The 57,671-nt window shown below is 37.6% G+C and carries 57 protein-coding genes, 1 pseudogene, 1 riboswitch and 1 other annotated feature (2 of these 60 cut by a window edge); of the genes and pseudogenes, 57 read left to right on the forward strand and 1 reads right to left on the reverse strand.

Translation table 11 applies throughout. The features are described 5' to 3' along the window. The 51 genes and pseudogenes from ACQKM9_RS02245 to ACQKM9_RS02495 all read left to right on the forward strand — a co-directional run. Nucleotides 1-398, forward strand: the 3' portion of a protein-coding gene (locus ACQKM9_RS02245; protein WP_427732273.1) for a YceD family protein. The gene continues 136 nt to the left of window position 1, outside the view; 398 of the gene's 534 nt are visible here — the last part of the coding sequence; its start codon lies beyond the left edge, outside the window; it ends in the stop codon at nt 396-398. A 24-nt stretch (nt 399-422) separates the two neighbouring features. Continuing rightward, the gene (rpmF, locus tag ACQKM9_RS02250; RefSeq protein WP_038183775.1) at nt 423-596 is read left to right on the forward strand and encodes a 50S ribosomal protein L32; all 174 of its coding nucleotides are present in this window, start codon (nt 423-425) and stop codon (nt 594-596) included. 160 nt (nt 597-756) lie between these two features. Beyond that, a pseudogene (locus ACQKM9_RS02255) lies at nt 757-912 on the forward strand (AraC family transcriptional regulator); the annotation flags it as partial. Nucleotides 913-1,179: 267 nt separating this feature from the next. Continuing rightward, on the forward strand, nt 1,180-1,941 hold the full coding sequence (locus ACQKM9_RS02260; RefSeq protein WP_427732275.1) for an enoyl-CoA hydratase/isomerase family protein: 762 nt from the start codon (nt 1,180-1,182) through the stop codon (nt 1,939-1,941). Between the two features lie 43 nt (nt 1,942-1,984). Continuing rightward, on the forward strand, nt 1,985-2,371 hold the full coding sequence (locus tag ACQKM9_RS02265) for a transcriptional regulator (protein WP_427732277.1): 387 nt from the start codon (nt 1,985-1,987) through the stop codon (nt 2,369-2,371). A gap of 197 nt (nt 2,372-2,568) precedes the next feature. Beyond that, nucleotides 2,569-3,939, forward strand: a complete 1,371-nt coding sequence (locus tag ACQKM9_RS02270; protein ID WP_427732278.1) for an acetyl-CoA carboxylase biotin carboxylase subunit — start codon at nt 2,569-2,571, stop codon at nt 3,937-3,939. Further along, nucleotides 3,926-4,138 carry an acetyl-CoA carboxylase biotin carboxyl carrier protein subunit gene (locus ACQKM9_RS02275; RefSeq protein ID WP_427732280.1) on the forward strand — a complete coding sequence of 71 codons (213 nt, stop codon included), beginning with the start codon at nt 3,926-3,928 and terminating at the stop codon, nt 4,136-4,138. Before ACQKM9_RS02270 ends, ACQKM9_RS02275 begins: the two co-directional genes overlap by 14 nt. A gap of 39 nt (nt 4,139-4,177) precedes the next feature. Continuing rightward, nucleotides 4,178-5,719, forward strand: coding sequence for an acyl-CoA carboxylase subunit beta (locus ACQKM9_RS02280; RefSeq protein WP_427732282.1), 1,542 nt, complete (start codon nt 4,178-4,180; stop codon nt 5,717-5,719). 71 nt (nt 5,720-5,790) lie between these two features. Next, nucleotides 5,791-6,693 (forward strand): ketopantoate reductase family protein, encoded by a 903-nt coding sequence (locus ACQKM9_RS02285; RefSeq protein WP_427732284.1) that lies wholly within the window; start codon nt 5,791-5,793, stop codon nt 6,691-6,693. Next, nucleotides 6,690-7,085: a DUF3397 family protein gene (locus ACQKM9_RS02290; protein WP_427732286.1), complete on the forward strand. Its 396-nt coding sequence runs from the start codon at nt 6,690-6,692 to the stop codon at nt 7,083-7,085. Before ACQKM9_RS02285 ends, ACQKM9_RS02290 begins: the two co-directional genes overlap by 4 nt. A 75-nt stretch (nt 7,086-7,160) precedes the next feature. Beyond that, a complete protein-coding gene (gene bshC, locus ACQKM9_RS02295) occupies nt 7,161-8,777 on the forward strand; it encodes a bacillithiol biosynthesis cysteine-adding enzyme BshC (protein ID WP_427732288.1) in 1,617 nt (538 codons plus the stop codon). Nucleotides 8,778-9,106: 329 nt separating this feature from the next. Beyond that, nucleotides 9,107-9,538, forward strand: a complete 432-nt coding sequence (gene mraZ, locus ACQKM9_RS02300) for a division/cell wall cluster transcriptional repressor MraZ (RefSeq protein ID WP_038183816.1) — start codon at nt 9,107-9,109, stop codon at nt 9,536-9,538. Nucleotides 9,539-9,561: 23 nt separating this feature from the next. Continuing rightward, entirely contained in the window at nt 9,562-10,509 is a 948-nt protein-coding gene (gene rsmH / locus ACQKM9_RS02305) for a 16S rRNA (cytosine(1402)-N(4))-methyltransferase RsmH (RefSeq protein ID WP_427732290.1), read from the forward strand. Between the two features lie 4 nt (nt 10,510-10,513). Next, a complete protein-coding gene (ftsL, locus tag ACQKM9_RS02310; RefSeq protein ID WP_038183833.1) occupies nt 10,514-10,891 on the forward strand; it encodes a cell division protein FtsL in 378 nt (125 codons plus the stop codon). Between the two features lie 35 nt (nt 10,892-10,926). Further along, nucleotides 10,927-13,059, forward strand: coding sequence for a penicillin-binding transpeptidase domain-containing protein (locus ACQKM9_RS02315; protein ID WP_427732291.1), 2,133 nt, complete (start codon nt 10,927-10,929; stop codon nt 13,057-13,059). Between the two features lie 113 nt (nt 13,060-13,172). Further along, complete coding sequence (locus ACQKM9_RS02320; protein ID WP_427732292.1) at nt 13,173-15,056, forward strand: stage V sporulation protein D; 1,884 nt, start codon at nt 13,173-13,175, stop codon at nt 15,054-15,056. A gap of 78 nt (nt 15,057-15,134) precedes the next feature. Then, the gene (gene mraY, locus ACQKM9_RS02325; RefSeq protein WP_427732294.1) at nt 15,135-16,109 is read left to right on the forward strand and encodes a phospho-N-acetylmuramoyl-pentapeptide-transferase; all 975 of its coding nucleotides are present in this window, start codon (nt 15,135-15,137) and stop codon (nt 16,107-16,109) included. Beyond that, nucleotides 16,106-17,455, forward strand: a complete 1,350-nt coding sequence (gene murD / locus ACQKM9_RS02330; protein ID WP_427732296.1) for a UDP-N-acetylmuramoyl-L-alanine--D-glutamate ligase — start codon at nt 16,106-16,108, stop codon at nt 17,453-17,455. The genes mraY and murD overlap by 4 nt, the downstream gene beginning before the upstream one ends. A gap of 58 nt (nt 17,456-17,513) precedes the next feature. Continuing rightward, on the forward strand, nt 17,514-18,563 hold the full coding sequence (gene ftsW, locus ACQKM9_RS02335) for a putative lipid II flippase FtsW (protein WP_427732298.1): 1,050 nt from the start codon (nt 17,514-17,516) through the stop codon (nt 18,561-18,563). Between the two features lie 24 nt (nt 18,564-18,587). Continuing rightward, a complete protein-coding gene (locus ACQKM9_RS02340; protein ID WP_427732300.1) occupies nt 18,588-19,382 on the forward strand; it encodes a cell division protein FtsQ/DivIB in 795 nt (264 codons plus the stop codon). Further along, nucleotides 19,360-20,088, forward strand: coding sequence for a DUF881 domain-containing protein (locus ACQKM9_RS02345; RefSeq protein WP_427732302.1), 729 nt, complete (start codon nt 19,360-19,362; stop codon nt 20,086-20,088). The genes ACQKM9_RS02340 and ACQKM9_RS02345 overlap by 23 nt, the downstream gene beginning before the upstream one ends. Nucleotides 20,089-20,113: 25 nt before the next feature. Next, complete coding sequence (locus tag ACQKM9_RS02350; RefSeq protein WP_427732304.1) at nt 20,114-20,833, forward strand: DUF881 domain-containing protein; 720 nt, start codon at nt 20,114-20,116, stop codon at nt 20,831-20,833. Nucleotides 20,834-20,836: 3 nt separating this feature from the next. Next, nucleotides 20,837-21,205, forward strand: a complete 369-nt coding sequence (locus tag ACQKM9_RS02355; protein ID WP_427732306.1) for a small basic family protein — start codon at nt 20,837-20,839, stop codon at nt 21,203-21,205. A 97-nt stretch (nt 21,206-21,302) separates the two neighbouring features. Then, nucleotides 21,303-22,580: a cell division protein FtsA gene (gene ftsA, locus ACQKM9_RS02360; protein ID WP_427732308.1), complete on the forward strand. Its 1,278-nt coding sequence runs from the start codon at nt 21,303-21,305 to the stop codon at nt 22,578-22,580. A gap of 49 nt (nt 22,581-22,629) precedes the next feature. Beyond that, nucleotides 22,630-23,796: a cell division protein FtsZ gene (ftsZ, locus tag ACQKM9_RS02365; protein ID WP_427732310.1), complete on the forward strand. Its 1,167-nt coding sequence runs from the start codon at nt 22,630-22,632 to the stop codon at nt 23,794-23,796. 177 nt (nt 23,797-23,973) lie between these two features. Then, nucleotides 23,974-24,804 carry a sigma-E processing peptidase SpoIIGA gene (locus ACQKM9_RS02370; RefSeq protein ID WP_427732311.1) on the forward strand — a complete coding sequence of 277 codons (831 nt, stop codon included), beginning with the start codon at nt 23,974-23,976 and terminating at the stop codon, nt 24,802-24,804. Nucleotides 24,805-24,823: 19 nt separating this feature from the next. Next, nucleotides 24,824-25,531 carry an RNA polymerase sporulation sigma factor SigE gene (sigE, locus tag ACQKM9_RS02375; protein ID WP_038183874.1) on the forward strand — a complete coding sequence of 236 codons (708 nt, stop codon included), beginning with the start codon at nt 24,824-24,826 and terminating at the stop codon, nt 25,529-25,531. A 94-nt stretch (nt 25,532-25,625) separates the two neighbouring features. Continuing rightward, nucleotides 25,626-26,411, forward strand: coding sequence for an RNA polymerase sporulation sigma factor SigG (gene sigG, locus ACQKM9_RS02380; protein WP_038183877.1), 786 nt, complete (start codon nt 25,626-25,628; stop codon nt 26,409-26,411). A gap of 85 nt (nt 26,412-26,496) precedes the next feature. Then, nucleotides 26,497-26,730 carry a PRC-barrel domain-containing protein gene (locus tag ACQKM9_RS02385; protein WP_053417530.1) on the forward strand — a complete coding sequence of 78 codons (234 nt, stop codon included), beginning with the start codon at nt 26,497-26,499 and terminating at the stop codon, nt 26,728-26,730. Nucleotides 26,731-26,813: 83 nt separating this feature from the next. Next, nucleotides 26,814-27,503, forward strand: coding sequence for a YggS family pyridoxal phosphate-dependent enzyme (locus ACQKM9_RS02390; RefSeq protein ID WP_427732313.1), 690 nt, complete (start codon nt 26,814-26,816; stop codon nt 27,501-27,503). Further along, nucleotides 27,503-28,018, forward strand: a complete 516-nt coding sequence (locus ACQKM9_RS02395) for a cell division protein SepF (RefSeq protein ID WP_427732315.1) — start codon at nt 27,503-27,505, stop codon at nt 28,016-28,018. Before ACQKM9_RS02390 ends, ACQKM9_RS02395 begins: the two co-directional genes overlap by 1 nt. A gap of 24 nt (nt 28,019-28,042) precedes the next feature. Next, complete coding sequence (locus ACQKM9_RS02400) at nt 28,043-28,309, forward strand: YggT family protein (RefSeq protein ID WP_427732317.1); 267 nt, start codon at nt 28,043-28,045, stop codon at nt 28,307-28,309. Between the two features lie 69 nt (nt 28,310-28,378). Next, the gene (locus ACQKM9_RS02405; protein WP_427732319.1) at nt 28,379-29,167 is read left to right on the forward strand and encodes an RNA-binding protein; all 789 of its coding nucleotides are present in this window, start codon (nt 28,379-28,381) and stop codon (nt 29,165-29,167) included. A 98-nt stretch (nt 29,168-29,265) separates the two neighbouring features. Then, a complete protein-coding gene (locus ACQKM9_RS02410) occupies nt 29,266-29,775 on the forward strand; it encodes a DivIVA domain-containing protein (protein ID WP_427732321.1) in 510 nt (169 codons plus the stop codon). 50 nt (nt 29,776-29,825) lie between these two features. Further along, nucleotides 29,826-30,051, forward strand: a binding site (T-box leader). A gap of 46 nt (nt 30,052-30,097) precedes the next feature. After that, nucleotides 30,098-32,866: an isoleucine--tRNA ligase gene (gene ileS / locus ACQKM9_RS02415; protein ID WP_427732323.1), complete on the forward strand. Its 2,769-nt coding sequence runs from the start codon at nt 30,098-30,100 to the stop codon at nt 32,864-32,866. A 244-nt stretch (nt 32,867-33,110) separates the two neighbouring features. Next, nucleotides 33,111-33,590 (forward strand): signal peptidase II, encoded by a 480-nt coding sequence (lspA, locus tag ACQKM9_RS02420; protein ID WP_038183904.1) that lies wholly within the window; start codon nt 33,111-33,113, stop codon nt 33,588-33,590. Continuing rightward, the gene (locus tag ACQKM9_RS02425) at nt 33,587-34,501 is read left to right on the forward strand and encodes an RluA family pseudouridine synthase (protein WP_427732325.1); all 915 of its coding nucleotides are present in this window, start codon (nt 33,587-33,589) and stop codon (nt 34,499-34,501) included. The genes lspA and ACQKM9_RS02425 overlap by 4 nt, the downstream gene beginning before the upstream one ends. Before the next feature lie 209 nt (nt 34,502-34,710). Continuing rightward, on the forward strand, nt 34,711-35,250 hold the full coding sequence (gene pyrR, locus ACQKM9_RS02430; RefSeq protein WP_053417522.1) for a bifunctional pyr operon transcriptional regulator/uracil phosphoribosyltransferase PyrR: 540 nt from the start codon (nt 34,711-34,713) through the stop codon (nt 35,248-35,250). Between the two features lie 30 nt (nt 35,251-35,280). Then, complete coding sequence (locus tag ACQKM9_RS02435; protein ID WP_427732327.1) at nt 35,281-36,576, forward strand: uracil-xanthine permease family protein; 1,296 nt, start codon at nt 35,281-35,283, stop codon at nt 36,574-36,576. Nucleotides 36,577-36,736: 160 nt separating this feature from the next. Then, nucleotides 36,737-37,615 carry an aspartate carbamoyltransferase catalytic subunit gene (locus ACQKM9_RS02440; RefSeq protein WP_427732329.1) on the forward strand — a complete coding sequence of 293 codons (879 nt, stop codon included), beginning with the start codon at nt 36,737-36,739 and terminating at the stop codon, nt 37,613-37,615. Nucleotide 37,616: 1 nt separating this feature from the next. Beyond that, nucleotides 37,617-38,894 (forward strand): dihydroorotase, encoded by a 1,278-nt coding sequence (locus tag ACQKM9_RS02445; RefSeq protein ID WP_427732331.1) that lies wholly within the window; start codon nt 37,617-37,619, stop codon nt 38,892-38,894. After that, nucleotides 38,891-39,991: a carbamoyl phosphate synthase small subunit gene (locus ACQKM9_RS02450; protein WP_427732333.1), complete on the forward strand. Its 1,101-nt coding sequence runs from the start codon at nt 38,891-38,893 to the stop codon at nt 39,989-39,991. The genes ACQKM9_RS02445 and ACQKM9_RS02450 overlap by 4 nt, the downstream gene beginning before the upstream one ends. Continuing rightward, entirely contained in the window at nt 39,984-43,181 is a 3,198-nt protein-coding gene (carB, locus tag ACQKM9_RS02455; RefSeq protein WP_427732335.1) for a carbamoyl-phosphate synthase large subunit, read from the forward strand. The genes ACQKM9_RS02450 and carB overlap by 8 nt, the downstream gene beginning before the upstream one ends. Beyond that, nucleotides 43,178-43,954 carry a dihydroorotate dehydrogenase electron transfer subunit gene (locus tag ACQKM9_RS02460; RefSeq protein ID WP_427732337.1) on the forward strand — a complete coding sequence of 259 codons (777 nt, stop codon included), beginning with the start codon at nt 43,178-43,180 and terminating at the stop codon, nt 43,952-43,954. The genes carB and ACQKM9_RS02460 overlap by 4 nt, the downstream gene beginning before the upstream one ends. After that, on the forward strand, nt 43,951-44,862 hold the full coding sequence (locus ACQKM9_RS02465) for a dihydroorotate dehydrogenase (RefSeq protein WP_427732339.1): 912 nt from the start codon (nt 43,951-43,953) through the stop codon (nt 44,860-44,862). The genes ACQKM9_RS02460 and ACQKM9_RS02465 overlap by 4 nt, the downstream gene beginning before the upstream one ends. Further along, entirely contained in the window at nt 44,863-45,573 is a 711-nt protein-coding gene (pyrF, locus tag ACQKM9_RS02470) for an orotidine-5'-phosphate decarboxylase (RefSeq protein ID WP_427732340.1), read from the forward strand. It abuts the gene before it with no gap. Then, complete coding sequence (pyrE, locus tag ACQKM9_RS02475) at nt 45,573-46,205, forward strand: orotate phosphoribosyltransferase (RefSeq protein ID WP_427732342.1); 633 nt, start codon at nt 45,573-45,575, stop codon at nt 46,203-46,205. Before pyrF ends, pyrE begins: the two co-directional genes overlap by 1 nt. 202 nt (nt 46,206-46,407) lie before the next feature. Then, nucleotides 46,408-46,517: riboswitch (SAM riboswitch) on the forward strand. 107 nt (nt 46,518-46,624) lie between these two features. Continuing rightward, a complete protein-coding gene (locus ACQKM9_RS02480; protein WP_427732344.1) occupies nt 46,625-47,554 on the forward strand; it encodes a VOC family protein in 930 nt (309 codons plus the stop codon). A 36-nt stretch (nt 47,555-47,590) separates the two neighbouring features. Further along, complete coding sequence (locus tag ACQKM9_RS02485; protein ID WP_427732346.1) at nt 47,591-48,259, forward strand: amino acid ABC transporter permease; 669 nt, start codon at nt 47,591-47,593, stop codon at nt 48,257-48,259. 17 nt (nt 48,260-48,276) lie between these two features. Beyond that, on the forward strand, nt 48,277-49,044 hold the full coding sequence (locus ACQKM9_RS02490) for an amino acid ABC transporter ATP-binding protein (RefSeq protein ID WP_427732348.1): 768 nt from the start codon (nt 48,277-48,279) through the stop codon (nt 49,042-49,044). Further along, nucleotides 49,041-49,844, forward strand: coding sequence for a transporter substrate-binding domain-containing protein (locus tag ACQKM9_RS02495; protein WP_427732350.1), 804 nt, complete (start codon nt 49,041-49,043; stop codon nt 49,842-49,844). Before ACQKM9_RS02490 ends, ACQKM9_RS02495 begins: the two co-directional genes overlap by 4 nt. 56 nt (nt 49,845-49,900) lie before the next feature. Here ACQKM9_RS02495 and ACQKM9_RS02500 read toward each other — a convergent pair whose 3' ends face one another. Then, nucleotides 49,901-51,589, reverse strand: coding sequence for an Rqc2 family fibronectin-binding protein (locus ACQKM9_RS02500; RefSeq protein WP_427732352.1), 1,689 nt, complete (start codon nt 51,587-51,589; stop codon nt 49,901-49,903). Nucleotides 51,590-51,820: 231 nt separating this feature from the next. Between ACQKM9_RS02500 and ACQKM9_RS02505 the strand changes: the two genes are divergently transcribed. The 6 genes from ACQKM9_RS02505 to def form a co-directional block, all read left to right on the forward strand. Continuing rightward, nucleotides 51,821-52,684 (forward strand): YicC/YloC family endoribonuclease, encoded by an 864-nt coding sequence (locus ACQKM9_RS02505; RefSeq protein ID WP_427732354.1) that lies wholly within the window; start codon nt 51,821-51,823, stop codon nt 52,682-52,684. A gap of 51 nt (nt 52,685-52,735) precedes the next feature. Continuing rightward, complete coding sequence (gene gmk / locus ACQKM9_RS02510; RefSeq protein WP_427732356.1) at nt 52,736-53,353, forward strand: guanylate kinase; 618 nt, start codon at nt 52,736-52,738, stop codon at nt 53,351-53,353. A gap of 4 nt (nt 53,354-53,357) precedes the next feature. Beyond that, on the forward strand, nt 53,358-53,582 hold the full coding sequence (rpoZ, locus tag ACQKM9_RS02515; protein ID WP_038183947.1) for a DNA-directed RNA polymerase subunit omega: 225 nt from the start codon (nt 53,358-53,360) through the stop codon (nt 53,580-53,582). 75 nt (nt 53,583-53,657) lie between these two features. Continuing rightward, nucleotides 53,658-54,863, forward strand: coding sequence for a bifunctional phosphopantothenoylcysteine decarboxylase/phosphopantothenate--cysteine ligase CoaBC (gene coaBC / locus ACQKM9_RS02520; protein ID WP_427732358.1), 1,206 nt, complete (start codon nt 53,658-53,660; stop codon nt 54,861-54,863). Next, a complete protein-coding gene (gene priA, locus ACQKM9_RS02525) occupies nt 54,860-57,268 on the forward strand; it encodes a primosomal protein N' (RefSeq protein WP_427732360.1) in 2,409 nt (802 codons plus the stop codon). Before coaBC ends, priA begins: the two co-directional genes overlap by 4 nt. A 26-nt stretch (nt 57,269-57,294) precedes the next feature. Then, nucleotides 57,295-57,671: the 5' portion of a peptide deformylase gene (gene def, locus ACQKM9_RS02530; protein WP_427732362.1), read on the forward strand. It continues 124 nt past the right edge of the window; the window shows 377 of its 501 coding nt (coding positions 1-377); its start codon is at nt 57,295-57,297; its stop codon lies off the right edge, out of view.

The raw sequence follows: 57,671 nt of genomic DNA on the forward strand, positions 1-57,671 counted from the left end.
GCACATTTGGTGCATCCCAAATCACTTGTCATTTTCAATTGACAGGCACGCTAACACTTCCTTGTGCACGAACATGGGAAGACGTTGAGTTTTCATTTGACATTGAGTCCGACGAAATATTCAGTTGGTCAGAAACTGCTAATGAAACAGACTATGATAACCTTCACATTGTTGAAGGTGAAGTAGTAAATGTTGACCCTGTGTTAGAAGAACTAATTTTATTAGAAATTCCGATGCAAGTGTATAAAGAAGATGCGACAATTCCGACACCTAAGAATAACTCTGATTGGAGTTTTTCAACGGAGGACGAGTTAGCCTATCGAAAACAGAATGACACAAAAAAAATAGATCCAAGACTTGCTGATTTAGCAAAGTATTTTGATCAAACAGACGAATAACCGATCTGTAAGGAGGTGCCATCGATGGCTGTACCATTTAGAAGAACTTCTAAAACTGCGAAACGTAAACGTCGCACACATTTCAAACTAGCTCTACCAGGTATGGTTGCTTGCCCAAACTGTGGTGAAAGTAAATTGGCTCACCACGTATGTAAAGCATGCGGTCAATACAAAGGTAAAGAAGTTGTGAGCAAATAATTCAGTATTTGTTCTGGAAAAGACTACTAGAGAGACCATGGCTCTCTAGTGGTCTTTTTTTATTTGTTTTTTATGCTGAAGGTTCTCTTTGAACCGCGACAAGCACCGATTTTAAATAATATTAAATATTACATATATAATTGTTTAATCTTATCTTTCTTATTCAGACCTGGCATTCCTTCCGCAAGCTTCTGAAACCTCTGATGAAATTAAAAAAGTGTGTAAATTTTTGGAGGGAAATTACACTAAAACGATTACGCTAAATGATTTAAGTGAACTGACAGGATGGAGCAAATATCACTTGTTAAGATCTTTCAAAAATCTACTGGTGTAATGTTGACAGGGTTTGGAGTAAAAACGGTTATTTAAAATTCTTTTATGTTAGTCAGGTGGAATTAGCATCTCTTTTATGCACTGATAAAGAAATGTCATAGAAATACAAACGCTTAAAAGATTCAAACTCAATCTTTAAATGTTATGGAATTATTGACCTGGACTTGTGGGTCACATTGCATCAACCAATTAAAACAGGTATGATGATATTATTTCTATTTTCTAATTATTCTAAAAGGAGTAGAGTTAAATGGCGTATCATTTTCAAGAACAAGATGGAGTATTAACATTTACTATTGATCGTCCAGAACGACGTAATGCCATAAATGATGAAGTGATGGAAGGTTTTAAAGAAGTAATTACATATGTACATGATCATGATACCGTACGTTTTTTAGTCATCACTGGAGCAGGGGGTCGCGCATTTTGCTCCGGAGGGGATTTAGCAGAGTTTCATTCATTAACAACAGAAAAGCAAGCTTTTGGAATGCTAAGTAAAATGGCCAAAATTCTTTATGATCTGGCAACATTACCAGTCCCGACTATTGCCCTAGTTAATGGTGCTGCTGTTGGTGGAGGTTGTGAAATTGCGACAGCTTGTGATTTTCGTTTAGTAGCTTCTGAAGCAAAATGTGGTTTCATTCAAGGGACTTTAGCGATTACTTCTGGCTGGGGTGGAGGAACATATTTATTTGAACGTGGATTACGCCATGATCGTGCCTTGAAAATGTTAGTGGATGCTAAAGTATATCCAGCTGAACTTTTACATGAAATCGGTTGGGCTATGCGTGTATTTGAAGGTGGTAAAGAAGAAGCTCTTGAGAAGTTTATAGAGGACATGCGTAAAGTCCATCCTTCAGTTCATAAAGCTTATAAAGAAATGGAGCTGCGCAAATGGCGAGAAATGGGGCTATTTGATCGTGTTATGGAGGAAGTTCAAACTTGCTCAAAATTGTGGGAAAGTGATGCACATCACGAAGCTGTAAATCGTTTTCTATCAAAATCAAAATAACTTCTAAAATTGAAAAACTCGCATATAGTAATAAAAATGCGAGGTGATTGAGATAGAAGTTAAAAAAAGAAAAGATCAATGGTTAGCTGTAGATGATACACGTTTGGTGGAAATTATATTAATGGCAGTTCGTGAAGGGCGATCACAGCTTGCGGGTTTTGAAGAAGCAGCTGAAGAGTTAGGCCGTACAAAGCAAGCTTGTGGCTTTCGATGGAATAAAACATTAAGAGCACAATATGAAGCGGAATTGGAAGATGCTAAAACAAGGCCAAAGCAAATGATGCGTTCACATCTAAAACAAGCGCTTATGAGCTTTGATCAACTATCTGAAGCTTATCAAACATTGAAAAAATCTCATGAAACATTAAAGCATGAGCATGATGAGTTAGTAAAGTGGCTCGAACATGGTTTAGAGAAGGTTAGACAATAAAAATGCAGTTAAATATTTCGTATGGAAGATCATTCTAAATCTATTTTGGAATGATCTTTTTATTGTGAATAAAATAACAAAGAAGAAAAAATACTCAATAATAAGTAAAATTTGCTAGTTAATAGTTGAAATCGCTTTCTTATTTCGTTTAGACTAATAAAGAAAGGGAGAAACGGTTCAAGCAAAGGGGGATGAATATGCGCAAAGTTCTAATTGCCAATCGTGGGGAGATTGCGAGAAGAATTATCTCTACATGCCACAAGCTAGGTATTGAAACAGTTGCTATCTATTCAGATGCAGATCAAGATTTACCTTTCGTAAAAGAAGCGACAAATGCTGTTCGTATAGGTGGAAATCAGGTTGTACAGTCTTATTTGAAGGCTGATGATATTATTCAACTTGCCATTGAGCATCAGGTAAGTGATATTCATCCAGGTTACGGGTTGCTATCAGAAAACGCGGATTTTGCTAGAAAAGTAGAGGCTGCTGGTATTCGCTGGATTGGTCCAAATGCAGATGTAATCGAGCAAATGGGGGATAAAATTCAAGCGCGCCAAACAATGAAAAGTGCCGGTGTTCCAGTTGTACCAGGTTCAGAAGAAGGTCTAACTTCATTAGAAGAGGCATTGCAGTTCGCTAGTCTAATTGGATACCCTGTAATGCTGAAGGCATCAGCTGGCGGAGGTGGTATTGGTATGGTGTGCTGTGAAGATGAGCAAGCGCTCAGTCAAAGCTTTGAAAATGTAAAAAAACGTGCACAATTGTATTTTAATAATGACCTCGTTTTTATCGAGAAGTATATTCCTAATGCGCGTCATATCGAAGTGCAAATTTTCGGCGATGATGCTGGGAATATCGTTCATTTATTTGAAAGAAACTGCTCGATTCAACGACGTCACCAAAAAATTATTGAAGAATCACCATCACCTCATTTTCCACAAGTGGAGCGTGCGAAATTATTGCAAGCCGCTGTAGATGCTGCAAAAGCTGTTCGTTATACCAATGCTGGAACAGTAGAATTTATAGTGGATGCTGAAAATCACTTTTATTTTCTAGAGATGAACACACGCTTACAGGTCGAGCATCCAGTCACGGAGGCTATTACGGGAATTGATCTTGTTGAGTGGCAATTGCAAGTAGCAGAAGGCAAGACATTACCTGTAAAAGACCAAACAGCTATAAAGTGTACTGGTCATGCAATTGAATATCGTATTTACGCAGAGGATCCAGAGAGGTTTTTGCCATCACCGGGTAAGTTGCAAGTATTGATGTTCCCACAAAAAGATAATTGTCGTATTGATAGTGGTTACGTTGAAGGGAATAGTGTATCACCGTTTTATGATCCGCTTATTGCGAAACTTATCGTGTTTGGGGAAACAAGAGAGCGAGCATTAGCCAATTCTGAAGCGGTTATAGGGGACATAGATATACAAGGGGTAAAATCAAATCTATTATTATTTGATCGATTATTGCAAGAAGAAATGTTCCAATTAGGGGTTTATCATACAAGTTCGTTAACAGAATGGTTAACCAATCACAAGGGGGATAAGATTTATGAGAGAAATTAAAGCATCGATGGCAGGTACGGTATTTCGTGTAGAGGTAAAAGAAGGAGACGCAGTAACTGCTGGACAAACTGTCATCGTATTAGAGTCAATGAAAATGGAAATTCCAGTAGATGCTGAATTGTCAGGCTCAGTTGCTGAAGTGAAGGTACACGAAGGGGACTTCGTTAACGAGGATGATGTACTAGTCGTCTTAGGTTAATGTAGATGTAAGTGTCGAACACAAAGGGGAGGCCATAAAATGACTGAACAAACAGTATATAACGAACGTCTTGCTGATAAACTTGAAGGGATTTTTGCGGGTGGACATCCGAAATATCATGAAAAACTAAAAGAAACAAATAAATTGTTCGTACGAGATCGTTTAACGCTTCTTTTTGACGATGGAGAATATGAAGAGGATGGACGTTTTGCAAATTGTGAAGCAGGTGATTTACCTGCAGATGGCGTGGTCACTGCTATGGGGAAAGTGAATGGCCAAACAGTTTGTGTCATGGCGAATGATTCAACTATTAAAGCGGGTTCATGGGGTTCTCGTACTGTAGAGAAAATTATCCGTATCCAAGAAATAGCTGAAAAAAATCAAGTACCTATGATTTATTTAGTAGATTCAGCAGGAGCACGTATTACAGATCAATTGGAAATGTTTCCTGGGCGTCGCGGTGCAGGACGTATTTTCCATAATCAAGTGAGAATGTCAGGGATGATTCCACAAATTTGTTTATTATTTGGTCCTTCTGCTGCGGGTGGAGCATACATACCGGCGTTTTGTGATATCGTTGTTATGGTAGAAGGTAATGCTTCCATGTACTTAGGTTCACCACGTATGGCTGAGAAGGTTATTGGTGAAAAGGTGTCGCTTGAGGAGATGGGTGGAGCACGTATGCATTGTACTGTTAGTGGGTGCGGAGATCTACTTGTTTCAACTGAGGAGGAAGCTATTTCCGAAGCACGTCGATATTTAACTTATTTTCCAGCAAATTTCGCTGATAAGCCAGCAGTTGTTGATGGAAAACAACCAAAACAAGGTCGCAAATTAGAAGAAATAATCCCTGAAAATCAAAATGCACCTTTTAATATGTATGAAGCGATTGATCAGTTAATAGATGAGGGAAGTTTTTTTGAAATAAAAAAACTTTTTGCACAGGAATTGATTACGGGTTTAGCGCGAATGGATGGTCAAGCGGTGGGAATTATTGCAAACCAACCGAAGGCAAAGGGCGGAGTATTATTTGTTGACTCAGCAGATAAGGCGGCTAAATTCATTAATTTATGTGATGCATTTTCAATTCCATTATTGTTCTTAGCTGATGTGCCAGGCTTCATGATTGGTACAAAAGTAGAGCGTGCTGGTATTATTCGCCACGGTGCGAAGTTAATTTCAGCAATGAGTTCGGCAACAGTACCTAAAATTTCAGTAGTGGTGCGTAAAGCTTACGGAGCAGGACTATATGCAATGTGCGGTCCTGCATTTGAACCTGATGTCTGTATTGCTCTTCCAACTGCGCAAATTGCCGTAATGGGTCCAGAGGCGGCAGTTAATGCTGTTTATTCAAATAAAATTGAAGCTATTAAAGATCCGAAAGAACGAATGCAGTTTGTTAAAGAAAAACATGATGAATATAAAAAGGAAATCGATATATATAAAATGGCATCCGAAATGATTGTCGATGAAATCGTTGCGCCAAGTGATTTAAGATCGGTCATTACGAAACGTTTGGCTTATTATGATTCAAAACAAATCTTACTGCCATATCGAAAACATCCGGTTTATCCTGTATAATAAGTGTTGCTATTGAGGTCTGCCTGTCTAAGGTGGACCTCAGTCTATTTTTATTTAAAGGAGATATCGATATGCAAATTGTTGTTGTAGGTGGAGGAGCGGTTGGATTGCTGCTAGCATCCTTGCTACAAAAAGATCACACCCAGATGAATATTCTTGTTCACCGAGAAACTCAAGCAAGTGAACTTAATGACAAAGGTCTACAGCAAATCGATGTCTTGCAACAGTCGCACCATACATATATTAAAGCTTCACATGACTTTAAAGTATTTCCGACAGATGCAATATGGATAATTGCCGTAAAATATCATCATCTATCAAGTTTACAATCTCTATTTAATTCGTTACCAGAAAGCACGCCTTTACTTTTTATTCAAAATGGTTTGAAGCATATTCAATTTGCACAGAACTTGCAACAGAAGCAAATTGCTTTTGGATCAGTAGAGTTTGGAGCTGAGAAGCTATCGAATTCATGCGTTGCACACAGAGGGATTGGCGAGATGAAAATAGCCGTAGAAAGAGGAAATGGACAACCGTTCAAAAAGGTTTTTCAACTCTTAGATTCTAAACTACCGATTGAATGGAGAGAAAATGCAGAACAAATGTTAATCCGAAAATCTCTATTAAATTGTCTTATTAATTCTTTAACGACTATACTAAATGTTAAAAACGGTTCTCTTATTACGAATGAGCATAGTTTAATATTATTAGAGCAATTATATAAAGAACTCATGGAAGCCTTCCCGGAACTACAGGATCAACTTCTATTTGAGGATGTACTTGCTGTATGTACAAATACAGCAACGAATACATCTTCTATGCTTACAGATCGATTAAATGGAAGGTTAATGGAAGTAGATACGATTGTTGGTGGAATATTAGAGATAGCGCAAAATCGTGGTCACGAAATGCCTACATTAAAGACTCTTTATATGATATTAATGGCAGCGCAACAAGGCGGTGTAAAGAGATGATATATATATTGTCGGTTTTTTTGCATTTCGTTATACTTTGCCCAGTCATCTTATTTCTCGTTATTTATTCACTATTTAGAAAATTATCTAAGAAGCGAGTAAAAGTATTTGGTAGGGCAGCAGATTTGACGACTTTTATACTGTTTTTTTCTGTTCCAGAATCTGTGGATTTTTTATGGGGATATGATATCGGGTTTATAACTTTTATCGTTGCAATAATAATTGCGATTGTTTTTACGATAATTGAATGGCGCTCGACAAAAGAAATTGAAATACTACCGTTATTCAGGAAAATTTGGCGCTTTTTATTTTTAGCATTAACCATTACTTATGTGGTTATTTGGATTATTATAATAGTTCAAAGAATCATTTTATATGTGACGATTACGTGAGCGTATTTTTTCAATCCAACCGATTTAAATGCTATACTCGAATGTAGTTAACAATATAGAGGAGTTTATACTAATATGAAACTGGAACAAATAGATGTACCGGTAACGAATCAATTATTGGAAGATTATCGTAATCAAAAATCAACAATCTCGTCGTTTTTTCATTATACAAATGAAGATGTATCTTTCGAAAAACGTTTAGAAGAACTAAAAAATCATCCAATTCGTCGAGCTGAACTCGTAAAAGTTATCCGTGAATTTATGGAACCGCTAGAGAAATCGGTAAAAGTGGAACAACATTTACAAGAATTAGAAAACAATGCAGTAGTTGTAGTTGGTGGACAACAAGCGGGCTTATTAACAGGGCCGTTATATTCCATTCATAAAGCAATTTCTGTTTTACTATTAGCTAAAGAACAGCGTGCAAAATTAGATATTCCAGTCGTTCCTGTGTTTTGGATTGCTGGCGAAGACCATGATATTGATGAAATTAATCATACATTTACATTATTAAATGGTCGTTTGCAAAAACATATTCATCCTGACCGTTCAAAGAAGAAGACGATGGCTTCAACAACAACATTAGATATTGGAGATACACGTAAATTTATAAAAAACGTCTTCCAACAATACGGCGAAACTGCATATACAGAAGATTTGTTGGCGAAAATCGATACATTTTTAGTAAAGAGTCATACATATACTGACTTTTTCGCTCAATTAATGCACTGGTTCTTTAAAGAAGAAGGATTACTTCTATTAGATGCAGCCGATCCGAAACTTCGTACTTATGAAGCACCGTATTTCGAGAGATTAGTGAATCACTCTGAAGAGATTGCAGCTGTTGTTTCATACCGAGAGGCGCTTTTGGCCGACAATGGTTATGGTACCCCGATTGGTGCAACAAAAGAAAATGCCAATCTTTTTTACGTCAAGGAAGGCGAGCGCTTCTTATTAGAGCGTAAAGATGGCAAGTTTATCAATAACGTAGCAAATGTCCAATTTACGAAAGAAGAACTGTTGCAACTCGCAACAGAACAACCTGCTTGTTTAAGCAACAATGTTGTAACAAGACCGCTTATGCAGGATATGGTCTTGCCTGTACTTGCATTTGTTGGTGGACCGGGAGAGCTTGCATATTGGTCTACATTAAAAGACGCTTTCGAGTTGCTTGATATGAAGGTGCCGGTTTTTGTTCCGCGTATGAATATGACACTTGTTAATCGCCAAGTGGGACACTTAATAGAAGCTCATGATTTAACTATTACTGAAGTATTAAGTGGTAAAGTGGCCCAAATGCATCAGACATTTGTAAATGAAGTATATGATGACGCTGCAAAAGAGACTATTGAAAAAACAAAAGCGTTGTTACAGCAGCAATATGTGGAATTGCAAAAGCATTTGCATAACAATAACGTACACCTAGATAAACTAGTCATAAAAAATCTAGATATTCATGAAAATCAATTAGACTTCTTATTGAAGAAAATAGAATCAGAAGTATTGCTTCAGCATGATGTTACTATTCGTAAATTTACCGAGATGGAAGGCCACCTGATTCCGGAAGGTAATTTGATGGAACGTATATTTAATCCATTCCAATATATGAATGAGTATGGTATGACTTTAATTGATGATATTGTACATTTGCCACTAGAAGTTAGTGAATTGCATCAAGTAATATATATATAATTTGGAATAATGCGGATTAAAAAGTGACTATTTTATAAAATATTATATATTTAATATCACCCTAATTTCAGGGTGAAAAAAGCTATCTCAATTGAGATAGCTTTTTTTTATTAAAAATATCATATAAACACTACTTTATGGCATTAAATTAATAAAATAATAATAAGAAGTATGAAGTTTTTTAAACAAAAAGGGAAAAATTAGTAGAAATACTGTTGTTGATAAGGACGATTTACGCATTTTAATGTAAATGCCCTTATTTTTCAATGAATTAGTGGTGGAATGTGGGGCGATGTGGTACATTAATTTCATATAGTGGGGTGAGTAATATGTTCATGGGAGAGTATCAACATAGTATTGATGCAAAGGGCCGATTGATTATACCTGCTAAGTTCCGTGAACACCTTACGGAAGGCTTTGTCATCACTCGAGGATTGGATAATTGTTTATTCGGGTATCCTATTTTGGAGTGGCGTAAGCTGGAAGAAAAACTGAAGCAATTACCTGTTACTAAGAAAGATGCCCGAGCTTTTACGCGTTTCTTCTTTTCAGGTGCTACAGAGGTGGAAGTGGACAAGCAAGGCCGTATTAATATCCCAAGTAACTTATTAACACACGCTAATGTTCAAAAGGATTGTGTAGTACTCGGCGTTTCTAATCGTATTGAAATTTGGTCCAAAGAGTCTTGGCAAAATTATTTTGCTGAATCTGAGGAATCCTTCAATGACATTGCTGAGAATATGATTGATTTTGATATATAACCAATTTAGAGGAGGGACAAACCTTGTTTAATCATACGACTGTATTATTAAAGGAAACCGTTGATGGATTGAACGTTCGTCCTGACGGCATTTATGTAGATTGTACTTTAGGTGGGGCTGGACACAGTGAATATTTAGTTAGCCAATTATCATCAGAAGGTAGACTTATTTGCTTTGATCAAGATACTTCAGCCATTGAAAATGCTAAAGAACGTTTAGCACCATATTTAGATAAAATAACTTTCGTACATTCAAACTTCCGTTATTTAAACGAAGAATTAGAAGCATTAGGCATAGATAAAGTTGACGGGATATTATACGACTTAGGCGTATCATCTCCTCAATTAGATAACGCAGAACGAGGATTTAGTTACCATCAAGATGCACCACTTGATATGAGAATGGATACAACAGCTGAACTTTCCGCATTTCATGTTGTGAATGAATGGTCATTCGAAGACCTTGTACGTATTTTTTATCGATACGGTGAAGAAAAGTTCTCGAAACAAATTGCCAGAAAAATTGAAGAAGCTAGAAAGACCAGCCCAATTGAAACCACGGGTGAACTAGTAGATTTAATTAAAGAGGGTATCCCAGCTGCAGCAAGACGTAAAGGCGGACACCCAGCGAAACGTGTATTCCAAGCCATTCGAATTGCTGTAAATGATGAACTTGGTGCAGCGGAAGATTCGTTAATACAAGCACTTGAAGTCATTAATGTAGGTGGACGAGTTAGCGTCATTACTTTCCACTCGTTAGAAGACCGATTATGTAAAACTATCTTCAAAGAAGCATCCTCTTTACCTGAATTACCACCAGGTTTACCTGTTATTCCCGAAGAATTAGCTCCAGGTATAAAACTTGTTACTCGTAAACCGATATTACCTTCAGAGCAAGAACTAGAAGAAAATAATCGAGCTCGCTCAGCGAAACTAAGAATAGCTGAAAAAATTAAAGAAAAAGGGAAGTGATTAAATGGCATTGCTTAATCGGCAACAACAACAAACGTACATCCAGCAGCCACAGCCAACAGTACCGGAGAGAACCGTCCAGCAGCCAACACCCAGACCTTCCAAAAGAATATTGTCTAAAGGGGAAAGAGTTCTCCTTGTGGCCATGGTGACAATCATAGCGTTATTGTCAGTTATGAATTTAAATACGCAATCTGCAATTAATACAACATCTGTTGAAATTCAAAATATCGAAAATAAAATTGATGAAACGAAGAAACAAAATGCGGAATTGTCCATCGAGGTAAGCGAACTTTCTACATATGAGCGTATTTGGAATAAAGCGAAAGAATTAGGCTTGAAGCTAAACGAAAAAAACGTGAAAGTAGTGTCTGGACAATGAAGAGAAAGTTTCGATTTCAATGGGGAGCCTTTCTAATGTTAATCGTTTATGGAGGGCTCTTTTTTGCTATGTTTTTCCGTATATTTATAATCCAAGCTTCTGGCCAAGTAGAGGGGCAAGCTTTGGAGGCAAAAGCGGCAGCAAAATATGAAAAATCAAAAGTAATTACAGCCAATAGAGGGAACATTCTCGATAGGCAAGGACAAGTTATTGCAGAAGATACTATTAATTATCGCTTAGTAGCTGTAATTAGTCCTAAAGTATCTGAAGGGACTAAAACCCCTATGCACGTAAAAGATAAAGAAAAAACTGCCAAAATATTAGCGAAATATATTCCTATGAGTGAAAAAGATATATTTGATAAATTAAATACAAAAGCGAAGAATGCGCAAGGTAATGAAATTCGTCAAGTAGAATTTGGTGCTGCAGGACGTAATATTAGCCATGACGTAATGGAAAAAATTAGTAGTGAAAAGCTACCAGGCATCATTTTCATGGAAGAAACAAAGAGATTTTATCCAAATGGAATCTTTGCATCAAACTTAGTCGGCTTAGCACAAAGTGAAACTCAGCAAGATGGACAAACTAAAAATGTTGGTAAAATGGGCTTAGAATCCATCTATGACAAAGAATTATCCGGTACTGATGGAAAGGTTCAATATAAGAGTGATGTTTGGGGGTATTTGCTACCTAATAGCGATAAGATGGTAGAACCTGCAAAAGATGGTGCAGATGTATATCTAACGATTGATAAAACCATTCAAAACTTTTTAGAAGATTCGATGTCTAAAGTTTATAAGAAATATAATCCTGATTCGATGGTAGCAGTCGTTGCCGATCCGAAGACGGGAGAAATACTTGCTGTTTCACAAAGACCTACATATAACCCACAAGATGGTACTGGACTTGAAAATAGCTGGTTAAACCAGTTGACAGAATTGACGATTGAACCGGGTTCAACAATGAAAACATTTACATTAGCAGCTGCAGTCGAAGAAGGGAAATGGTTCCCAAATGCTACATATCAGTCTGGGCAGTATACTGTGCTCGATAGTACCATTCGAGATAGTAATCAAGTTGGATGGGGAAATATTTCGTATTTAGAAGGAATCCAACGTTCTTCAAATGTAGCTATGGCTCACTTATTAAAGTTAATGGGCGATGATACCTTTATTTCTTATATGAAAAAGTTTGGTTTCGGAGAAAAGACGGGAATTGATTTACCAAATGAAGCAACGGGGCAAATTTTAGATAAATATCCAATTAATCGTGTAACAACAACTTATGGACAAGGATCTACTGTTACCCCTATTCAATTAATTCAAGCTGTTACTGCCATCGCAAACGATGGTAAAATGATGCAACCGTATGTAATTGAGAAAATCGTGAATCCAAATACGAAAAAAATCGTCAAAGAGAACACCCCAACAATTAAAGGTCAGCCTATTTCTGAGAAAACGGCTAAGGAAGTTAGAGAGATTTTAGCTTCTACCATTTATTCCGAAAAAGGAACTGGTCAAAACTTTGCAAGTAAAGAATATGAAGTAGCCGGTAAAACAGGTACAGCTCAAATTCCGAAAGCATCTGGAGGATACTATTGGGGGAAAAATGAATTCTTGTATTCATTTTTAGGTATGGCCCCTGCAGATGACCCTCAGTTAGTTATGTACATTGCTGTGGAAAAACCTAAGCTTGGACCAACAGATGTTGGCTCAGAACCAACATCAACCGTATTTAATACAGTTATGGAAAGTAGTTTAAAATACTTGAATATTAAGCCTCAACAAATTAAGAAAACAAATTCTCAAACTATGGAGAACTTAAAAGGTCAACCAGTTGAAGAAGTTGAAAAAGAATTTGAAGAAAATGGCATAGAAACGGTTATCATAGGTAATGGCGATAAGATTATAGATCAATATCCTGCAGAAAAATCAGAAGTCTTATCTGGTGGTTTTGTATTCTTGAAGACAGAGGGGGATTCAATAGTACCTGATTTTACAGATTGGTCACTCCGTAACGTTCTTACGTATCAAACAATGTCAGGTGCCGATATAGAAATTGATGGTGAAGGCTATGTACAGAAACAAAGTATTAAAGCTGGTACTGTACTAAATACAAACAAGAAAATTAATCTGAAAATGAAAAAACCAGAGGAACGTTACAAATAGTTCATATGATTTCGCAAAGAATTTGAATAGTACGGGGAGTCATATCATACTTTGTAAGAAAAAAAGGTGTGATATGTCGAACAATGTGGGCCACTAAAAGTACAAAAAAAAGAATGCAGTGGATGTGGATTGTCTTTGTTGTTTTATTCCTTATGCTTATTGGGAAATTAGTACATGTACAGTTTATACAACATGATTTGTTAACAAAAAGGGCAGAAGAAAGTTGGGATCGTGAAATACCAGTTTCAAGTTTAAGAGGGAACATAGTAGATCGTAATGGTAAGCTAATCGTTGGTAACAAACTAGCCCCAACATTGTATTTTATGCCAGCTCAAAATGATAAACCTTTAGAGGCTGCAAAAGAGTTGGCATCGATATTAGGAGTAGATGAGCAAGCATTAGCAAAAAAAATGCAACAAAAAACGTCTATAGTAAAGCTTGCTCCTGAAGCTAAAAACATATCTAAAGAACTTGCCGAAAAAATACAACAAAAAAATATACCAGGAATTTACGCAGGGCTTGATTACATACGTTATTATCCGTATGATCAATTACTCTCTAGGCTAATTGGTTTCACAGGTTATGATCAGCAAGGATTAGCCGGCTTAGAGTATCAGTATAATGATTTATTGATGGGAAAAGCTTCCGCAATCCGCTTATTTACTGATGCGAAAGGTGCAGCATTGCCTCATGTCCAAGATAGTTGGAAAAAAGGTACAGACGGTGCAACAATGGAACTGACCATTGATGTTGATGTTCAAAAGGTCGTAGAACGTGAGCTTTCTCAAGCTATGAAGAAATACGAGGCAGACCAGGCAATGGGTATTGCTATGAATCCTAAAACTGGTGAAATATTAGCGTTAGCATCTTATCCAACATTCTCTCCTCCTTCATTTTCCAAAGTCGATTCCAAAATTTATAATAGAAACCTACCAGTGTGGATGACCTTTGAGCCAGGTTCTACATTTAAAATCATTACATTAAGTGCTGCGTTAGAAGAACAGGTTGTTGATTTAGATAAAGATCATTTTTTTGATCCAGGCTACTCAATGGTAGAAGGTGCTCGTTTACGTTGTTGGAAGCGTTCAGGCCACGGAAGCGAAACCTTTTTAGAAGTCGTACAAAATTCTTGTAACCCAGGATTTATAGAGCTCGGAAGAAGAGTTGGGCCAACGAAACTTCAAAAATATATACGTGATTTTGGATTTGGGCAAACAACGGGATCGAATATGGCAGGCGAATCAAGTGGAATATTGTTCTCTGAAAAAGCATATGGTCCAGTTGAACATGCTACAACTTCTTTTGGGCAAGGGATCTCTGTCACACCAATTCAACAAGTCCAGGCAGTATCAGCAGCGATTAATGGGGGTACACTTTATCAACCCTATATAGTTAAAAATCTAATCGATTCTAATACAGGTAAGGTATTGAAAAGCTACAAGCCAGTAAAAAAACGTCAAGTGATTAAGCCTGAGACTTCTAAAAAAGTTCGTGAAGCTTTAGAATCTGTTGTTGCTTTAGGTTCTGGTAGAAATGCGTTCAGAGATCACCTACGTATAGGTGGTAAGACTGGAACGGCTCAAAAAGTTGAAGATGGACGGTATAAGGATGGCGAGTATATTGTATCCTTTATCGGCTTCGCACCAGCGGATGATCCAGAAATCGTTGTTTATGTTGCAATAGATAATCCTAAGAACGTTACGCAATTTGGTGGTGTTATTGTGGCACCAATTGTGGGGCAGATCATTGAGGATGTTCATGATAAAGTTGGTATTACAGAACGTAAGGGACAATTAGAAAAGTTATATAAATGGGGGGATGTCGAGAAAGTGCGCGTACCTAATTTGGTCGGTCAGACAAAAGAAGATATAGCAAAATTACAATATCCGTTTCGTTTAGAATGGCATGGAAATGGCTCCAAAATTGCCTCTCAACTGCCAAAAGCAGATGCACAAATCGGACTAGATGGCATAATTCACGTTTATTTAGAAAAATAGCGTGTATTAGTCTTTAAAAATAGAATTGAAACTACTATGATAGTACATGTACTAAAGAAGGTTAGAAGGAGAATTTTCATGACAATTGCAACAACTTTAATTGTTTTGGCCACTTCATTCGTCTTAACGGCAATTACAGCACCAGCTGTTATTCCGTTATTACGCCGAATGAAATTTGGTCAAAGTATTCGAGAAGAAGGACCAAAATCACATCAGAAAAAAGCGGGAACTCCAACTATGGGTGGCGTAATATTTTTATTCTCTATTATCGCTACTACAATTGTATTAGGTTATCTAAATGATGCCTTTACTTCACAATCCGTTGTATTAATTCTCGTCTTATTCGGCTTTGGTTTAATCGGCTTTTTAGACGATGGTCTTAAAATTATTTTCAAGCGTAATTTGGGATTAACATCCCTCCAAAAGTTAATCGGACAAATTATTATTTCGATTGCTGCCTATTTCTTATTAGGTCTAGGCGTTTTCCATAATACAATTCAGATACCACTTACTGATTTCGCATTTAACCTAGGTGGATTTTATGTTTTATTCTTAATCTTTTGGTTAGTAGGTTTCTCTAATGCTGTCAACTTAACAGATGGGTTAGATGGGCTTGTATCGGGTACAGCTTCCATTGCTTTTACTGCATTTGGTGTGCTAGCGCTTGTAAACGATCAAGTTGATATCGCGATATTTGCATTTGCTGTAACAGGTGCTTTACTTGGTTTCTTAATATTCAATGCCAATCCAGCAAAAGTATTTATGGGAGATACGGGTTCACTTGCTTTAGGTGGAGCACTTGCGATGCTTTCAGTATTAGTTGGGCATGAAGTGTTATTATTATTGATTGGTATTATCTTTGTCGCTGAAACACTATCTGTTATTTTACAAGTAGCAAGCTTCAAATTAACAGGTAAACGAATTTTTAAAATGAGTCCACTACATCACCATTTTGAGTTATCAGGCTGGTCTGAATGGCGTATTGTTCTAACATTCTGGTTGACAGCAGTAGTTGCAGCGTTGATCGCAGTGGTTCCGGAGGTCTTGAAATGAAAAGCGTAAATGGGATGGAACATAAAAAAGTACTTGTACTAGGATTAGCGAAAAGTGGTGTCGCAGCTGCGGAATTACTGCATAAAATGGGCGCTTTCGTTACTGTAAATGATGCTAAACCTTTTGAAGAGAACATTGATGCACAACGTCTGTTACAACAAGGAATTACAGTGATTTGTGGCCGTCATCCAGAAGATTTACTAGATGAAGGTTTCGAATTAGTTGTGAAAAACCCTGGGATTCCTTATACAAACATTCTAGTAGCAGATGCTGTAAAACGAGGTATTCCAATTTGGACTGAGATAGAGCTCGCTTACTTAATTAGCGAGGCTCCTATGATTGGTATTACGGGTTCAAATGGTAAAACAACAACGACCACCTTGCTTTACCATATTTTAAATCAAGGTGGTTTAAATCCTCTCATTGCTGGAAATATAGGTACAGTAGCATGTTCAGTCACTGAACATGCTACAACAGATAATGTAGTCGTTACAGAATTATCTTCATTCCAATTAATGGGTACTGAACAATTTAAGCCGAAAATTGCGATTTGGACGAATTTATACGAAGCGCATATTGACTATCACGGTTCAATGGAAGAATACAGTAATGCTAAATTTGCTGTCACACGCAACCAGGATGCATTAGATTATTTAATCTATAACGCAGATCAAGAAGTAGTTGTAAGTTATGCAAATAAATCACATGCACATAAAGTTCCATTCACAACAAAAGGTATTAATTATCTAGGAATAAGTGCAGATGATGACATGATTTATTGGTTAGGTAAACCATTTATCAAACGAAGCATTATAGCTCTTCCTGGACAACATAATTTAGAGAATGTTTTAGTAGCAGTTGCTGCAGCGATAATTATGGATTGTCCAAAAGATAAGATTGAGCATGTCTTATCATCATTTACGGGTGTTAAGCATCGTACACAATTTGTTCGAGAATGGCAAAGTCGTAAAATCTTCAATGATTCTAAAGCAACTAATACATTAGCTACTCGCAGTGCGCTAGCAGCCTTTAAACAGCCGATTGTTTTACTTGCAGGTGGCTTAGATCGAGGGCACTCATTCGAAGAACTACGTCCACATATGGGGAATGTTCACGCGGTTGTCGTATCTGGGGAAACAGCTAAGCGATTTGCTGAATTCGCAGAATCATGTGGTGTTGAAAAAATAGCATATGCTGATGATATGGAATCAGGTGTTAAACAAGCAGCAGATTTATCAAATGAAGGAGATGTCATCTTATTATCTCCTGCATGCGCAAGCTGGGATCAATACCCAACTTTCGAGGTGCGTGGTGATAAGTTCATCGAAGCTGCAATGAAGTTGTAAGGAAATTCGAACAACAGGAAGGATGCCATAGCTGAATCAACGTGAACGCACACTTTTTATGGGTGCAATCATTTTCTTGACATTGATAGGCATTGTTTTCGTCTATTCTGCAGGGACGTATTGGGGCAAGGTACACTATGGTAATACTGCCCCTTTTCTTTTTAAGCAACTAATTTATTTAGGTGTGGCAGTCGCAGCATTTTATGTTGTTTCCAATAGTTCCCTTCTAAGAATGGAAAAAAGTTGGACAATACTGTACATATTTTCACTCTTACTTTTAATAGCGGTATTAATTCCTGGAATAGGCGCCGTGCGAAATGGCTCTCAAAGCTGGATTGCTTTCGGGCCCCTTAGTATTCAGCCCGCTGAATTTGCTAAGATTGCATTGCTTGTAAAATTAAGCTTTGTATTAGCACGTAAGAAAAGTACGGAAAGAACCATTCAATTAAGTCACTTTGTTTTGATTTTATTGCCAGCAGCTCTTATAATGCTACAACCTGATTTTGGTTCTGCGTTTATTTTACTCGTATCATCTTTTGCATTACTTTTTATAGCTGGTTATCCAATTCGTTTTTACGTTTTTCTAATGATGATTGGTATAAGTGGTTTAGTGGGTTTGATAATGGCGGCTCCGTATCGATTAAAGCGTATAGAGGCGTTTTTGGATCCTTGGTCTGACCCTTTAGGTAGTGGCTTCCAAGCAATCCAATCCTTACTTGCAATTGGGCCAGCTGGTTTGTTTGGACATGGTTTTGGTAACAGTCGGCAAAAGTATCTTTACTTACCCGAACCACAAAATGATTTTATCTTTTCCATCATTGCTGAGGAAACAGGCTTTATAGGCGCAGCATTGATCGTGATAACCTTTGCGGTGGCTTTATACTCCGGTTATGCTTTGGCAGTCAGAACGCAGCAATTAAGCTATTATTACAGTGTTGCAGCATTGATTAGTATGCTAGGTTTTCAAGCGTTTTTGAATATTGGAGTTGTTACAGGCTTACTACCTGTCACAGGAGTTACTTTGCCTTTTATAAGTTATGGTGGTTCATCCCTAATGTCCGCTTGGCTTATAGTCGGTGTAATTTGGAATTTTACAAAAAGAGTTTAAATAAAAGAGGAAGGAGTGCACAGTATGGAGAAAATTATAGATATAGAAGAACGTATTCCGACGCTTCGTGAACGTCGTAAAAAACGGACGAATCAGCGGTTTACAATATTGCTAGCCATTTTCGGCATTATCTTACTGGCACTTCTTTATTTTCAATCATCATTAAGTCATATAGGGGAAATTAAAGTAATTGGTGGTCAATTAAAAAAGGCAGAATACTACACAAAACATAGCAATATCCGTGTAGGAGATTCTTTGTGGGGGTTTAAGCCAAAAAAAATTGAAGAGACCCTTCAAAAAAAAGATTGGGTCGAGAGTGTATCAGTTGAACGTAATTGGTTAAACACTGTGACTATAAAAGTAAAAGAGTACGATAAAAAAGCTTTTATTAAGAATGGTGGTCAATATAATCTAGTGTTGCAAAATGGTGTAATTTACAGCTTAGATGAAATACCACGTGATTTGAATTTGCCCATCTTGGTTGGTTTTAAAGAAGATGCCTTATTACTTAAGATGATTAAACAGTTGGACAAGGTCGATCCAGAACTAATGACTTTAATTTCTCAAGTAAATGCTGTTCCAACAAAATCCAATCCTTATGCGGTACGTTTATTTATGAATGATGGTTTTGAAGTTCGTGCAACTATTCCGACATTGGCTGAAAAATTGAAGTATTATCCATCTATCATTTCGCAAGTCAAAAAAGGTGAAAAAGGGGTTATTGACTTAGAAGTAGGTTCATTCTATCGCTCGTATTCGAGTGAATATGGTAAACCAACTTCAAAGGAGGAAGTAAATGACCAAACAACCGGCCAATAAAAAACGTCATTCATTTAAACATCAATTTGCCTTTTTAGTAGTTTCGATTGCACTGGGCTTTCTTTTCGCGTATGCCTATAATATGGCAAAGTCAAAAGGTACCACGATGACTGAAACAAACTCTTCTGATTTTGAAAAAAAAGAACAATTACGTGAAGGTTTAATTGCTCAACAAGAACGTAATAAAGAACTTGAAGAAGAAAAATTAATTTTACAACAAAAAATAAAGGATTATGAACAAGACTTTTCGGGTAGTAAAGAGGGATATAAAGATTTAGTGAAGCAGGCTGATGATCTTCGCCTTTTACTTGGTAAAATACCTGGACGAGGATCAGGTGTTACAGTGACGCTACAAGATGCTGAATATGATCCAAAATCGGTTAACCCGAATGACTATATAGTTCATGAAAGTCACGTATTCAAAGTATTAAATGAATTAAAGATTTCTGGAGCTCAAGCGATAGCCATTAATGGTCATCGATTAAAAGCTAATTCTTATATTAAATGTAATGGTCCAGTAATCACGATTGATGATGACCAATTCCCAGCGCCATTTGTCATTGAAGCAGTAGGTGACCCAAATGTATTGTCTGCAGGTTTAACACTAGCTGGTGGCGTTTTTGACCAACTCATTGATGATAATATTATTGTGACGATAGATGGTAGTAAGCAGCTCGTCATGCCTGCTGTCCAAGGAAATTCTTAATGTCCTAAGGTAAGGAGGCGATAGATTGAAGCGTAAAATGCATACACCGTTCATCATCGTATTATTCATCATTGGATTTATGTTAGCGATGCAGTATAACACAGTGAAAAATCCACAACAACGTGATACACGTGATTTATGGGATATTCGTCGGGAACTATCACTAGAAAAGCAGCGTCATTCAGAACTGTTAGCTAACATTCAGCTATTAAATTCCACGATTAGTAAATATGAGAATATGGATAAAGATAGTCCAGATCGCATATTGAGGGAAACAGTTCAAGGGTTGAAACAAGAAGCGGGATTAACAGAAATAAAATCTCCGGGTTTAGTACTTAGAGTTGATGTTTCGCCTGAGGCAAAGGTATTAGGACAAGCAGTACCTAATATCTCGCCAGATTTATTAGTAAAGCTTGTCAATGATATTAATCGTTTTAAGGGCAATGCAGTTGTGATTGATGGTAAGAGAATCGTTCAAACGACAGCTATTCGTGATATTAATGGACAAACAACAGTTAATAGTTTGGCTGTTCGAACACCACCATTTATGATAACTATTGGTACAAGTACATTAGCGGATGCTAATAAGCTAGCAAGTTATTTGGAATCTTCATCCATTGCAGATGATTTTTATCTTGATAATTTAACTTTATCAATTGGACAACCACAAAAAGAGGTAACTTTAAATGGATTTGATCGATCTTTTCATAATAAATTTTTATCAGAAACGACAAAGGGGGAATAGAATTTGTGGTTACCGTTACTAGGTTTACTATTAGGTATTTCCCTTGGTCTGTTAACTGACGTTCAAATACCTACAATTTATGAAAGTTACTTATCAATTGCAGTACTTGCTGCTTTAGATACTCTCTTTGGTGGGATAAGAGCACAATTACAACAAGTATATGATGATTATGTATTCGTGACAGGTTTTTTCTTTAATATTGCTATAGCAGCAGGATTAGCTTTTTTAGGAGTTCACTTAGGTGTTGATCTTTATTTGGCAGCCGTTTTCGCTTTTGGAGTGCGACTTTTCCAAAATATTGCTATCATTAGAAGGATATTATTATCAAAATGGAATGATAAAAAAGCAAAACAATCTGAAAAAGCAGTCTAATAGAAGGAATTTTTTCGAAAAAACAGGAATTTATTTAGACAAGTTACTCAATTTACAATAGAATATTGATAAGAGTTGTTGAAGGAGGTGCCACAGATTGAGTCACTCAGAATTATATGTATCACTAGATATAGGATCATCATCCATTAAAGTCGTTATTGGAGAAGTAAATAATGAGACTTTACATGTAATAGGAGTAGGTAATGTAAAATCTACTGGCATTCGTAAAGGAAGTATTGTAGATATAGATGCTACAGTACAATCTATTAAAAAAGCGGTCGAACAAGCCGAAAGAATGATAGGGATGACTATTAATAAAGTTATTCTAGGAATTCCTGCCAATCAGGCTATGCTTCAACCTGTTAAAGGGGTAGTTGCTGTTAATAGTGACAACCGTGAAATAGGCGATGAGGATTTAGATCGCGTAATGGAATCGGCACAAGTGATGTCTATTCCGCCAGAGAGAGAGCTAGTCAATTTAGTTCCTAGACAATTTATAGTAGATAATTTAGATGAAATCAAAGACCCTCGAGGTATGATTGGTATCCGATTAGAAATGGATGGTACATTAATTACTACTTCTAAAACAATCCTGCATAATGTACTCCGTTGCGTTGAAAAAGCGGGATTGGATATACAAGAAATTTACTTACAGTCACTTGCTGCAGGTGAATTTGCATTAACTGAAGATGAAAAGAACCGAGGCACTGCATTTATTGATATTGGCGGTGGTTCAACAACAATTGCTGTTTTCAAAGATGAGCATTTCACACACACAGCTGTTATTCCAGTAGGTGGAGAACATATTACGAAAGATTTATCGATTGTCTTAAAAACACCTACAGAACAAGCTGAGAAGATTAAAATTGACTATGGACATGCATTTTACGACGATGCTTCAGAAGATGAACTATTTGAAGTGCCAGTTATTGATGGAGATACAAAGGAACAATTTAGTCAAAGGTACATATCCGAAATAATCGGTGTTCGATTGGAAGAATTATTCGAATTGATAATCGATGAGTTGTATCGGATGGGTATTCAAGATTTACCAGGTGGCGTCGTATTAACTGGAGGCGTTGCCAAATTAGAAGGTATTTCTCAACTAGCTCGCCATGTGTTACAAACGAGAGTAAGAGTTTATACGCCTGAATATATCGGTGTAAGAGAACCTGAATATACATCAGCAGTAAACTTAATTCGTTATGCATATATGGAATCCGAGTTTCTCGGAGATTATAGCGATGACAAACCGCTAGGACCAATTCAAAATACAGAGTCAAATACAAAAGTGCCAACCACTTATGATACACAAGAGCAAAAAGAGGGCGTAGTTGGTAAGGTTCGGAATTTCTTAACCAAATTTTTAGAATAATATAGGCGGCTTTCTCTACACACAATGAGCTAAAATAGGAGGAATAGAGATGTTAGAATTTGATACAGATGTCGAACAACTAGCAGTGATTAAAGTAATCGGCGTTGGCGGCGGCGGTAATAATGCAGTCAATCGTATGATTGAACATGGTGTACAAGGTGTAGAATTCATTGCCGTGAATACAGACTCACAAGCATTAAAACTATCGAAAGCCGATGTGAAATTACAGATTGGTGGAAAATTAACACGTGGTTTAGGTGCAGGAGCAAACCCTGAAGTTGGGAAAAAGGCTGCTGAAGAAAGTAAAGAACAGTTAGAAGAAGCGTTAAGTGGAGCAGATATGGTATTCGTTACTGCTGGTATGGGTGGCGGTACAGGTACAGGTGCTGCACCTGTTATTGCTCAAATTGCTCACGATTTAGGTGCACTAACAGTAGGTGTTGTAACACGTCCATTCACTTTTGAAGGACGAAAACGTCAATCACAAGGATATGGCGGTACTACTGCAATGAAAGAAGCAGTTGATACATTAATTGTTATTCCAAATGATCGTCTGCTTGAAATAGTAGATAAAAATACGCCAATGTTAGAAGCATTCCGTGAAGCAGATAATGTTCTTCGTCAAGGTGTACAAGGTATCTCAGATTTAATTGCAACACCGGGTCTTATTAACTTAGACTTTGCAGACGTAAAATCTATTATGTCTGATAAAGGTTCTGCATTAATGGGTATTGGTATTGCATCTGGAGAAAATCGTGCAATAGAAGCTGCTAAAAAAGCGATTTCAAGTCCATTACTTGAAACATCAATTCATGGTGCGAAAGGTGTCCTAATGAATATGACTGGTGGTTCAAACCTAGGTCTTTATGAAGTTGGGGATGCAGCTGATATTGTATCTGCAGCATCTGATGAAGATGTGAATATTATCTTCGGTGCGGTAATTAATGATAACTTGAAAGATGAAATCATCGTTACAGTTATTGCAACTGGATTCTCAGATGATGAAATGCCTGTTGACCCGCGTTCAGCTGGTCGCGGCGGAATCGGCGCTGGTCGTCCAGCTGTTACTGCAGCTTCTCAACAAGCTGGTCGTGAAGTAAGACAAGAAGAAGTAAAAGTACATCAAGAGCCTGTGCGCCAAACACAAACGTCACAATCTCAAGATGATGCTTTAGATATTCCGACATTCTTACGTAATCGCCAAAAAAGACGTTAATTTATTAATCCAACTAGCCCACACAATTTATTGTGTGGGCTTTTTATTTTGCGCAAAATATCTGAAAAAAAATGTCAGTATACACTTTTTTCTGTCGCAATTTTTTGCGAAATCACTTCACGGTTTGACATTTTTTGGAGTTGGAGAATGATAACCTTTCAGTAGGGAGGCGGTGTCATGTACGGAGAAGTTATTTTAGCGCTCAATACAATTTTCAATTACATTGTCTTGTCCTTTACAAGTAAGATTGGTGCATTGCAAGTGTCGAGAAAAAGATTGTTGTTAAGCGCGCTAATGGGTGCATGCGTCGTTGTCTTTATTGGTCAATCTGTTTTACCAATGATTTTTGCTTTTGTCGTGATGACAATTAGTGCTTTTGGTTTTCATTTTATGAAATGGCTCAAAAGTGCTGTTATCTGTATTGTGGCCGCATTATTTGCAGGTGGTCTATTAACGGCTCTTGAGCCACTATTTTTTAAAATGCCTACTGTCTATTTTGCGTCAACTAGCAGTATCATAGCTGTTGCTGGGCTTGTTCTATTGCAAAATAGATGGACCGTTAGTAAGCAGCAATCGCTTGAGCGTGGGCTTGTATTTGATACAACAATGACGTTCCAAGGGCAGAGTTGGCTGTTAAGAGGCTTTATCGATACAGGAAATAGTTGCATCGAACCATTAACTGGTAGGGCTGTTCATTTTATTGCTTGGAGCGCGTTAGAAGATCGTATGGATGATGTGCTAAAAGCTGCACTACAGAGCTGGCAAGCATCTAATCCTTACAAATTATCGATGTTCCCGAAAGAATTACAAAGTAAGTTAACGGTTATTCGATTCTCAACGGTACAAGAAAAAGCGGTTTATGGAATCGCTTTCCGCTTTGATCAGTGGGAGGTACACGGGGAAGATGGTTTCTTTATCGCACCGGGTTTTTTCGTACTTACAAGGGAATCAGATCATTTCCCACAGCAGGTAGATGTCATTCTAAATGTCTCAACGCTTTGTCAATAATGATGGAAGGGGTTTTTACATGATTCGAAAATTTTGGCACTGGCTACAGCAAAAGTTCATTACTTGGAGAACGAAGGGTACATTTTATATAGGAAGTCATGAATCGCTGCCTGTACCATTGAAAAAAGAGGAGGAGAAGGAAGTTATTGCGGCGTTTATGAGAGGAGATATGAGTGCTAGAGATACGTTAATCGAACGTAATTTGCGTTTAGTAGTTTATATTGCTAGACGTTTTGATAATTCAAATACACCAATTGAAGATTTGATTAGTATTGGATCGATTGGATTAATAAAAGCAATTGAAACTTTTAATACTGAAAAAAATATCAAACTCGCTACATATGCTTCTAGATGTATCGAAAATGAAATTTTAATGCACTTACGCAAAACAAGTCGAACTAAAGGTGAAGTGTCTCTAGATGAACCGCTCAATTCAGATGCTGATGGTAATGAATTATTATTATCGGATATTTTAGGGACGGACGAGCATATTATTACGGATAATGTTGAAAAGAAAATTGAGCGCCAACATATGTTTCAAGCGATTCATATTTTGGAAGAGCGCGAACGCTATATTATGGAATGTCGTTTCGGACTAAATGGTAGAGAAGAGATGACGCAAAAGGAAGTTGCAGATCATCTCGGTATTTCTCAATCTTATATTTCTCGTTTAGAGAAGAAAATTATTCATGAATTACGTGAAAATTTAAATCAACCAACTATGTAATGGTTGAAATTGGTCATTTTTCCACCGCATATTCTGACGCTTAACGGACAAACTGAACTTACAACAAAGAAAGAAGCGTCCGGAGGAAATGACTATGCGAACAAAAGTGGATTTATGCGGTGTAGATACTGCAAAGTTACCAGTATTAAAGCATGAGGAAATGCGTCAGTTATTTATCCAATTGCAAAGTGGTCAAGAGGAAGTAAGAGATCAGCTCGTTATGGGCAATCTACGTTTAGTACTCAGTATTGTGGGGCGTTTTGCATACCGTGGTGAACAGGCTGATGACCTGTTTCAAGTCGGCTGTATTGGTTTATTGAAATCAATTGATCATTTTGATTTGTCTCATAATGTGAGATTTTCGACCTATGCAGTGCCGATGATTATTGGGGAGATTCGCAGGCATCTGCGGGACCATCACCCACTGCGCGTTGCTCGCTCATTGCGTGATATTGCCTATAAGGCAATGCAGGCTAAAGAGCAGTTTATCAATGAGCAACTACGTGAACCAACGCTATCAGATTTAGCGCGTATGACAGGCTTGCCACAAGAGGATATATTATTTGCTTTAGATGCAATTCAAGAACCAATGTCACTGCATGAGCCGATTTATTCGGATGGTGGTGATCCAGTTTATATGATGGATCAACTAAAAGATAATGCAGTTTCTGAAGAACGATGGTTGACTTATGTAACCATGAAAGAAAATGTTATGAAGCTAGATGAACGGCAACAAAAAATCTTAGCAAAACGTTTTTACTATGGTGAAACCCAGACTGAAATAGCAAACGAATTAGGAATTTCGCAAGCTCAAATTTCTAGGCTGGAAAAAAGTGCAATTAAAACAATTCAAAAGCAAATATCACAATACGATAATTAATAACTAGGGCAAAGACGTATCAAACTATAAAAGTTGATGCGTTTTTTGCTTTTTCTCTTCATAGACTAAGTTAGGAGGGATGTAGATGAGATTTTCTGATATCCAAAGAAAAGAAATTATTGAAGCAGGCAATGGACGTTTCTTAGGGTTTGTCCTAGACGCAGTATTGTCGGAAGAAACGGGCTTGATTGAGGCATTCGTCGTATCCGAACCGAAGAGATTCTTTCAATTTTCGCAAAGTGATAAGGATGCAATGAAAATTCGTATAGAAGATATTCTTGTAGTTGGGAAGGATGTCATATTAGTGAAAGCGCGATAGTGAAATGTATGACTATTCATTGATAATTCATGCGTAGCTTGGTACAATAAGTAAACAAGTATCTTTGAAAAGATGGGAATAAAATGACTTTAATTATAAATAACTTAAAAGAAATTCAGCTAAAGATTGAAAAAGTAGCAAACAGGGTAGGTAGACAAGTAGCGGATGTTTCAATTATCGCAGTTACAAAGCAAGTGTCTACTGAACGGGCTATTGAAGCGCTTGATGCAGGATTAAATCAATTAGGCGAAAATCGCCCAGAAGGCTTGTTAGAAAAAAGAGAAACAATTACAGAACGTGCTGTATGGCATTATATCGGCTCGATGCAAACACGTAAAGTAAAACAAGTCATCGATAAAATTGATTATCTACACTCTCTAGATCGTATTAGTTTAGCAGAAGAAATTGAAAAACGAGCAACATATATTGTGAATTGTTTTGTACAAGTAAATGTCTCAGGTGAAGAATCAAAGCATGGTCTGCAACCAGAAGAAGTCATACCGTTTATAGAGCAACTATCGCAATATTCTCGTATTCGAGTAGTGGGTTTAATGACAATGGCCCCAAATACAGAAGATTTAGAAGTAGTTCGCAACGTTTTTAAAAAACTTAAAAAGCTACAATTGGAAGTCGAAAATAACGGATATGCTCATGCACCATGTCACGATTTATCGATGGGAATGTCAAATGACTATGAAATCGCTGTCGAAGAGGGTGCAACGTATGTTCGAATTGGTACGGCTCTAGTTGGCAACGAAAGAAGGGATTCTTAATGAACATGAAGGATAAAATTAAGAACTTTTTTTTACTAGAAGAAGATGATGAAGAGTACTATGAGCAACCACAACAACCACAACAGCAACCACAACAGCAACAGCAAGAGCAACGCCAACAAAGAGTCATGTCACAACCTGTTCATCAAGCTGCAGTAAGTCAACCTGCAGTTAAAAAAGTAAGCAACAAGGAGCGACGGAATGTGACAACTGAACATACAAATACGCCTAATTTGGTAAGTATTACACAAAAATCTTCTAAGGTTGTCTTAGCTGAACCTCGTGTCTATGCGGAAGCTCAAGATATTGCTGAACATTTAAAAAGCAAGCGTGCGGTCGTTGTAAATCTACAGCGTATTGATAAAGAGCAAGGTATTCGTATTATTGACTTCTTGAGTGGTACAATATGTGCACTGGGTGGAGATATAAAACGTATTGGCACGGATATATTCTTATGCACACCAGATAATGTAGAAGTTGACGGTAATATTTCTGAATATTATTATGAAGACTGATTAAACTGAGGAGTTTATTAATTTATGTATATAGTAGGTACTATCATTTCAAAATTGTTTTTCTATTATTCAATTGCGCTAATCATTTATATTTTGATGTCGTGGGTTCCAGCAGCATATGAGTCTAAATTCGGACAAATTTTAGGCAAAATTTGTGATCCGTATTTAGAGTTATTTAGACGTTTTATTCCACCATTAGGTATGATTGATATTTCACCAATCGTAGCATTATTTGTATTGAATTTGGCAAATCAAGGAGTAGTAAGTTTATTTAATGGATTTTTACTTTAGTTTTTAGACAATGTCACTCTTCCCCACAATATGAATGTGGGGTTTTTTTATTAAGAAAGGAGGGGGATTATGGAAGAGATATTCCAGCATTTCCGACCAGAAGAGCGTGAATTTATTGCTCAAGTTAGTGGCTGGCGTATGGAAGTAGAAGATCGCTATGCGCCAAAGTTAACGGACTTTCTAGATCCGCGTCAACGATTTATAGTACAGTCAATTATTGGGGATCAAGGCGATATTGAAGTGGCGTATTTTGGTGCATTTGATGAAGCTGAACGCAGAAGGATTCTTATATACCCGTCCTATTTTGAACCAGTTGAAGAGGATTATCAAATCACAGTATTTCATTTGCGCTATCCTACTAAGTTTGTTCAGCTTGAGCATCCAGATGTTTTAGGGGCGTTACTATCACTTGGTTTAGGAAGAGAGAAGTTTGGGGATATAAGATTAACCAACTCTACAGCCCAATTCGCTATTGCTTCAGAAATAGATGATTATGTAAGAGTTAATCTCACTTCAGTTGGTAAGGTGAAAGTATATGTAGAAGAGTTAAATTCAACTGAAATGATACTACCGAACGAAGAAGTTTGGACGGATGAAATGATGACAGTAAGTTCGATGCGTTTAGATACGGTTATCGCTTCTGTATTTAATATATCTCGTCAGAAATCAGTAGCTCTTATTAATAGTGGAAAAGTGAAGGTTAACTTTACTATCCGAGAAAATATATCTTTTGAATTACATGAACTCGATTTACTATCGATTCGAGGTTTCGGGAGATTTATGATAAGAGCTATTGAAGGAAGAACAAAAAAAGATAAAATTCGCATTAATATAGGTCGTATGGAAAGAAAATCATAACAATTTCATTAAATTTGTTATTTTTTCGATGTACTTACCATTAATGACCTGTATAATAGTTTACAATATATATAATGCTATAAGGGAGAGTGTAGAAAATGCCGTTATCGCCTGTTGATATACATAATAAAGAGTTTACCCGTGGTTTCAGAGGTTACAATGAAGATGAAGTCAATGAGTTTTTAATGCAAATCATAAAAGACTATGAAGTTGCTTTAAAAGAGAAAAAAGAGCTAGAAAGCAAATTGCTAACTTCGAATGAGCAAATTGGTCACTATAATTCAATTGAATCAACTCTTCAAAAATCAATTGTCATTGCACAAGAAGCTGCTGAAGAAGTGCGACGTAATTCTACTAAAGAAGCAAAATTGATCGTTAAAGAAGCTGAGAAAAATGCTGATCGTATTGTTAACGAAGCTCTATCAAAAGCACGTCGTATTGCACTAGAAATTGAAGAGTTGAAAAAACAATCTAAAGTATTCCGTAATCGCTTCAAAATGATTGTTGAAGCCCAATTAGATTTGATTGAATCCGATGATTGGGATCATTTATTGGAGTATGAAATTGATTCAACAGAATTAGAGCGCTTGGATACACCAGTAGAGTAATCGATACTTGACTGAATGCTTTCTGTTTTCTATAATGTCAACATATCAAAGAAAAAGTTATGATGGAGACAGTATTTTTTGAGTGATGTAAAAGCGATCTGAGGACGGTGTAAGCTCAGACTAAACACTCAAGGAAGAAAATCACTCTGGAACTAGATTACTGAACAAAAACAGTAAGTAGTCTCGGCTCACACTACGTTAAGGTGTCTAAGAGGCGTATTATTAATTATACGCAATTAGGGTGGTACCGCGAGATAATTCCTCCTCGTCCCTTTTTTGGGATGGGGAGTTTTTTATTTGCTAAAAAAAGAGGAGGATTTATATGGAATATAAAGATACGTTATTAATGCCGAAAACGGATTTCCCGATGCGTGGAAATTTGCCGGCAAATGAACCTAAAATTCAAGAAAAATGGGAGGAAATGGACATCAATGCGTTGGTGTTGGAGCGTACAAAAGATCGCCCAGCATTCATCTTACATGATGGCCCTCCGTACGCAAATGGTGATCTTCATATGGGTCATGCATTAAACAAAGTATTAAAAGATATGGTTAATCGTCACCGTTCAATGACTGGTTACTTCGTTCCTTATGTACCAGGTTGGGATACTCATGGTCTACCAATCGAGCAAGCATTAGCTAACAAAGGCGTAAAACGCAAAGAAATGACTACAGCGGAATTCCGTAAACTTTGTGAAGAGTATGCTTACGAACAAGTTGATCGTCAAAGAACTCAATTCAAACGTATCGGAGTACGTGGTGACTGGGATAATCCATATATCACATTACAACCAAAATTCGAAGCGCGTCAAATTAAAGTATTTGGTGATATGGCGAAAAAAGGTTATATCTATAAAGGTTTAAAACCAGTTTATTGGTCTCCATCAAGTGAATCAGCATTAGCTGAAGCAGAAATCGAATACCAAGATATCAAATCGCCATCTATCTATGTTGCATTTGATGTAAAAGACGGTAAAGGTGTAGTGAATACTGACGAAAGCTTTATCATCTGGACAACAACGCCATGGACAATTCCTGCTAACTTAGGTATTTCTGTGAATCCAGAATTCACATATACTGTAGTAAAAGTAGCTGATAAGAAATTTATCATCGCTAAAGGTTTACTTGAAAAAGTAGCAGAAACGTTAGAATGGGAAAACTACGAAATTGATCGTGAAATCTCTGGACAAGATTTAGAATACGTTGTAGCAGCTCACCCTATATACGGCCGTGATTCATTGATTATGTGCGGTGATCACGTAACACTTGACGCTGGTACTGGTTGTGTTCATACAGCTCCTGGACATGGTGAAGACGACTTTAACATAGGTAAAAAATACGATATCGGTATTTTAAGCCCAGTTAATAACCGTGGTGTATTAACTGAAGAAGCTCCTGGCTTCGAAGGATTGTTCTATAATGATGCCAATAAAGAAATTACAAAAGCATTAGAAGAAAAAGGAGCATTACTAAAACTTTCATTCTTCTCGCACTCATATCCACATGACTGGCGTACAAAAAAACCAGTTATTTATCGTGCAACTGCACAGTGGTTTGCATCAATTGAAGCATTCCGTCCCGAATTGTTACAAGCAATACGTGATACAAACTTTACACCTTCATGGGGTGAAACACGTCTATTCAATATGATTCGCGACCGTGGGGATTGGTGTATTTCTCGTCAACGTGCTTGGGGTGTTCCAATTCCAGTGTTTTATGCTGAGAATGATGAACCAATCATCACTGAAGAGACAATTGAGCATGTTGCAAATCTATTCAAAGAATACGGTTCAAATATTTGGTTCGAACGTGAAACAAAAGATTTATTACCAGCAGGCTTCACTCATCCAGGTAGCCCAAATGGCGAATTCACTAAAGAAACCGACATTATGGACGTTTGGTTTGACTCAGGTTCAACACACCAAGGTGTATTAGATGAACGCCCGGAATTACGCTACCCTGCAGACCTTTATTTAGAAGGCTCTGACCAATACCGTGGATGGTTTAACTCTTCACTTATTACAAGTGTTGCTATACACGGGCATGCGCCGTATAAAGGTTTACTTTCTCACGGGTTCGTATTAGATGGAGAAGGTCGCAAAATGAGTAAATCTATCGGGAATATTATCGCTCCTATCAAAGTAATGAACCAATACGGTGGCGATATTCTACGTTTATGGGTAGCATCAGTAGACTACACAGCTGACGTTCGTATTTCTATGGACATCATGAAGCAAGTTTCTGAAGTATACCGTAAAATTCGTAATACGCTTCGATTCCTACATGGTAATGTGAGTGACTTCAATCCTGAAACAGATCGCGTAGCATATGCAGATCTTCGTGAAGTAGATCGCTATATGTACATGAAATTACAAGATGTGATTAAAGGGGTACGCACGCATTATGATAACTATGAATTTGCAAGCGTATATCACACAATCAACAACTTCGTAGCAACTGAGTTAAGCTCATTCTACTTAGATATTGCAAAAGACGTTGTGTATATTGAAGGTCAAGATAATGCAGACCGTCGTGCAATGCAATCGGTTATGTATGATACATTACAAGCATTATTAAAATTATTAACTCCAATCATTCCACATACAACAGATGAAATGTGGTCATATTTAGGTAATACAGAGGTAGTGAGCGTTCAATTAACTGATATGCCAGAAGCTGTTGAACAAGAAGATTTTGAGATGCTACGCACGAAGTGGGCTCAAATCATCACTGTACGTAATGCAATTTTAAAAGCACTAGAAGAAGCACGTAATGCGAAAGTAATCGGTAAATCATTAGAAGCAAAAGTAACTGTCTTTGCAGATGAAGCAACTACGACTTTACTATCAGACCAAGATATTAATTTTGCTCAATTGAATATCGTTTCAGAATTCGTGGTAGGCGGTGAAACTACACAAGCTCCGGCAGAAGCAGTAGTAGTTGATAACATAGCTGTTCTTGTCGAAAAAGCTACAGGTGAAAAATGTGAACGTTGTTGGTCAATTTCTGAAACAGTTGGTCAAAGTGAATCACACCCAACATTATGTGCAAACTGTGCTGATGTTGTAGAAAAATACTATACTGAAGCATAATAAAAAAATGAGCATCCGATAATTTTATCGGACTGCTCATTTTTATTTTGAAAAAAGTACATTCAATGAAATCTGAAACAACATAATAATATATTTATCTGTTTAAGTGACGGTCTTTTTCAACGATTATTCATTGAAAAGGGCTTTTTTGTTGCAAAAAGAAGTATATTATAAGTAGTTTTTTTCATTCATAGCTCTATTATGTTAAAATGGTTAAGATATAGAGTAAACGGAGGATATTGCGGTGTATAAATATTATGGGCTAGCAGCTTTTGTAGTAATTATTGATCAACTAACAAAATGGAGTATCGTTAAAAACATGCAACTTGGTGAAAGTATTATGCTATGGGATCCTTATTTTGGACTTCTTTCGCATCGTAATCGCGGAGCAGCATGGGGAATGTTACAGGGACAATTTTGGTTATTTGCAATTGTTACGGTAGCTGTAATAATCGGTATTCTTTATTATTTTCATAAAGAAGCAAAAGGAAAGCCATTATTTCAAGTGAGCTTAATGTTCTTATTAGGTGGAGCGATTGGTAATTTTATTGATCGTGTATTTCGCGGTGAAGTAGTGGATTTTGTAAATGTACTAATCCCAGTTATTAATTATGATTTCCCGATTTTTAATATTGCAGATGCAGCGCTAACAATTGGCGTTGTGATGTTGATTATTTATATGCTCTTTGAAGAGAAACTCAATCAGAAAAAGGTGAAACAATGACAGCAGTAAGTTATACAGTAATGCAAGAATTGAATGGTGAGCGTATTGATAAAGCATTTGCAGCAATGCAACAAGACTGGTCACGTTCTCAAATTCAAGCTTGGTTAAAAGATGGAATCGTTATGGTAAATGATGAGCCTGTTAAAACAAAATATAAAGTAAAAGAAGGGGACGTTATTTCAGTAACTCCTCCAGAAACAGAACCACTTGAAATAGTGGCAGAAGATTTAAATTTAGAAATCGTCTATGAAGATAGCGATGTAATTGTAGTTAACAAGCCAAAAGGCATGGTCGTACATCCAGCGCCAGGTCATGCAACTGGTACTCTTGTAAATGGTCTAATGTATCATTGCCAAGATTTATCAGGTATTAATGGTGTAGCGCGTCCAGGAATCGTGCATCGTATTGATAAAGATACTTCAGGTTTATTAATGGTTGCCAAAAACGATAAAGCACATGAATCATTAGTACAGCAACTTGTAGATAAGACAGTAACTCGTCGTTATACGGCGCTTGTTCATGGTCATATCCCGCACGATAAAGGAACGATTGATGCGCCGATAGGTCGTGATTCACGCGATCGTCAAAAAATGGGCGTAGTTGATAATGGAAAGCATGCGATTACGCATTTTACTGTTATCGACCGTTTAGGAGTGGATTACACTCTTGTCCAATGTAGACTAGAAACAGGACGTACACATCAAATCCGTGTCCATATGAACTATATTGGTTATCCATTAGCAGGCGATCCAAAATACGGGCCGAGAAAAACACTCGACTTTGGTGGACAAGTTCTACACGCTGGTGTATTAGGCTTTATTCATCCTTCAACTGGTGAATATTTAGAATTTGAGGCGCCATTACCAGCCGATTATAAAGAGTTATTAAAAGAATTGAAAAGTAACTATTGACATTTTAAGTCCTAGAGTAATATACTTGTCGTAGTGAAAAACTAAATATTCACCTTTAAAGACAGTCCAGAGAGGCTGAGAAGGTATGCGTGAAATGTGGAAAATCCTTGTGATGCAAGTATTTTCGACATATCTTAAGTACACCTATATCCTCTTGGGCTCATTGCTCAAGAGGTTTTTTTATGCTCATAACGAGAGGAGGAAAAATAATGACACAGAAGGCAGTATTACTTGATGAACCAGCTATGAATCGTGCGTTAACTCGAATCGCTCATGAAATCATTGAACGCAATGAAGGAATTGATGAGTGTATTTTAGTAGGTATTAAAACGAGAGGCGCTTATTTAGCAAGAAGGCTAGCGCAAAAAATCAATAGAATTGAAGGTAAGGAAATACGTACCGGAGAACTTGATATCACACTATATCGTGATGATTTGTCAACAAAAACAGACAACGAAGAGCCACTAGTACAGCAAGTTGATATTACGGACAACGTATCAGAGCAAAAAATCATTCTTGTAGATGATGTGCTTTACACAGGTCGAACGGTAAGATCAGCGATGGATGCGGTCATGGACCTAGGAAGACCATCACAAATCCAACTAGCCGTATTAGTCGATCGTGGTCATAGAGAACTACCTATTCGTGCTGATTATGTAGGGAAGAATATTCCGACATCAGGAAATGAAAGAATCGTAGTTAACATGGTAGAAGTTGATGCTACGGATTGCGTCACAATTCACGAATAAGCAAGGTAAAGAATGTGAGGATGACATGATATGGCAAACGCAGTTTTAGATATAGATGAAAAACCAAAAGCACTCCAACTTGTTACACTAAGTGCTCAACATATGTTTGCGATGTTCGGCTCAACAATATTAGTACCAAAACTTACTGGTTTGAGCCCAGCGATGGCCCTTTTAACAAGCGGTATCGCAACGCTGATATTCTTATTAGTAACGAGATTTCAAGTCCCAGCTTACTTAGGATCTTCATTCGCTTTTATCACACCAATTATTTTTGTATCAAACACTGGTGGTGTTGGAAGTGCGATGATTGGATCGATGTTCGTCGGTTTAACTTACGGCATAGTCTCACTACTCATATGGAAAACGGGTTATAAATGGATTATGAAGTTATTGCCGCCAATCGTTGTAGCTCCGGTTATTATGGTTATCGGTCTTGGTCTTGCAACAGTTGCAGTTGATATGGCGATGAATATTCCAGATAGTGATGGTGGGAAGATATATAGTTTCCCAGACTTCTCTGCAGCTCTAGTTACGTTAGCAGCCGCCATTATTTGTACAATCTTCTTCAAAAATATCATTAGCACAATGCCAATTCTAATCGGTTTAGTTGTAGGTTATATATACTCAGCAGCAATAGGTATTGTCGATTATACTGCAATTGGACAAGCAAAATGGTTTGCACTTCCTGATTTCTTAATCCCAGGAATAGATTATGAATTCAAAGTAACAAGCACATTGCTTCTAGCGATGGTACCAATCGTGATTGTCACGATATCAGAACATATTGGTCACCAATTAGTATTAGGCAAAGTTGTAAATCGCAACTATATTAAAGAACCAGGTTTACATCGTTCACTATTAGGTGATGGTTTAGGAACGCTAATGAGTGCCTTCATCGGTGGACCACCGAAAACAACTTATGGTGAAAACATCGGTGTCTTAGTATTAACAAGAGTTTATAGTGTGTACGTCATCGGTGGCGCAGCAATATTAGCGATAGTGATGGCTTTCTTTTCAAAAGCGATGGCAGTTATCGAAACAATTCCAACTTCAGTGTTGGGTGGTGTATCAATTCTATTATTCGGAATCATCGCATCTAGTGGTCTACGTATGCTAGTAGAAAATAAAGTAGACTTCGATGATAAACGCAACTTAGTCATTGCATCAGTTATCCTGATCTTTGGAATCGGTGGCGCAACATTGAAAATACCGCAAGTTTCTGACACATTTGCAATTGAAGGCATGGCCTTAGCAGCCATCGTCGGTGTCATTTTAAACTTAGTACTACCAGGTCGCGATAAAGACGTCGCTGATTTGGATGAATAACATTTAAATACTGTACCTTTTAACAGATTGCCCAGAGAGGCAAAGAAGGGTTATATAGATTCGAAAGCATGTGCGAAAGCGCTATGCTTATCCTGTCATATCCTTCCTCAGCCTCCCTACTAATCTAGGGAGGCTTTATTTATAAACTAGGAGGCTCATGATGAAAAACTTACTGTCAATGGATGAAGTATCAAAAGAAGAAATTATGCTGATATTAAAACGCGCTGCGGAATTTGAAGCAGGTGCGAAACCACAACTAGAGAAAGAGTACTTTATCGCAAACCTATTTTTTGAGCCAAGCACAAGAACAAAAACATCATTTGAATCAGCAGAAAGAAAAATAGGTGCTACAGTAATTCCGTTCGAAGCAGGATTCTCAAGCGTGATAAAGGGTGAAACATTGTACGACACAGTAAAAACGATTCAACAAAGTGGTATCGATGCAGTCGTTATTCGTCATAAACAAGATGCATACTACGAAGAGCTTTTAGAAGGTTTGGATGTATCAATTATCAATGCAGGTGATGGTGCCGGTCAGCATCCTTCTCAATCTTTACTTGATTTATACACAATATTCAAAGAGTTCGGGGAATTTGAAGGGGTCAATGTTACAATTGCAGGTGATGTTTCTCATAGTCGTGTTGCAAAATCAGATGCAACAGCACTTACTACTTTAGGAGCAAACGTCAACTTTGTTTGTCCACCAGAGTGGCAAGGTGAGTATGATGCGCATCAAGATTGGGATCAACTAATCGAAGAGAGTGATGTCATTATGCTACTTCGTGTACAACATGAACGTGAAGCAGCATATGATGGATTCACAGTTGAATCATACAGAGAAAGATATGGCTTAACTGAGGAACGTGAAAAAATGATGAAAGATAAAGCAATTATCATGCATCCGGCACCGATTAACCGTGGTGTAGAAATTGATTCATCATTAGTAGAATGTGAGCGTTCAAGAATCTTCTCTCAAATGCGAAACGGACTATTCATCCGTATGGCAATATTAGAACATATTTTAAAGGGGCGAGGCTAATATGACAAAATTACTGAAAAATGTTCAAATGTTAAATGAACAAGGCGAGTTTCAATCAACAGACATCCTGATAGATGGTGGTAACATTAAAGAAATCGGTGCTTCAATCTCGGCTGAGGCTTCTGAAGTAATCGACGGTAAAGGTCTTGTAGTAGCCCCAGGTTTTGTAGATGTACATACTCATCTTCGTGAGCCAGGTTTCGAACATAAAGAAACGATTGCAACTGGTACAGCTTCTGCAGCAAAAGGTGGCTTCACAACAATTTGTGCAATGCCTAACACTAAGCCAGTACCAGATTCAATTGAAAATCTCGACTACATAAATAGTTTGATTGAAGATAGTGCAGTTATTCGCGTTTTACCTTATGGGTCTTTAACAGTCGCACAATCTGGGGACAAACGCACAAACTTAACAGATTTAAAAGCACATGGTGCAGTTGCATTCTCTGATGATGGTGTTGGTGTACAAGAAGCAGCAACGATGTTTGAGCAAATGAAAGATGCAGCGAAAATTGGCATGGCGGTCGTTGCGCACTGCGAAGATAATTCGTTGATCTACGATGGCGTGATGCACGAAGGCACTCGCAATCATGAGCTAGGTTTGCCGGGGATACCATCTGTTTGTGAATCAGTGCAAATCGCCCGAGACGTTCTTTTAGCTGAAGCAGCAGGTGCACATTACCATGTATGTCACGTATCAACAAAAGAATCGGTACGCGTAGTACGTGATGCAAAAGCAGCAGGCATTAAAGTTACTGCAGAGGTTTGTCCGCACCACCTTCTATTAGAAGAAATGGACATTCCATCAGATGATGCAAACTGGAAAATGAATCCACCATTACGTGCGAATGATGACTTACAAGCATTACATGAAGCATTACTTGATGGCACCATTGACTGTATCGCAACAGACCACGCACCACACACAGTTGAAGAAAAATGCTGTGGCATGGTAGGTGCACCATTCGGCATTGTCGGTTTTGAAACAGCGTTCCCACTACTTTATACAAAATTTGTTGAAACAGGTAAATGGACATTAAAACAATTAATCGATTGGATGGCTGCAAAACCAGCTGAGTTATTCAACTTACCGTATGGCAAGATAGAAGTTGGGGCATCGGCAGATTTAATCTTACTTGATCTAAATAAAGAACAAACAATTGATGCTGAAGGTTTCGTATCAAAAGGTAGAAACACACCATTCAATGGATGGACAGCAAAAGGCTGGCCAGTTATGACAATCTTTGAAGGTAACATCGTATGGGAGGAAGCACAATGACAATCAGAAAGTTAATTTTAGAAAACGGTATCGTATTTGAAGGGCAAGCCTTTGGTAGTGACTTAGCATCAGACGGAGAAGTTGTATTTACAACAGGAATGACAGGCTATCAAGAAACATTGTCTGACCCATCATTTGCAGGACAAATTGTGACAATGACATATCCATTAATCGGTAACTACGGTATTAATCGTGACGATTTCGAAACAATTGACCCTGCAATAAAAGGATTCGTTGTACGCGAATTAGCACAAACACCATCAAATTTCCGTTGTGACACAACATTAGATGAATTCTTCAAAATGAAAAAAATCCCTGGTATTGAAGGGATTGATACAAGAAAGTTAACTCGTTTGATTCGCGAAATGGGTTCGATTAAAGCTACTTTAACAGCAGCAGGAGAAGAAGTAGTTGTTGAAGAGGTAGTAGCAAAATTAAAATCAACTACATTCCCAACAAACCAAGTAGAGCAAGTTTCTACCAAAACACCATATCCAAGCCCAGGTCGAGGTAAAAAAGTTGTATTAATGGACTTCGGTATGAAGCATGGTATTTTGCGCGAGTTAAACAAACGTGACTGTGACGTCGTTGTAGTGCCTTACAATATGCCAGCAGAAGAAATTTTAGCTTTATATCCAGACGGTATAATGTTATCAAATGGACCTGGAGATCCAAAAGATGTGCCAGTAGCAATTGAAACAATTAAAAATCTAATCGGAAAAGTGCCAATGTTCGGTATTTGCTTAGGACATCAACTTTTCGCACTAGCTTGTGGCGCAGATTCGTTCAAACTTAAATTTGGACACCGTGGTGCTAATCATCCAGTAAAAGAACTAAAAACTGGACTTACTGAACTAACTTCTCAAAATCATGGCTATGCAATCGATCCAGCTTCACTAGAAGGAACTAGTTTAGAAGTTACTCATCTTGCATTAAATGACGGAACAATCGAAGGTTTAAAACATAAAGAATATCCAGTATTCACCGTACAATATCACCCAGAAGCATCACCAGGACCAGAAGATTCAAACCACTTATTTGATGAATTTATCGAGTTAATGAATGTAGATACTAGAAAGGAGCAACACCATGCCTAAACGTCAAGATATCAAAACCATTTTAGTAATCGGCTCAGGCCCAATCGTAATCGGACAAGCTGCAGAATTCGACTATGCAGGAACACAAGCATGTCTATCATTAAAAGAAGAGGGCTACCGCGTCATTTTAATTAACTCAAACCCAGCAACAATTATGACGGATACGCAAATCGCAGATAAAGTGTACATCGAACCAATTACATTGGAGTTTGTTTCACGTATTATCCGTAAAGAACGCCCAGATGCAGTACTACCAACTTTAGGTGGTCAAACGGGTTTAAACATGGCTATTGAATTACATGAATCAGGAATTTTAGATGAACTAAACATTGAAATCCTTGGTACAAAACTTGATGCCATCAATAAAGCTGAAGACCGAGATTTGTTCCGTAACTTAATGTACGAATTAGGGGTTCCTGTACCAGAATCAGACATTATTCACAACTTAGAAGAAGCAAATGCTTTTGTTGAAAAAATTGGTTATCCAGTAATCGTTCGTCCTGCTTTCACGCTTGGCGGAACTGGCGGTGGTATTTGTTATAACGATCAAGATTTAAACGAAATCGTGACATCTGGTCTAAAATATAGCCCGGTAACACAATGTTTACTAGAAAAATCAATCGCAGGTTTCAAAGAAATAGAATATGAAGTAATGCGTGACTCTAAAGACAATGCAATCGTAGTTTGTAACATGGAAAATGTGGATCCAGTTGGGATTCATACAGGAGATTCAATTGTAGTTGCACCATCTCAAACTTTATCAGACCGTGAGTATCACATGCTACGAAATGTATCGCTTAAAATCATTCGTGCACTTAAAATCGAAGGTGGTTGTAACGTTCAACTTGCCCTTGATCCACACAGCTTCAACTACTATATTATTGAAGTGAATCCACGTGTATCACGTTCATCAGCACTTGCTTCAAAAGCAACTGGTTACCCAATTGCGAAGCTTGCAGCGAAAATCGCAGTCGGTTTAACACTAGATGAAATGATGAACCCTGTTACGGGCAAAACTTACGCTTGCTTCGAACCAGCACTAGATTATGTTGTGGCGAAAATTCCACGCTGGCCTTTCGATAAATTCGAAAATGCAAAACGTAACTTAGGCACTCAAATGAAAGCAACTGGTGAAGTAATGGCAATCGGCCGTAATTTCGAGGAAGCTATGCTAAAAGCAGTTCGTTCACTTGAAACTGGGCATAAACATATTGAAATGAAAAATCCTGACGAGCTGTCAGATCAATGGATTGAAAAACGTATCCGTAAAGCAGGAGATGAGCGTCTATTCTTCCTGGGAGAAGCATTGCGTCGAGGCGTGACAATCGAAACAATCCATGACTGGAGTCAAATCGATATATTCTTCTTAAATAAATTTAAAAACATTGTTGATTATGAAACTGTATTAAAAGATAATCCGCATGACAAAGTCGTATTGCGCCAAGCAAAACGTATAGGTTTTGCAGATGAAACAGTTGCGAAACTTTGGAATACAACAGAGTCTGCTATCTACGATTTTCGTAAAGAAAATGGCATCATACCAGTTTACAAAATGGTAGATACATGTGCTGCTGAATTTGAATCAGAAACACCATACTTCTACGGTACATACGAAGATGAAAATGAATCAATCCAATCAGAACGTGAATCGGTAATCGTGCTTGGATCAGGTCCAATTCGTATCGGACAAGGGGTAGAATTTGACTACGCAACAGTACACTCTGTTTGGGCGATTAAAGAAGCAGGGTACGAGGCAATCATTATTAACTCAAACCCAGAAACAGTTTCAACTGACTTCTCAATCTCTGATAAGCTTTACTTCGAGCCATTAACAATTGAAGATGTTATGCACATCATTGATCTTGAACAACCAAAAGGTGTTGTCGTCCAATTTGGTGGCCAAACAGCTATTAACCTAGCAGATAAATTGGAAGCAAGAGGCGTGAAAATTTTAGGAACATCACTAGATGCAATTGACCGTGCTGAATCACGCGACCGTTTCGAGGAAGCACTGCATGAAATAGGTATCCCACAACCAATGGGTAAAACGGCTACTTCTGCAGAAGAAGCGATTGTTATTGCTAAGAGAATCGGATTCCCAGTTTTAGTGAGACCATCATATGTACTAGGTGGACGCGCAATGGAAATCGTTTATAACGAAGAAGAACTACAATATTACATGGAGCATGCGGTTGAAGCTAGCCCAGAGCACCCAGTATTAGTTGATAGATACTTAACTGGTACAGAAATTGAAGTAGATGCGATTTGTGACGGTGAGAACGTCTTGATTCCGGGTATTATGGAGCATATCGAACGTGCAGGTGTTCACTCAGGTGACTCGATTGCAGTATATCCACCTCAACAACTGTCTCAAAAACATATTGATACATTAACAGACTATACAACTCGTTTAGCAAAAGGGTTGGAAATCAAAGGTTTAATGAACATCCAGTATGTAATTTCTGATGATGAAGTATATGTTATCGAAGTAAACCCACGTGCATCACGTACAGTACCGTTCTTAAGTAAAATTACGAACTTACCGATGGCGAATATTGCAACAAAAGCGATACTGGGTCAATCAATTGTGGAACAAGGTTACCAAACTGGTTTAGCACCGATTCAAAAAGGTGTTTACGTGAAAGTACCAGTATTCAGCTTTGCTAAATTGCGTCGGGTTGACATTACATTAGGACCTGAAATGAAATCAACAGGTGAAGTAATGGGTAAAGATAGTACACTAGAAAAAGCGCTATATAAAGGTCTAGTAGCTGCTGGTATGGATATTAAGGATCACGGTTCAGTCTTAATGACAGTAGCGGACAAAGATAAAGACGAAGCAATTGCTTTAGCTAAACGCTTTACGAATATCGGTTATAGTATTTTAGCAACACCAGGTACTGCAAAAGCAATTGAAGAAGCAGGTATAAAAGCGAGTGTTGTTGATAAAATTGGATCAAATGGTCCTACTTTACTAGACGTAATCCAAAATGGCGGTGCGCAATTAATCGTCAATACACTAACAAAAGGAAAACAACCCGCACGTGACGGTTTCCGTATCCGCCGTGAATCAGTAGAAAATGGGGTTCCATGCTTAACATCTCTTGATACTGCAGAGGCAATGCTTCGAGTAATCGAATCTATGACCTTTACAGCTGAAGAAATGCCTAAGCAGGAGGTGCGAGGATGATTCACCAAGAACGTATGCAAGTTGTACGCCAACAGCAAATTGCTGAGGATATTTTTGAGCTGACTTTAACAGGTCAGCTTGTCCATGATATGAAACAACCGGGTCAATTCGTCCATGTACGTGTAACGGATACTTTTGAACCTTTATTAAGAAGACCGATTAGTATCGCATCAATTGATCATGAACTAATGCAGTTCACAATGATTTACCGAGCAGAAGGTCGTGGTACGACAATCTTATCGGCAAAACGACCAGGTGAAGAAGTGGATGTACTTGGACCACTAGGACACGGTTTCCCTGTAGAAGAAGTAGAGCCGGGGCAAACAGCACTTTTAGTTGGTGGTGGTATTGGCGTGCCTCCTTTGTATCAGCTTTCAAAAGAATTGCATGCAAAAGGAGTACGTACGATTCACGTACTAGGATTCCAATCTGAAAACAACGTCTTTTACGAAAAGGAATTTTCCGAGTTAGACGACACATATATCGTAACTGCAGATGGTAGTCAAGGAACAAAAGGATTTGTTACTGACTTATTAAGAGATAAAGCACCTGATTTTGATGTTTTTTATAGCTGTGGACCCACTCCGATGCTAGGAGCATTAGAGCAAACTTATCCTGATAAAAAAGGATTCCTTTCCTTTGAAGAGCGCATGGGCTGCGGCATCGGAGCTTGCTATGCTTGCGTATGTAATACAACAGATGCAACAGAAAAAGAATACTTGAAGATTTGTTCTGACGGTCCAGTCTTCCCGAGAGGAGTTGTGAAGCTATGAATAGATTACAAGTCGAATTACCAGGCTTATCATTAAAAAACCCAATTATCCCAGCTTCAGGCTGCTTCGGTTTTGGACAAGAATATGCACAGCTTTATGATCTATCAAAGCTAGGTGCAATAATGATTAAAGCTACAACATTGGAAACACGCTCTGGTAACCCAACACCACGTGTTGCTGAAACAGCAGCAGGTATGTTAAATGCCATTGGTTTACAAAATCCAGGTTTAGAGCATGTTTTATCACATGAACTTCCGTGGTTAGAAAAATATGATGTACCGATTATTGCTAATGTGGCTGGAACAGAAACGGCCGATTATGTAGCAGTAGCAGAGGCTATTTCAAAAGCACCAAATGTACATGCATTAGAGTTGAATATTTCATGTCCAAATGTTAAATGTGGTGGGATTCAATTCGGTACAGATCCGAAATCAGCAAGTGACTTAACGGCAGCAGTAAAAGCGGTATCAGATGTACCTGTATATGTAAAATTATCACCAAATGTAACGAATATCTCTGAAATAGCTAAAGCTGTAGAAGCTGGTGGAGCAGACGGTATTACGATGATTAATACATTAATCGGTATGCGTTTGCATCCGAAAACAGGAAAACCAATTATTGCTAACGGTACTGGAGGATTATCAGGCCCAGCTGTTAAACCGGTATCAATTCGTATGGTTCATGAAGTAAGTCGAAACGTTAATATTCCCATCATTGGAATGGGCGGAGTTGCAACTGCAGAAGATGTGATCGACTTCCTATCTGTAGGGGCAAGTGCTGTAGCAGTAGGTACTGCAAACTTTGTGGATCCATTCATCTGCCCAAATATTATAGAAGCATTACCACAAAAGCTAGATGAATTAGGTTATGACAAATTAACAGATGTAATTGGAAGGAGCCATCGCTAAATGAATAATAAGCCTATTATCGCGTTAGATTTTCCAGATGAACAGAAGGTAATGACATTTCTTTCGCAGTTCAATGAGCCACTATTTGTGAAGGTGGGTCTTGAGCTTTATTTACAAGTAGGGCCAGACATCATTCGCGAAATTAAAGCACAAGGTCACGACATTTTTTTAGATTTAAAACTACATGATATTCCAAATACGGTGAAATCAGCGATGAAGGGCTTAGCAAAACTTGGTGTGGACTTAGTAAATGTCCATGCTGCAGGCGGTTCAAATATGATGGCGGCTGCTCTTGAGGGATTAAAAGAGGGAACTGAGGAAGGTAAACAGCGACCAGCTTTAATTGCAGTAACTCAGTTAACCTCAACGACTGAAGAGGAAATGCAAAACGAGCAACAAATCAATTTATCTTTAGATCAATCAGTACTGCATTATGCCAAACTGGCACAATCAGCTGGTTTAGATGGTGTTGTATGCTCTGTACTCGAAGCAAAAGCAATCAGCGAAGTATGTGGAGAAAGCTTCCTAAAAGTAACACCAGGTATTCGCATGGCTGGCGGGGCTGCACATGATCAAAAACGCGTTGCTACACCTGATTTTGCACACCAAGAAGGATCGACCCAAATCGTTGTAGGTCGTGCTATTACACAAGCAGAAAATCCAGTTGAAGCGTACCATGCTGTACAACAATTATGGGGAGGACAACAATAATGACAATTCAAAAAGAAGTAGCACAAGGTATGTTAGAAGTAGGGGCAGTAGAGCTAAGTCCGAATGATCCATTTACTTGGGCATCAGGTATTAAATCACCAATCTACTGTGATACACGTCTAACAATTTCTTTTCCAAAAGTACGTACAACAATCGCAAACGGCCTTGCAGCGCTTATTAAAGAAAACTTCCCAGAAACAGATGTAGTAGCAGGTACAGCGACAGCGGGAATTCCACATGCAGCATGGGTAAGCGATATTTTAGACTTACCAATGGTATATGTACGTTCAAAACCAAAAGACCATGGTCGTGGTAACCAAACAGAAGGGAAACTTTCAACAGGTCAAAAGGTAGTTGTGGTAGAAGATATTATTTCAACAGGTGGCTCAAGTATTACAGCTGTAGAAGCACTTCGTCGTGAAGGGGCAGAAGTACTTGGTGTTGTTTCAGTGTATTCATATAAATTACCACGTGCTGAACAAGCCTTTGAAGAAGTTGGTGTTCCTTACTATAGCCTATCAAACTTCGAAGCGTTAGTTGAAGCGGCAAAAGAATCAGGTGCTATTAATGAATCAGACATTCCAGGTTTACTGCAATGGCATGAGGATTTAAAAGCAGGGAATTTAAAATAATATATTAAATATAGGCATTCAAAAAAACTAGCATGAGAATCGAAATTCTCTCATGCTAGTTTTTTTATTGTTCAAAATTCTAATTCAAATTAAGGGGATATTTTTCATGGAAATAAAATAATTGGTAAAAAATGTTGCTAAATTATAGAAAATGTTTTAAAATCAATTAAACCAATGAGTTAACTAGGAATATTAAATAGATTTCTTATCTTGAGAAACTGAGGGAATTGGCCCACTGAAGTTTCAGCAACCCCTATTGTTTAGGAAGGTGCTAACTCCAACATGATTGCATGAAATCATGAGAGATAAGAGTTGAATTAGCTCCCCTCAATTCTCTTTCTCGATTATGTAGAAAGAGAGTTTTTATTAGAAGTCGTTTATTCCGCAATTGGTTAATAAAAAGGAGAGAGGTTATAAAGATGGTACAAAGAATTGATGGAAAACAAGAGAAGTTTGTATTGAATGGAGCGACACAAGTAGGAAGTGTCATTTTAAAAGTAAAGGATCTGGAGCGTCAAATTGCATTTTACGAAAATGTAGTTGGTCTTGATGTATTAGAGAGAAATACACAACATGCTAAGTTTGGTGGAAAAGGTAGTAACACAGTTATTTTTGAATTAGAAAAAACAGCAGAAAAATTACAACCGGCTAAAAGTACCGGTCTATTCCATACAGCATTTTTATTACCAGGTAGAGAAGCGTTTGCAACGAAATTTTTTGAAATTCTGCGTAATAAGGAAACGATTGATAGTCCAGTAGAACAAGCTTCACGTTTCCCGCACTTTGAACGCTTCATCCCAATTGCTAGATTAGATAGTGCGAGTGATCATGGATATAGTGAGGCGTTTTATATGTATGATATTGAAGGAAATGGTATTGAGATATATGCTGATCGTAATCGTGAAGATTGGGATAAGTATCCAGGTGGTAGTAATCCACTTAACTTTAAAGAATTAGCTCCGTTAGCTGATTTTGAAACAGATGGTAAATTACCAACAGAAACAATTGTAGGTCATGTCCATTTACGAGTAGCGAATATCGAGGAATCGGTAGATTTCTACGTCAATACGTTAGGTTTTGAGGAACAGGTAATTATTGATACTGCATTCTTTATTTCGACAGGTGGCTATCATCATCATATTGCGGGAAATGTATGGTCGGGTGAAGGGCTTCAAAAGGCGGAAAAGAATGAATCAGGATTGAAAGAAGTAAGGTTTAAATTACCAACAACAGAAAATTTCGAATCAGCAAAAAAATATATTAAACAACAAATACAAATTCAAGATTTGGGAAATGAGTTTGCGGTAGAAGATCCAAGTGGTAATCGTATTGTTTTTGAAATTGCATAAAACAATTAAAGCAAAATCGTTATAGAAGGTGACAAAATGAAGTTTGATTTTATGTATTTTTTAGAATCGCTACCACAATTATTGAAGTATGTATATATCACATTAGGTGTTTCTGTGGTATCAATGATTATTTCATTTTTTATTAGTATTCTGCTTGTTCTCATTGATCGTAATCGAATAAAAGTGTTATATCCATTATCTCGATTATATATTTCATTTTTTAGAGGGACACCATTACTTGTGCAGTTATTCGTTTTATATTTTGGACTTCCTCAGATTTTCCCTGAGATGGCTGTTATAACTTCCTTACAAGCAGCTTTAATTGGTCTAAGCTTAAATAATGCAGCGTATTTATCTGAAATTTTACGTGGTTCTTTAAATGGAGTGGAGAGCAATCAAATGGACGCTTGTTTGTCTGTAGGAATGACAAAAATGCAAGCCATGAGAAAGGTGATTTTTCCGCAGGCTATTCGAGTAGCAGTTCCTGCACTTGGTAATAATTTTATTGGTCTAATTAAAGAATCCTCTTTAACGTTTGTGTTAGGGTTAGCAGAAATTTTAGCTCATGCCAAAATGCTTGCTGCAGAGTCTTATCTTTATATGGAAAGTTACTTAGCTGTTGCAATTATCTACTGGGGTTTAACCGTTATTATTGGTTGGCTACAGAGACGATTAGAATATCGCTTAGAAGTACCTTACCTGTAATTAAGGAGTGAAAAAGGATGATAAGTGTTCAGAATCTTCACAAATCATATAAAGATAACGAAGTATTAAAAGGGATTTCTTTAACTGTGGAAAAGGGTCAAGTTGTAGCGATAATAGGGCCATCTGGATCAGGTAAGTCGACTCTATTAAGATGCTTAAATGTATTAGAACAAGCGGATAAGGGTCAAATAATAATCGATGATGTAACCGTAGATGTTGCCAATCTAACAAATAAAAAGGTGCAATTATTAAGGCGTAAAACTGCTATGGTTTTTCAAAATTATAGCTTGTTTAAAAACAAAACGGTAAAAGAAAATATTACATTGCCGTTAGTTACCGTACAGAAAAATTCGCAAGTGGAAGCTGAAAGTATTGCGGAAAAATTACTATTACAAGTTGGTTTATCTGAAAAAGAAGACTATTATCCAAATAGTTTGTCGGGTGGTCAGCAACAACGCGTAGGGATTGCTAGAGCTATCGCTCTAAATCCTTATGCAATTTTGTTCGATGAACCTACTTCAGCACTCGATCCTGAATTAGTAGGAGAAGTTCTACAAGTAATTCAAAACCTATCGCTTTCGAATATGACTATGATTGTAGTAACTCATGAAATGTCATTTGCAAGACAAGTGGCTGACCATGTTGTTTTTATGGCGGAGGGTTCTATTATTGAACAAGGAACTCCTGAAGAGATTTTTAATAATCCAAAGCAGGAAAGAACACAGAAATTTTTACAACAATTAAATAGTAGAAACCAGTTAGTGGGTAAGGAGATGGTAGTATGAAATTCAAAAAAATATTGTCACTTATAATAGTTTTTACAGTGGTTGGGGTATTAGCGGCATGTAGTTCAAAGGATTCTTCTAACAGAGAGAATTCTGTGAAAGCAGATGAAAAAGTTCTTAATGTTGGGACAGCTGCTGGAAGAAGTCCATTTATCTATCAAAAGGACAATAAAGTAATTGGTTATGATGCGGATGTTATTGAAGCGGCTGCAAAAAAGGCAGGATATAAAGTGAATTGGACAACGGCTGATTTTGAGGGATTATTTGGATCATTAGATTCAGGTCGTATTGATACAATTGCAAATCAATTATCAGTGACAACTGAGAGAGAAGAAAAATATACATTTACCGTACCGTATCTATATTCAGGATCAGTATTTGCGGTAAAGGCAAATAACGATAATATTAATTCGATTGATGATTTAAAAGGTAAAGTGGTTGGGGTAGGTTTAGGGACAGCTGCTGAAAAAGAATTAAAAGATATAAATAAAAACAATGACTTTACGATTAAAACATTTTCTGAGGACCCTACAGCAGAATTGAAGGAAGTATCATTAGGACGTGTTGACGCTTATTATAATGATCAAGTACAAGTGAAAACAACTATTGAAAAAGCTAAATTGGAAGATGTGAAAATAGGATTTGGTCCCACATCATGGGGGAATATTGCATTTCCATTTACTACTGACAGTAAAAAGGTAGAAGATATTTCGAAAGCTTTAGAAGAATTAACAAATGACGGTACATTAAAAGAAATTTCAGAGAAATGGTTAGGCATTGATGCAACGAATAAGCAATAAGTGAAAGGAGCCACACATGGTAAATGTGGGCTCCTTTTAATTGTTCTTAAATAGAATTATTTTAACTTCATGATTAATTCTTCATCTGGTGTTACATATAAAGTCCTCTGCTCAAAGTAGATAACAAAGCCTGGTTTTGACCCGTTTGGTTTTTTTACCTGACGTATTTCAGTGTAATCTACTGGTACTGATGAAGATTCACGTGCTTTACTAAAATAGGCTGATAAAGTTGCTGCTTCTAGTAAAGTTTGTTCATCTGGTTCAGATGAGTGAATAACGACGTGAGATCCTGGGATATCCTTAGTATGCAACCAAATTTCAGATTTACGTGCGATTTTAAATGTTAGATAATCATTTTGTTTATTGTTTTTGCCAACTGAAATGTCAATGCCCGTGGAAGATTTGAATTTCTCTGGAGCTGGTTTAGTTGGCTTTTTACGACGTTTAGAAGCACGTAGTTTCAAGTAGCCCTGTTCCGCTAACTCTTCACGAATCTCCTCTATATCAGCAGGCGCAGCTTGTTGTACTTGTTGCGATAGCATTTCAAAGTAGGCTAAATCTTCTTGCGTTTTATCAAGTTGCTCTTGCACCATGATAAGTGCGTTTTTCGCCTTGTTGTACTTAGTATAGTAGCTCTGTGCATTTTCAACAGGTGTTTTCCGTTCGCTAATAGGGATCGTGATTTCCTCACTGTCCTCGCTATAATAATTAACAACAGTAACTTCTTTTTGCCCTTTTTCAAAAGCATACAAGTTAGCCATTAATAACTCACCGAATAATTGGAATTGGTCTAAATTGTTTGCTCGATCTAAATCTTTTTGGAGTTTTTTTAACTTTAATTTAAGTTTGCTAATTTCGTTTTGTAACCAGCGTTCTAAATCACCAGCTTGTTGTTTAACGCGGTCTCTCTCAGCTCTTGCAAAGAATACGCGATCTAGTAGAGTGCTAAGGTTTGGGTAGCTTGTATGAACACCTTCTAAATGTGTTAATTTCACTGGTGAAAAATATATTTTCCCCTTTATTTCGGCGTAGGTTGGTAAATTCCCTCCAATTTTAAATTCTTCAATAAATGAAGAGAAGAGGTCAGCGATTGGTTGCCCTGTAGCTTCACTTCTGTATAACAATTCAGTAGCGTGTAAGGGAGAGAAGCCTGTAAAATGCTGTACTATTTCTTGTGCGTTTTTTTCTTCAGCAAAGAATAGCTGTAATGATTCCATGCTTACGGTTTTAGGGTCTTCCTTATCTTGTTCTGGTGGTGCGATAAAAGGTTGACCAGGTAAAACTGTACGGTAACTATTCATAGCAGGTGGTAGATGCTTTAAGCTATCAACGATTTTGTCTGTTTCTTTGTCGACTAAAATTAAATTGCTATGGCGCCCCATGATTTCCGCGTGTAATTCCCTCGTGATAGGGTCACCAATCTCATTTTTACTAGCAATTCTAAAGATAAGGACTCGGTCAGCACCTTGTTGTTGTATTGATTCAATAAACCCACCTTCAATATGTTTACGGAGTAATGAGCAAAACATAGGTGGTTCTGGTGGGTTTTCAATTGTTTGTTCTGTGATATGAACACGTGCATAAGAAGGGTGAATTGAAAATAGTAATTTGTGATTTCCACCATTGGCACGTATATGTAAAATAATTTCTTGGGTGTTCGGTTGATGCACTTTCGCGATTCGGCCAGTTACTAACTGTTGTAGTTCTTTCGCCATTGCGATTGTAAATAAACCATCATAAGCCATAAGTAATTCCTCTTTCAAAACGTTTTGTTCTATCTTAACATTTTTTAGTTTATATAGTTAAGTGTAGGATTTGGAAAATGTACTTCTTCGTGACTAGTGACTATCGATAGTAACCATTTTTTTGTTCCATTAAGTGAACTTCTAGCAAATCAGCAAGGCAAAACTTGTTTTCATATGTTATAATTAAAAATCAGTATGCAAAGAAGGATGTGACTGACCTTGGTGCGTAGTATGACTGGATTTGGCAGGGGTGTCACAACAACGGAACAATTTCAGCTTACTGTAGAAATTCGATCGGTAAATCATCGATTTTTAGAAGTAACGACACGTTTTCCGAAAGAGTGGATGGAAGCGGAAGTTCATACAAAAAAAATGCTTTCCTCATTAGTTTCAAGAGGTAAGTTAGATGTTTCCGTACATGTGAAAGAATTGTCACAGCAACAGCAAGTTGTACAAGTGAATTGGCCTCTAGTCAATGCTTATAAAGAAGCAAGAGAAGAATTGCAAAAACAGATATTGCTCGACGAGAAGTGGTCGATGACAGAACTTTTGAGTTTAGAGCAAGCATTAACTGTCAAAGTGCAAGAGACATCAAAAGAAGAGATTTTAACAGCTGTTGATCAAGCTGTACAACAAGCTGCAAATGCACTGATCCAAATGCGCGAAAGAGAAGGTCAGGAATTGCAAGAGGCAGTAGTAGGTTTCAAAACGGATTTAGCAGAGCAAATTGAGTTAATTCGTAAAGTGGCCGATCAAGCCGTGCAAAAGTATCGCGATAAGCTCGTTACAAGAATTGCAGAGCTTACAGACATTAGCTCATTAGAAGAACGATTATTAGCAGAGGTTGCAATTTTTGCTGAAAAAGCAGATATTGCAGAGGAGTTAGACCGTTTATCGAGTCATTTTGCCCAGCTTGATGAAACGCTTCAAGATAATGTTTCTATCGGAAGAAAACTCGATTTCTTATTGCAAGAAATTCATCGTGAAATTAATACAATTGGCTCTAAAAACCAATCTGTTGAAGCTTCAGCTGCTGTTGTCCAAGCAAAAACGATTCTTGAAAAAATGCGAGAACAAGTTCAAAATATTGAATAATTGTGTTTACTAAATGTACTATTAATATATTGTAATGATGAGGGAGAAAGTATGAGAAGAGAACGTGGATTATTAATTGTCCTATCTGGCCCTTCAGGTGTCGGAAAAGGTACTGTACGAAAAGCACTTTTTTCACAACCAGATACTAATTATGAGTATTCTATTTCCATGACTACACGTCTACCACGTGAAGGCGAAGTTGATGGTGTTGATTATTTCTTTAAATCAACAGAGGAATTCGAAAGTTTAATCGAACAAGGACAACTCCTTGAATATGCTAAATATGTAGGGAACTATTACGGCACACCTCTAGAATATGTAAACAAAACATTAGATGCTGGACGCGATGTGTTTTTAGAAATTGAAGTACAAGGTGCAGCTCAAATTCGTGACAAGGTTCCTGATGGTTTATTCATCTTCCTTGCGCCACCTAGCATTTCAGCATTACAGCAACGTTTAGTTGGGCGTGGTACTGAAACAGAAGATGTGATTGCAACGCGTATTGCTGCAGCAAACCAAGAATTAGAAATGATGAATTTGTACGATTATGTCGTTGAGAACGATGAAGTACAATTAGCTTGTGATCGTGTCAATGCAATCGTAGTTGCGGAACATTGTCGACGTGAAAGAGTAGAAAAACTATACTTAGCTATGCTGAGAGGAGAATAATTAGATGTTATACCCATCTGTTGACGTATTAAAACAAAAAATCGATTCAAAATATTCATTAGTTAGCCTTGCTTCAAAAAGAGCACGTGCAATGCAAGAAGGTAGTGACTATAGGCTTTCATCTTATAAATCACATAAGAATGTAGGGAAAGCACTTGAAGAAGTTTCTGCTGGCGTTTTAAGTCAAGTAGCCCAAGACGAATCAGCTATTTACGAAGACGAAGTTTAATGACATGACAACGTAGAAGCTCCCGAGGAAATTAACATTTCTTTGGGAGCTTGTCGTTTTGAAAGGAAGAAAAAAATGCTTGCAAATAAAAACATTTTACTTTGTGTTTCAGGCGGAATCGCCGTCTACAAAGCAGTAGCATTAGTGAGTAAATTATCTCAAGCTGGTGCACATGTGAAAGTAATGATGACTGAATCTGCAACACGTTTTGTAACACCTTTAAGCTTTCAAGTAATGTCTAAAAATGATGTTTATACAGACACTTTTGATGAAAAAGATTCAAGTGTTATTGCACATATCGATTTAGCAGATTGGGCGGATTTAGTCATCGTAGCGCCGGCAACTGCAAATGTAATTGGTAAACTCGCAAACGGTATTGCAGATGATATGGTAACAACCACATTATTAGCAACAACTGCAAAAGTGTGGATTGCACCTGCAATGAATGTTCATATGTATGATAATCTTGCAGTTAAACGAAATCTTGCCCAATTAGCTGAAGATGGCTATGAATTTATCGAACCATCTGAGGGCTTTTTAGCTTGCGGATATGTAGGTAAAGGTCGTTTAGAAGAACCGGAGAAAATTACAGCACTAGCTGCCCAGTTTTTCGAACCTAAAAACGGACTCTTAAAAGGAAAAAAAGTTGTTATTTCTGCAGGACCAACGCGTGAAAGAATTGATCCCGTACGTTATTTAACCAATTTCTCAACTGGGAAAATGGGCTATGCTATGGCTGCAGCAGCACATGAATTAGGTGCGGAAACTGTACTTGTATCAGGTTCAGTAGCAATTGAGCCTCCAGCTGGTGTAAGGGTTGTTCATGTGGAAAGTGCTGAGGACATGCTCCAAGCTATGTTAGCTGAGTATGATGATGCTAATATTGTTGTAAAAACAGCAGCGGTAGCGGATTATCGTCCAAAAACAGCGCACATGCAAAAAATGAAAAAACAGCTAGGTGATGCGATTATTGAATTAGAACGCACCACCGATATTTTACTGACATTAGGGGAACGTAAAAAAAATCAATTATTAATTGGTTTTGCTGCAGAAACCAATGATGTATTAAAATATGCAAAGGGTAAGTTAGAAAAGAAAAATGCAAATTATATTGTTGCTAATGATGTAACGCAAGATGGAGCAGGCTTCGGCACTGATACAAATACGGTTACAGTCGTTGGGCATAATGATTTCGAAAAAACATTCGTTCATCTTCCTAAAAAAGAATTGGCACTTGAGTTATTCAAAACCATTTTAGCAAGGGAAGAAAGTTTAAGGTGATTGCGCAAGTTATTGTAGACGTAGCGGCTTATCCAGTGGATCGACCGTTTGACTACGCTGTTCCAGAAGAATGGCAAGCACTTGTAGAAGCCGGATGTCGTGTGAAAGTACCATTCGGCCCTCGTAATGTGCTTGGCTTCATCACAGCTTTAAAGGAAGAAACGGATGTTCCACAAGGTAAACTAAAACCACTATCACAGTTACTCGATATTGAACCTGTCTTAACGGGTGAAATGCTCCAGCTTGCCCAGTGGATGACAAGACATACTTTATGCTTTGAAATTGATGCATTACAAGTGATGTTACCCTCTGCTTTACGGGCGAAATACGAAAAAACCATTCATCTCACAGGCCCACTAGATGACCTGCCAGATGAATTGCAAAATCTTTTTGGCAATAAATCATCAATTCCATATAAAAAAGTAGAAGTTGCTGGATTTCTAAAATCATTGAAATACAGTATTGAACAAGGAACAGTTCAAATAAAAACAGTCGTCAAACAACAAGGTCAAGTAAAGGCTGTCCGAAAATTGAAAATTTCGGATGATGAAGTAAAGTTACAGCAAATTGCCACTGATATTCCAAAAAGAGCGAAAAAGCAAGTTATGGTCGCTGAATGGATGGTAGATCATAATGGTGCGGTTTTTACACCTGAAGAACTTTGTCAGACTTTAGATATTACAACTGCAGTTCTTAATGCGCTCATTGAAAAAGGGGCTGCCACTTATATTCAAGAAGAAGTATACCGAGACCCATTTACAAAGAATGCAGTGAAGACGAAGCCGCTTGCACTGACTGATGAACAAGAAGTAGCACGTCAGCAAATATTAACAGCGATGAAAAAGAAATTACCGACAACGTTTTTACTACATGGTATTACAGGGAGTGGGAAAACGGAAGTTTATTTACAAGCTATTCAAAGTACTCTTGAAAAAGGGAAAGAAGCGATTGTACTCGTCCCTGAAATTTCTTTAACACCTCAAATGTCGGAGCGTTTTCGCTCGCGTTTTGGAGAACTAGTCGCTGTTCTTCATAGTGGCCTATCGAAAGGCGAAAAATATGATGAATGGCGAAAGATTCAAAGAGGGGAAGTAAAGGTAGTAGTCGGCGCTCGGTCAGCCGTTTTTGCCCCTTTCACAAATGTAGGTTTATTTATATTGGATGAAGAGCATGAGTCGACTTATAAGCAAGAGGACTCACCGCGTTATCATGCAAGAGACGTAGCTATTTGGCGTAGTGAATTTCATCAATGTCCTGTCATATTAGGTAGTGCAACTCCTTCTTTAGAATCTTTTGCTAGAGCAAAGAAGCAAGTGTACACGTTATTGACACTAAAAAAACGTGCGATGCAGCAATCCTTGCCAACAGTTGAAATTATCGATATGCGTGAACAATTGAAAAACGGGAATCGTTCGATGTTCTCTGAGGAATTAGCAGAAGCAATTCGTATTCGACTTGAAAAAAAAGAGCAGATGGTACTATTCCTTAATCGTAGAGGCTTTTCTTCCTTTGTGTTATGCAGAGATTGTGGTACGGTTGTGCAATGTAAAAACTGTGATATTTCTATGACCTATCACCGCTCTCAAGAAAAACTGAAATGTCATTATTGTGGCTATGAAGAACATGTGCCACATGAATGCCCTGAATGTCAAAGTGAACATATTCGATTTTTCGGTACTGGAACCCAAAAGGTTGAAAGTGAAATATATAAGTTCTTTCCTGAAGCAAGAGTACTACGTATGGATGTTGATACAACGAGACAAAAGGGTTCTCATGAACGTATTTTAGATGCCTTTGGTCGTGGAGAAGCTGATGTTTTACTAGGAACACAGATGATTGCGAAAGGGCTTGATTTTCCGAATATTACGTTGGTTGGTGTTCTGAGTGCCGATACTTCATTAAATTTACCGGACTTTAGAGCTGCGGAGCGTACATTTCAATTACTTACACAAGTAAGTGGTCGTGCAGGACGTCATGATAAACCTGGTGAAGTATTTATCCAAACATATACACCGGAGCACTATGCAATCGAACTTTCAAAAGAACAAGATTATGAACCATTTTATGTACAGGAAATGCAAATGAGACAGCGTTTCGCCTATCCACCGTATTATTATGTCGTACTTATTCAAGTGACGCATGAAGATGTGCTGATGGCAGCAGAATATGCAGGTAAGGCAGTAGATTGGTTACGTATGCAACTATCACAAAATGTAGGTATTATTGGTCCGACGGCAGCATCTATTAGTCGGGTGCAAAATAGATATCGTTATCAATGTTTGATAAAATATAAAAAAGAGCCCAATTTAACGGCTACTTTACAACAATTAATTCGCATGTATCGAACAGACTGGGTGAAAAAAGGTATTCAATTAACAGTTGATTTAGATCCTTCATCCATTTAGATATAATCGCAAGAAAAGAGGGCATTATGGCATTGTTAGAAATTGTAAAAAATCCAGCAAAAGTGTTAGAAACTAAAGCAGCGCCTGTTACTAAATTTGATGCAGAGCTTGCAAAATTACTTGATGATATGTATGACACAATGCTTGAGCATGATGGTGTAGGCATTGCAGCACCTCAAGTAAATAAAAGCATTCAAGCGGCAGTTGTAGAAATGGGCGAGGAAAGAGCCATTCTGGAAATCATTAATCCAACGATTTTAGCTACAGATGGTTCTGCTCTAGAGATTGAAGGATGTTTGAGTTTTCCAGAACTTTATGGTGATGTAGAACGTCCTGATTATGTCCATATTAAAGCGCAAGACCGTAATGGAGAATGGTATGAAGTTGAGGCAGCCGGCTTTGA

Source organism: Viridibacillus sp. NPDC093762, assembly GCF_050279675.1.
Lineage (GTDB): Bacteria > Bacillota > Bacilli > Bacillales_A > Planococcaceae > Viridibacillus.

Excerpts from the sequence above, each read along its gene's own strand:
- rpmF (WP_038183775.1), top strand. The coding sequence starts at position 423 with ATGGCTGTACCATTTAGAAGAACTTCTAAAACTGCGAAACGTAAACGT.
- ACQKM9_RS02260 (WP_427732275.1), top strand. The coding sequence starts at position 1,180 with ATGGCGTATCATTTTCAAGAACAAGATGGAGTATTAACATTTACTATT.
- ACQKM9_RS02270 (WP_427732278.1), top strand. The coding sequence starts at position 2,569 with ATGCGCAAAGTTCTAATTGCCAATCGTGGGGAGATTGCGAGAAGAATT.
- ACQKM9_RS02275 (WP_427732280.1), top strand. The coding sequence starts at position 3,926 with ATGAGAGAAATTAAAGCATCGATGGCAGGTACGGTATTTCGTGTAGAG.
- ACQKM9_RS02280 (WP_427732282.1), top strand. The coding sequence starts at position 4,178 with ATGACTGAACAAACAGTATATAACGAACGTCTTGCTGATAAACTTGAA.
- ACQKM9_RS02285 (WP_427732284.1), top strand. The coding sequence starts at position 5,791 with ATGCAAATTGTTGTTGTAGGTGGAGGAGCGGTTGGATTGCTGCTAGCA.
- ACQKM9_RS02290 (WP_427732286.1), top strand. The coding sequence starts at position 6,690 with ATGATATATATATTGTCGGTTTTTTTGCATTTCGTTATACTTTGCCCA.
- bshC (WP_427732288.1), top strand. The coding sequence starts at position 7,161 with ATGAAACTGGAACAAATAGATGTACCGGTAACGAATCAATTATTGGAA.
- mraZ (WP_038183816.1), top strand. The coding sequence starts at position 9,107 with ATGTTCATGGGAGAGTATCAACATAGTATTGATGCAAAGGGCCGATTG.
- ftsL (WP_038183833.1), top strand. The coding sequence starts at position 10,514 with ATGGCATTGCTTAATCGGCAACAACAACAAACGTACATCCAGCAGCCA.
- ACQKM9_RS02315 (WP_427732291.1), top strand. The coding sequence starts at position 10,927 with ATGTTAATCGTTTATGGAGGGCTCTTTTTTGCTATGTTTTTCCGTATA.
- ACQKM9_RS02320 (WP_427732292.1), top strand. The coding sequence starts at position 13,173 with ATGCAGTGGATGTGGATTGTCTTTGTTGTTTTATTCCTTATGCTTATT.
- mraY (WP_427732294.1), top strand. The coding sequence starts at position 15,135 with ATGACAATTGCAACAACTTTAATTGTTTTGGCCACTTCATTCGTCTTA.
- murD (WP_427732296.1), top strand. The coding sequence starts at position 16,106 with ATGAAAAGCGTAAATGGGATGGAACATAAAAAAGTACTTGTACTAGGA.
- ftsW (WP_427732298.1), top strand. The coding sequence starts at position 17,514 with ATGGGTGCAATCATTTTCTTGACATTGATAGGCATTGTTTTCGTCTAT.
- ACQKM9_RS02340 (WP_427732300.1), top strand. The coding sequence starts at position 18,588 with ATGGAGAAAATTATAGATATAGAAGAACGTATTCCGACGCTTCGTGAA.
- ACQKM9_RS02345 (WP_427732302.1), top strand. The coding sequence starts at position 19,360 with ATGACCAAACAACCGGCCAATAAAAAACGTCATTCATTTAAACATCAA.
- ftsZ (WP_427732310.1), top strand. The coding sequence starts at position 22,630 with ATGTTAGAATTTGATACAGATGTCGAACAACTAGCAGTGATTAAAGTA.
- ACQKM9_RS02370 (WP_427732311.1), top strand. The coding sequence starts at position 23,974 with ATGTACGGAGAAGTTATTTTAGCGCTCAATACAATTTTCAATTACATT.
- sigE (WP_038183874.1), top strand. The coding sequence starts at position 24,824 with ATGATTCGAAAATTTTGGCACTGGCTACAGCAAAAGTTCATTACTTGG.
- sigG (WP_038183877.1), top strand. The coding sequence starts at position 25,626 with ATGCGAACAAAAGTGGATTTATGCGGTGTAGATACTGCAAAGTTACCA.
- ACQKM9_RS02385 (WP_053417530.1), top strand. The coding sequence starts at position 26,497 with ATGAGATTTTCTGATATCCAAAGAAAAGAAATTATTGAAGCAGGCAAT.
- ACQKM9_RS02390 (WP_427732313.1), top strand. The coding sequence starts at position 26,814 with ATGACTTTAATTATAAATAACTTAAAAGAAATTCAGCTAAAGATTGAA.
- ACQKM9_RS02395 (WP_427732315.1), top strand. The coding sequence starts at position 27,503 with ATGAACATGAAGGATAAAATTAAGAACTTTTTTTTACTAGAAGAAGAT.
- ACQKM9_RS02400 (WP_427732317.1), top strand. The coding sequence starts at position 28,043 with ATGTATATAGTAGGTACTATCATTTCAAAATTGTTTTTCTATTATTCA.
- ACQKM9_RS02405 (WP_427732319.1), top strand. The coding sequence starts at position 28,379 with ATGGAAGAGATATTCCAGCATTTCCGACCAGAAGAGCGTGAATTTATT.
- ACQKM9_RS02410 (WP_427732321.1), top strand. The coding sequence starts at position 29,266 with ATGCCGTTATCGCCTGTTGATATACATAATAAAGAGTTTACCCGTGGT.
- ileS (WP_427732323.1), top strand. The coding sequence starts at position 30,098 with ATGGAATATAAAGATACGTTATTAATGCCGAAAACGGATTTCCCGATG.
- ACQKM9_RS02425 (WP_427732325.1), top strand. The coding sequence starts at position 33,587 with ATGACAGCAGTAAGTTATACAGTAATGCAAGAATTGAATGGTGAGCGT.
- pyrR (WP_053417522.1), top strand. The coding sequence starts at position 34,711 with ATGACACAGAAGGCAGTATTACTTGATGAACCAGCTATGAATCGTGCG.
- ACQKM9_RS02435 (WP_427732327.1), top strand. The coding sequence starts at position 35,281 with ATGGCAAACGCAGTTTTAGATATAGATGAAAAACCAAAAGCACTCCAA.
- ACQKM9_RS02440 (WP_427732329.1), top strand. The coding sequence starts at position 36,737 with ATGAAAAACTTACTGTCAATGGATGAAGTATCAAAAGAAGAAATTATG.
- ACQKM9_RS02445 (WP_427732331.1), top strand. The coding sequence starts at position 37,617 with ATGACAAAATTACTGAAAAATGTTCAAATGTTAAATGAACAAGGCGAG.
- ACQKM9_RS02450 (WP_427732333.1), top strand. The coding sequence starts at position 38,891 with ATGACAATCAGAAAGTTAATTTTAGAAAACGGTATCGTATTTGAAGGG.
- carB (WP_427732335.1), top strand. The coding sequence starts at position 39,984 with ATGCCTAAACGTCAAGATATCAAAACCATTTTAGTAATCGGCTCAGGC.
- ACQKM9_RS02460 (WP_427732337.1), top strand. The coding sequence starts at position 43,178 with ATGATTCACCAAGAACGTATGCAAGTTGTACGCCAACAGCAAATTGCT.
- ACQKM9_RS02465 (WP_427732339.1), top strand. The coding sequence starts at position 43,951 with ATGAATAGATTACAAGTCGAATTACCAGGCTTATCATTAAAAAACCCA.
- pyrF (WP_427732340.1), top strand. The coding sequence starts at position 44,863 with ATGAATAATAAGCCTATTATCGCGTTAGATTTTCCAGATGAACAGAAG.
- pyrE (WP_427732342.1), top strand. The coding sequence starts at position 45,573 with ATGACAATTCAAAAAGAAGTAGCACAAGGTATGTTAGAAGTAGGGGCA.
- ACQKM9_RS02480 (WP_427732344.1), top strand. The coding sequence starts at position 46,625 with ATGGTACAAAGAATTGATGGAAAACAAGAGAAGTTTGTATTGAATGGA.
- ACQKM9_RS02485 (WP_427732346.1), top strand. The coding sequence starts at position 47,591 with ATGAAGTTTGATTTTATGTATTTTTTAGAATCGCTACCACAATTATTG.
- ACQKM9_RS02490 (WP_427732348.1), top strand. The coding sequence starts at position 48,277 with ATGATAAGTGTTCAGAATCTTCACAAATCATATAAAGATAACGAAGTA.
- ACQKM9_RS02495 (WP_427732350.1), top strand. The coding sequence starts at position 49,041 with ATGAAATTCAAAAAAATATTGTCACTTATAATAGTTTTTACAGTGGTT.
- ACQKM9_RS02500 (WP_427732352.1), bottom strand. The coding sequence starts at position 51,589 with ATGGCTTATGATGGTTTATTTACAATCGCAATGGCGAAAGAACTACAA.
- ACQKM9_RS02505 (WP_427732354.1), top strand. The coding sequence starts at position 51,821 with ATGACTGGATTTGGCAGGGGTGTCACAACAACGGAACAATTTCAGCTT.
- gmk (WP_427732356.1), top strand. The coding sequence starts at position 52,736 with ATGAGAAGAGAACGTGGATTATTAATTGTCCTATCTGGCCCTTCAGGT.
- rpoZ (WP_038183947.1), top strand. The coding sequence starts at position 53,358 with ATGTTATACCCATCTGTTGACGTATTAAAACAAAAAATCGATTCAAAA.
- coaBC (WP_427732358.1), top strand. The coding sequence starts at position 53,658 with ATGCTTGCAAATAAAAACATTTTACTTTGTGTTTCAGGCGGAATCGCC.